The organism is Micromonospora sp. NPDC093243 (assembly GCF_044753725.1).
Classification (GTDB): Bacteria; Actinomycetota; Actinomycetes; order Mycobacteriales; family Micromonosporaceae; genus Micromonospora.
This window is the reverse complement of sequence record NZ_JBIVNT010000008.1, coordinates 1-55,873: the sequence shown is the minus strand read 5'-3', so window position 1 is coordinate 55,873 and position 55,873 is coordinate 1. Positions and strand designations below refer to the sequence as shown.

General features: G+C 73.9%; 48 protein-coding genes and 2 riboswitches (1 of these 50 cut by a window edge). Of the genes, 22 read left to right on the top strand and 26 right to left on the bottom strand.

What is annotated here, in order from left to right:
• Both ACIP9D_RS25665 and ACIP9D_RS25660 read left to right on the top strand, forming a co-directional pair.
• A protein-coding gene (locus ACIP9D_RS25665) for a gas vesicle protein (RefSeq protein WP_350873437.1) crosses the window boundary here: on the top strand, positions 1 to 73 show its final stretch. 185 nt of this gene lie to the left of the window's left edge; 73 of the gene's 258 nt are visible here — the last part of the coding sequence; the start codon falls outside the window, past its left edge; its stop codon occupies positions 71 to 73.
• On the top strand, positions 70 to 495 hold the full coding sequence (locus ACIP9D_RS25660) for a gas vesicle protein K (protein WP_350873436.1): 426 nt from the start codon (positions 70 to 72) through the stop codon (positions 493 to 495). The genes ACIP9D_RS25665 and ACIP9D_RS25660 overlap by 4 nt, the downstream gene beginning before the upstream one ends.
• Positions 496 to 610: 115 nt before the next feature.
• Here the strand turns inward: ACIP9D_RS25660 and ACIP9D_RS25655 are convergent, their stop codons facing one another.
• From ACIP9D_RS25655 to ACIP9D_RS25625, 7 genes are read right to left on the bottom strand one after another with little or no spacing between them, the layout of a single operon-like run.
• Positions 611 to 2,887, bottom strand: coding sequence for an AAA family ATPase (locus ACIP9D_RS25655; RefSeq protein WP_350873435.1), 2,277 nt, complete (start codon positions 2,885 to 2,887; stop codon positions 611 to 613).
• Positions 2,888 to 2,924: 37 nt separating this feature from the next.
• On the bottom strand, positions 2,925 to 3,368 hold the full coding sequence (locus tag ACIP9D_RS25650) for a hypothetical protein (protein WP_350873434.1): 444 nt from the start codon (positions 3,366 to 3,368) through the stop codon (positions 2,925 to 2,927).
• A gap of 43 nt (positions 3,369 to 3,411) precedes the next feature.
• Entirely contained in the window at positions 3,412 to 4,200 is a 789-nt protein-coding gene (locus tag ACIP9D_RS25645) for an ATP/GTP-binding protein (protein ID WP_350873433.1), read from the bottom strand.
• Positions 4,178 to 4,648 carry a DUF742 domain-containing protein gene (locus ACIP9D_RS25640; RefSeq protein ID WP_350873432.1) on the bottom strand — a complete coding sequence of 157 codons (471 nt, stop codon included), beginning with the start codon at positions 4,646 to 4,648 and terminating at the stop codon, positions 4,178 to 4,180. Before ACIP9D_RS25640 ends, ACIP9D_RS25645 begins: the two co-directional genes overlap by 23 nt.
• Positions 4,645 to 5,121 (bottom strand): roadblock/LC7 domain-containing protein, encoded by a 477-nt coding sequence (locus ACIP9D_RS25635; protein WP_350873431.1) that lies wholly within the window; start codon positions 5,119 to 5,121, stop codon positions 4,645 to 4,647. Before ACIP9D_RS25635 ends, ACIP9D_RS25640 begins: the two co-directional genes overlap by 4 nt.
• The gene (locus ACIP9D_RS25630) at positions 5,118 to 7,790 is read right to left on the bottom strand and encodes a nitrate- and nitrite sensing domain-containing protein (protein WP_350873430.1); all 2,673 of its coding nucleotides are present in this window, start codon (positions 7,788 to 7,790) and stop codon (positions 5,118 to 5,120) included. Before ACIP9D_RS25630 ends, ACIP9D_RS25635 begins: the two co-directional genes overlap by 4 nt.
• Complete coding sequence (locus tag ACIP9D_RS25625) at positions 7,777 to 8,964, bottom strand: hypothetical protein (RefSeq protein ID WP_350873429.1); 1,188 nt, start codon at positions 8,962 to 8,964, stop codon at positions 7,777 to 7,779. Before ACIP9D_RS25625 ends, ACIP9D_RS25630 begins: the two co-directional genes overlap by 14 nt.
• 388 nt (positions 8,965 to 9,352) lie before the next feature.
• On the opposite strand from ACIP9D_RS25625, the gene ACIP9D_RS25620 reads away from it, so the two are divergent.
• Both ACIP9D_RS25620 and ACIP9D_RS25615 read left to right on the top strand, forming a co-directional pair.
• Complete coding sequence (locus tag ACIP9D_RS25620) at positions 9,353 to 12,220, top strand: alpha/beta fold hydrolase (RefSeq protein ID WP_350873428.1); 2,868 nt, start codon at positions 9,353 to 9,355, stop codon at positions 12,218 to 12,220.
• Entirely contained in the window at positions 12,220 to 13,083 is an 864-nt protein-coding gene (locus ACIP9D_RS25615; RefSeq protein ID WP_350873427.1) for an ABC transporter permease subunit, read from the top strand. The genes ACIP9D_RS25620 and ACIP9D_RS25615 overlap by 1 nt, the downstream gene beginning before the upstream one ends.
• Here the strand turns inward: ACIP9D_RS25615 and ACIP9D_RS25610 are convergent.
• Both ACIP9D_RS25610 and ACIP9D_RS25605 read right to left on the bottom strand, forming a co-directional pair.
• Positions 13,078 to 13,746 (bottom strand): DUF4232 domain-containing protein, encoded by a 669-nt coding sequence (locus ACIP9D_RS25610; RefSeq protein WP_350873426.1) that lies wholly within the window; start codon positions 13,744 to 13,746, stop codon positions 13,078 to 13,080. The genes ACIP9D_RS25615 and ACIP9D_RS25610 overlap by 6 nt on opposite strands.
• A 286-nt stretch (positions 13,747 to 14,032) precedes the next feature.
• Positions 14,033 to 14,350, bottom strand: a complete 318-nt coding sequence (locus tag ACIP9D_RS25605) for a metalloregulator ArsR/SmtB family transcription factor (RefSeq protein WP_350873425.1) — start codon at positions 14,348 to 14,350, stop codon at positions 14,033 to 14,035.
• A 91-nt stretch (positions 14,351 to 14,441) separates the two neighbouring features.
• Here ACIP9D_RS25605 and ACIP9D_RS25600 point away from each other — a divergent pair, with 91 nt between their 5' ends.
• The 3 genes from ACIP9D_RS25600 (at position 14,442) to ACIP9D_RS25590 (ending at position 18,270) form a co-directional block, all read left to right on the top strand.
• Entirely contained in the window at positions 14,442 to 15,413 is a 972-nt protein-coding gene (locus tag ACIP9D_RS25600) for a DMT family transporter (RefSeq protein WP_350873424.1), read from the top strand.
• Positions 15,414 to 15,548: 135 nt separating this feature from the next.
• Positions 15,549 to 15,684: riboswitch (SAM riboswitch) on the top strand.
• 11 nt (positions 15,685 to 15,695) lie between these two features.
• Positions 15,696 to 16,982: a threonine synthase gene (gene thrC / locus ACIP9D_RS25595; RefSeq protein ID WP_350873423.1), complete on the top strand. Its 1,287-nt coding sequence runs from the start codon at positions 15,696 to 15,698 to the stop codon at positions 16,980 to 16,982.
• Positions 16,983 to 17,250: 268 nt separating this feature from the next.
• Positions 17,251 to 18,270 (top strand): GNAT family N-acetyltransferase, encoded by a 1,020-nt coding sequence (locus tag ACIP9D_RS25590; protein ID WP_350873422.1) that lies wholly within the window; start codon positions 17,251 to 17,253, stop codon positions 18,268 to 18,270.
• Here the strand turns inward: ACIP9D_RS25590 and ACIP9D_RS25585 are convergent.
• On the bottom strand, positions 18,260 to 20,479 hold the full coding sequence (locus ACIP9D_RS25585; protein ID WP_350873421.1) for a hypothetical protein: 2,220 nt from the start codon (positions 20,477 to 20,479) through the stop codon (positions 18,260 to 18,262). The two genes, ACIP9D_RS25590 and ACIP9D_RS25585, sit on opposite strands and share 11 nt — an antisense overlap.
• Positions 20,480 to 20,619: 140 nt before the next feature.
• Between ACIP9D_RS25585 and paaN the strand changes: the two genes are divergently transcribed.
• Positions 20,620 to 22,293 (top strand): phenylacetic acid degradation protein PaaN, encoded by a 1,674-nt coding sequence (paaN, locus tag ACIP9D_RS25580; RefSeq protein ID WP_350873420.1) that lies wholly within the window; start codon positions 20,620 to 20,622, stop codon positions 22,291 to 22,293.
• Positions 22,294 to 22,407: 114 nt separating this feature from the next.
• On the opposite strand, the gene ACIP9D_RS25575 is transcribed toward paaN, so the two are convergent.
• Positions 22,408 to 22,938: a GNAT family N-acetyltransferase gene (locus tag ACIP9D_RS25575; protein ID WP_350873419.1), complete on the bottom strand. Its 531-nt coding sequence runs from the start codon at positions 22,936 to 22,938 to the stop codon at positions 22,408 to 22,410.
• A 225-nt stretch (positions 22,939 to 23,163) separates the two neighbouring features.
• Here ACIP9D_RS25575 and ACIP9D_RS25570 point away from each other — a divergent pair, with 225 nt between their 5' ends.
• From ACIP9D_RS25570 to groL, 3 genes are all read left to right on the top strand, one after another.
• Positions 23,164 to 23,367: a cold-shock protein gene (locus ACIP9D_RS25570; RefSeq protein ID WP_013288855.1), complete on the top strand. Its 204-nt coding sequence runs from the start codon at positions 23,164 to 23,166 to the stop codon at positions 23,365 to 23,367.
• A gap of 106 nt (positions 23,368 to 23,473) precedes the next feature.
• A complete protein-coding gene (locus tag ACIP9D_RS25565; RefSeq protein WP_350873418.1) occupies positions 23,474 to 24,868 on the top strand; it encodes a hypothetical protein in 1,395 nt (464 codons plus the stop codon).
• Positions 24,869 to 25,143: 275 nt separating this feature from the next.
• A complete protein-coding gene (gene groL, locus ACIP9D_RS25560) occupies positions 25,144 to 26,766 on the top strand; it encodes a chaperonin GroEL (protein WP_350873417.1) in 1,623 nt (540 codons plus the stop codon).
• Between the two features lie 100 nt (positions 26,767 to 26,866).
• Here groL and ACIP9D_RS25555 read toward each other — a convergent pair whose 3' ends face one another.
• The 3 genes from ACIP9D_RS25555 to ACIP9D_RS25545 all read right to left on the bottom strand — a co-directional run bounded on the left by ACIP9D_RS25555 (position 26,867) and on the right by ACIP9D_RS25545 (position 30,732).
• The gene (locus ACIP9D_RS25555) at positions 26,867 to 27,112 is read right to left on the bottom strand and encodes a hypothetical protein (RefSeq protein WP_350873416.1); all 246 of its coding nucleotides are present in this window, start codon (positions 27,110 to 27,112) and stop codon (positions 26,867 to 26,869) included.
• An 89-nt stretch (positions 27,113 to 27,201) separates the two neighbouring features.
• Positions 27,202 to 28,134 carry a GNAT family N-acetyltransferase gene (locus ACIP9D_RS25550; RefSeq protein ID WP_350873415.1) on the bottom strand — a complete coding sequence of 311 codons (933 nt, stop codon included), beginning with the start codon at positions 28,132 to 28,134 and terminating at the stop codon, positions 27,202 to 27,204.
• A 51-nt stretch (positions 28,135 to 28,185) separates the two neighbouring features.
• Positions 28,186 to 30,732, bottom strand: coding sequence for a S8 family serine peptidase (locus ACIP9D_RS25545; protein ID WP_350873414.1), 2,547 nt, complete (start codon positions 30,730 to 30,732; stop codon positions 28,186 to 28,188).
• 281 nt (positions 30,733 to 31,013) lie between these two features.
• On the opposite strand from ACIP9D_RS25545, the gene ACIP9D_RS25540 reads away from it, so the two are divergent.
• Both ACIP9D_RS25540 and ACIP9D_RS25535 read left to right on the top strand, forming a co-directional pair.
• Positions 31,014 to 32,825, top strand: coding sequence for a glycerol-3-phosphate dehydrogenase/oxidase (locus ACIP9D_RS25540; RefSeq protein ID WP_350873665.1), 1,812 nt, complete (start codon positions 31,014 to 31,016; stop codon positions 32,823 to 32,825).
• A 120-nt stretch (positions 32,826 to 32,945) separates the two neighbouring features.
• Positions 32,946 to 33,479: a hypothetical protein gene (locus ACIP9D_RS25535; protein ID WP_350873413.1), complete on the top strand. Its 534-nt coding sequence runs from the start codon at positions 32,946 to 32,948 to the stop codon at positions 33,477 to 33,479.
• Positions 33,480 to 33,533: 54 nt separating this feature from the next.
• On the opposite strand, the gene ACIP9D_RS25530 is transcribed toward ACIP9D_RS25535, so the two are convergent.
• Positions 33,534 to 34,934, bottom strand: a complete 1,401-nt coding sequence (locus ACIP9D_RS25530) for an FAD-linked oxidase C-terminal domain-containing protein (protein ID WP_350873412.1) — start codon at positions 34,932 to 34,934, stop codon at positions 33,534 to 33,536.
• 71 nt (positions 34,935 to 35,005) lie between these two features.
• Between ACIP9D_RS25530 and ACIP9D_RS25525 the strand changes: the two genes are divergently transcribed.
• Complete coding sequence (locus tag ACIP9D_RS25525; RefSeq protein ID WP_350873411.1) at positions 35,006 to 35,401, top strand: DUF4031 domain-containing protein; 396 nt, start codon at positions 35,006 to 35,008, stop codon at positions 35,399 to 35,401.
• Here ACIP9D_RS25525 and ACIP9D_RS25520 read toward each other — a convergent pair.
• A complete protein-coding gene (locus ACIP9D_RS25520; RefSeq protein ID WP_350873410.1) occupies positions 35,283 to 35,927 on the bottom strand; it encodes a metal-dependent phosphohydrolase in 645 nt (214 codons plus the stop codon). The two genes, ACIP9D_RS25525 and ACIP9D_RS25520, sit on opposite strands and share 119 nt — an antisense overlap.
• An 80-nt stretch (positions 35,928 to 36,007) precedes the next feature.
• Here ACIP9D_RS25520 and ACIP9D_RS25515 point away from each other — a divergent pair, with 80 nt between their 5' ends.
• Entirely contained in the window at positions 36,008 to 37,276 is a 1,269-nt protein-coding gene (locus ACIP9D_RS25515; RefSeq protein WP_400451143.1) for an aromatic acid exporter family protein, read from the top strand.
• A gap of 24 nt (positions 37,277 to 37,300) precedes the next feature.
• Here ACIP9D_RS25515 and ACIP9D_RS25510 read toward each other — a convergent pair whose 3' ends face one another.
• Positions 37,301 to 38,566 (bottom strand): aminotransferase class V-fold PLP-dependent enzyme, encoded by a 1,266-nt coding sequence (locus tag ACIP9D_RS25510; RefSeq protein WP_350873408.1) that lies wholly within the window; start codon positions 38,564 to 38,566, stop codon positions 37,301 to 37,303.
• Positions 38,567 to 38,611: 45 nt separating this feature from the next.
• Positions 38,612 to 38,733, bottom strand: a riboswitch (SAM riboswitch).
• 23 nt (positions 38,734 to 38,756) lie between these two features.
• Here ACIP9D_RS25510 and ACIP9D_RS25505 point away from each other — a divergent pair.
• Positions 38,757 to 40,232, top strand: a complete 1,476-nt coding sequence (locus ACIP9D_RS25505; RefSeq protein WP_350873407.1) for a PrsW family intramembrane metalloprotease — start codon at positions 38,757 to 38,759, stop codon at positions 40,230 to 40,232.
• Between the two features lie 147 nt (positions 40,233 to 40,379).
• On the opposite strand, the gene ACIP9D_RS25500 is transcribed toward ACIP9D_RS25505, so the two are convergent.
• Both ACIP9D_RS25500 and ACIP9D_RS25495 read right to left on the bottom strand, forming a co-directional pair.
• Entirely contained in the window at positions 40,380 to 40,547 is a 168-nt protein-coding gene (locus ACIP9D_RS25500) for a hypothetical protein (protein ID WP_350873406.1), read from the bottom strand.
• 120 nt (positions 40,548 to 40,667) lie between these two features.
• Positions 40,668 to 40,964, bottom strand: coding sequence for a GroES family chaperonin (locus ACIP9D_RS25495; RefSeq protein ID WP_396693418.1), 297 nt, complete (start codon positions 40,962 to 40,964; stop codon positions 40,668 to 40,670).
• Between the two features lie 148 nt (positions 40,965 to 41,112).
• Between ACIP9D_RS25495 and ACIP9D_RS25490 the strand changes: the two genes are divergently transcribed.
• A complete protein-coding gene (locus ACIP9D_RS25490; protein ID WP_350873404.1) occupies positions 41,113 to 42,471 on the top strand; it encodes an AI-2E family transporter in 1,359 nt (452 codons plus the stop codon).
• 48 nt (positions 42,472 to 42,519) lie between these two features.
• On the opposite strand, the gene ACIP9D_RS25485 is transcribed toward ACIP9D_RS25490, so the two are convergent.
• Entirely contained in the window at positions 42,520 to 44,772 is a 2,253-nt protein-coding gene (locus tag ACIP9D_RS25485; protein ID WP_400451141.1) for an ATP-dependent DNA helicase, read from the bottom strand.
• Between the two features lie 66 nt (positions 44,773 to 44,838).
• Between ACIP9D_RS25485 and ACIP9D_RS25480 the strand changes: the two genes are divergently transcribed.
• The gene (locus ACIP9D_RS25480; protein WP_350873402.1) at positions 44,839 to 45,345 is read left to right on the top strand and encodes a DUF402 domain-containing protein; all 507 of its coding nucleotides are present in this window, start codon (positions 44,839 to 44,841) and stop codon (positions 45,343 to 45,345) included.
• A 17-nt stretch (positions 45,346 to 45,362) separates the two neighbouring features.
• Here the strand turns inward: ACIP9D_RS25480 and sigJ are convergent, their stop codons facing one another.
• Positions 45,363 to 46,334, bottom strand: a complete 972-nt coding sequence (gene sigJ, locus ACIP9D_RS25475; RefSeq protein ID WP_350873401.1) for an RNA polymerase sigma factor SigJ — start codon at positions 46,332 to 46,334, stop codon at positions 45,363 to 45,365.
• Between the two features lie 173 nt (positions 46,335 to 46,507).
• On the opposite strand from sigJ, the gene ACIP9D_RS25470 reads away from it, so the two are divergent.
• From ACIP9D_RS25470 to ACIP9D_RS25460, 3 genes are all read left to right on the top strand, one after another.
• Complete coding sequence (locus ACIP9D_RS25470; protein ID WP_350873400.1) at positions 46,508 to 47,467, top strand: PPK2 family polyphosphate kinase; 960 nt, start codon at positions 46,508 to 46,510, stop codon at positions 47,465 to 47,467.
• Between the two features lie 129 nt (positions 47,468 to 47,596).
• Positions 47,597 to 48,223 (top strand): DUF47 family protein, encoded by a 627-nt coding sequence (locus ACIP9D_RS25465; protein WP_350873399.1) that lies wholly within the window; start codon positions 47,597 to 47,599, stop codon positions 48,221 to 48,223.
• A 4-nt stretch (positions 48,224 to 48,227) separates the two neighbouring features.
• A complete protein-coding gene (locus ACIP9D_RS25460) occupies positions 48,228 to 49,235 on the top strand; it encodes an inorganic phosphate transporter (RefSeq protein WP_350873398.1) in 1,008 nt (335 codons plus the stop codon).
• Between the two features lie 94 nt (positions 49,236 to 49,329).
• On the opposite strand, the gene ACIP9D_RS25455 is transcribed toward ACIP9D_RS25460, so the two are convergent.
• A complete protein-coding gene (locus ACIP9D_RS25455) occupies positions 49,330 to 50,298 on the bottom strand; it encodes a Gfo/Idh/MocA family oxidoreductase (protein WP_350873397.1) in 969 nt (322 codons plus the stop codon).
• Positions 50,299 to 50,367: 69 nt separating this feature from the next.
• Here ACIP9D_RS25455 and ACIP9D_RS25450 point away from each other — a divergent pair, with 69 nt between their 5' ends.
• Positions 50,368 to 51,201, top strand: a complete 834-nt coding sequence (locus tag ACIP9D_RS25450; protein ID WP_350873396.1) for an NUDIX hydrolase — start codon at positions 50,368 to 50,370, stop codon at positions 51,199 to 51,201.
• Between the two features lie 129 nt (positions 51,202 to 51,330).
• Here the strand turns inward: ACIP9D_RS25450 and pstB are convergent, their stop codons facing one another.
• From pstB to pstS, 4 genes are read right to left on the bottom strand one after another with little or no spacing between them, the layout of a single operon-like run.
• Positions 51,331 to 52,107, bottom strand: a complete 777-nt coding sequence (gene pstB, locus ACIP9D_RS25445) for a phosphate ABC transporter ATP-binding protein PstB (RefSeq protein WP_350873395.1) — start codon at positions 52,105 to 52,107, stop codon at positions 51,331 to 51,333.
• A gap of 20 nt (positions 52,108 to 52,127) precedes the next feature.
• Positions 52,128 to 53,216: a phosphate ABC transporter permease PstA gene (gene pstA / locus ACIP9D_RS25440; RefSeq protein ID WP_350873394.1), complete on the bottom strand. Its 1,089-nt coding sequence runs from the start codon at positions 53,214 to 53,216 to the stop codon at positions 52,128 to 52,130.
• A complete protein-coding gene (gene pstC / locus ACIP9D_RS25435) occupies positions 53,213 to 54,304 on the bottom strand; it encodes a phosphate ABC transporter permease subunit PstC (RefSeq protein ID WP_350873393.1) in 1,092 nt (363 codons plus the stop codon). Before pstC ends, pstA begins: the two co-directional genes overlap by 4 nt.
• 38 nt (positions 54,305 to 54,342) lie before the next feature.
• A complete protein-coding gene (gene pstS, locus ACIP9D_RS25430; protein WP_350873392.1) occupies positions 54,343 to 55,449 on the bottom strand; it encodes a phosphate ABC transporter substrate-binding protein PstS in 1,107 nt (368 codons plus the stop codon).
• Between the last annotated feature and the right edge of the window lie 424 nt (positions 55,450 to 55,873).

The window sequence follows — 55,873 nt, the reverse complement described above, 5'->3', positions numbered from 1 at the left end:
GCTCGCCCCACCCGAGCCGGGCGACCTGCCGTCGGCGGGCGCGCCGATCGAGCCGATCGTGGACCTCGCATGACCGCCCCGGACGAGGTAGCTGGGTCCGGCCGGGACGGGGCGGGTGGAGCCGGCCGGGACGAGGCGGCTGGAGCCGGCCGGGACGAGGCCGCCGCGCTGGCCGCCGCGCTGGACGCGCCGCAGTGGCGTCCACCCCGGGTGACCCCGCTGGACCGGCGGCTCACGGTGGACCGCGACTCCGTCGAGCGGGGACTGGCCAGCCTGGTGCTCACCGTGGTCGAGCTGCTCCGCCAGCTGATGGAGCGCCAGGCGCTGCGCCGGGTGGAGCTGGGCGACCTCACCGAGGAGCAGATCGAACGGATCGGCGTGACGCTGATGGCGTTGGAGGAGCAGATGGTCGGGTTGCGCGAGCACTTCGGCCTGACCCCGGAGGACCTGAACCTAGACCTCGGCCCCCTGGGCCCCCTCCTACCCACCGACTGACCCCGCCCTCCCCGGGCTGGTCCCGTTGATCATGAAGTTATTGCCCGGGACACGCCCTACGGCGGGCAACAACTTCATGATCAACCGGGGGTCGTGGCGGGGACCGTGGGTGGGGTCAGGGTTGGCGGGCCTGGGCGTAGGCGGCGAGCCAGGCGACCTGGGCCGGGTCGAGGGAGGGGCGGACCCGCTGCCGGGCCGCCGCGACGTGGGCGGCGGTGACCGTGGAGGCGGTCAGCGACTCGCGCATCGCGGCCAGCGCCGCCTCCCGGACCAGCGCCGCGCAGTCCGCCGCCGAGAAGCCGTCCAGCTCGCCGCCGAGCCCGGGCAGGTCCACGTCCGGTGCCAGCGGCACGTTGCGGGCGGCGGCCCGCAGGATCTCGGCCCGGGCCGCCGCGTCCGGCGGCGGCACATAGACCAACCGCTCGAGTCGTCCCGGCCGCAGCAGGGCCGGGTCGACCAGGTCCGGCCGGTTGGTCGCGCCGACCACCACCACGTTGCGCAGGGCCTCCACCCCGTCCAGCTCGGTGAGCAGCGCGGCGACCACCCGGTCGGTCGTACCGCCGTCGGAGGCCTGGCCGCGGACCGGCGCGAGGGCGTCCACCTCGTCGAGGAAGATCAGGGTGGGAGCGGCCTCGCGGGCCCGGCGGAACAGCTCGCGGACCGCGCGCTCGCTCTCGCCGACCCACTTGGAGAGCAGCTCGGCGCCCTTCACCGAGAGCACGTTCGCCCGCCCCGAGCCGGCCAACGCGGTGACCAGGTAGGTCTTTCCGCAACCGGGCGGGCCGTAGAGCAGGACCCCGCGCGGCGGCTGCACGCCGAGCCGGGCGAAGGTGTCCGGGTAGGTCAGCGGCCAGAGCACCGATTCGGTCAGCGTCTGCTTCACCTCGGTCAGGTCGCCAACGTCGTCGAGGGTCACCGTGGCCAGCTCCAGCGTGGACGCGGCCATCGTGGTCGGCCGGACCACCTCCAGCGCGGCCGTGAAGTCGGCCATCGCCACGGTCGGGTTCTCCGCCGACTTCTGCCGCAGCGCCGCCCGTACCCCGGCTTCGCGGACCAGCGCGGCCAGGTCGGCGGCGACGAACCCCGGGGTCCGGCCGGCGATCTCGTCGAGCCGGACGTCCTCGGCGAGCGGAACCTGGCGGGTGAGCACGGTCAGCTGGTCCCGGCGCAGCGCCGGGTCGGGCAGCGGGATGCTGATCCGCAGGGAGAGCAGGTCCGGGGCGCGCAGCGCCGGATCGACGGCCTCCGGCCGGCCGGTGGTGCAGATCACCGCCGCTCCGGCCCGCACCGTCTCGGCCAGCAGCTGGCGGAAGACGGTGGCCACCGGGCCCGGTCCGTCCGCCGGGGCGAGCGCCTCGACGTCGGTGACCAGCAGCACCGCCGGGCCGTTGTCCCGGACCGCGGCGCCGGCCGCGCGCAGCCGTTCCGCGGCGGCCTGGTTGGTCAGCGCCGCCACCTCCGGCGCCCAGAGGGCGCAGACCCGGGCACCGACCTGTGCGGAGACCGCGCGGACCAGGGCCGACTTTCCGGAGCCGGCCGGCCCGGCGATCAGGACGCCGAGCGAGACCCTCGTGCCGAGCCGGCCCAGCACCTCCCGGTGGTGGAAGCCCAGGTCGAGCAGTTCGGTCAGCTCCTCGGCCTGGGCCCGCAGCCCGGGCAGCTCGTCGACGGCCGGCGCGTCCGCCGGCACCGCTGCCTCGACCGCGCCGGCGGTCGTCGCCCCGAGGCCACCGTTGCGGCGTGCGGCCCGGGCGGGGGTGCCGCTGGAACCGGTGCCCGCGCCCGTCGTGCCGACCCCGGCCGCGGCGCCGTGGGTGACCGGCCCATGCTCCCAGCCGACCAGGGTGTCCATGGTGACCAGCGCGCCGCCGGTCGGCTCCGCAGCGACCACCGTGAGCAGGGTGCTGGTCCAGGCGTAGCCGACAGTGTTCGCCAGGCTGCGCCGGGCCGCCTCGACCAGGCTGCGGACCGAGGCGTCCGGCAGCACGTCCTGGGGCAGCAGGGAGACGTCGTCGCCGGCGGTGACCACCTTGCCGAGCAGTGCCAGCCGGAGCATCTCCGGACTCACCGCCGCGACGATCTCCACCGGCCCGGCCAGGGTGACCCGGCTGGCCGCGACCACCGGGAGCGGGCTCACCGTCACCTGACCACCGTCGCGGACGCCGAGGTTGCCCAGCACCAGGTCGTCGGCGTAGAGCAGAGCGGTGCTCGCGCCCGACTCGGCCGCCGCCACGATGCCGGCGGTCACCCGCCGGCCGGCCAGCCGGACCGGGTCGCCGGGGCGCAGCCCCAGCGCGGTGAGCACCTCCGGATGCAGCCGGACGACGCCACGGCGGGCGTCCAGCGCCGCCGGCCGCAGGCTCGCGGTCAGGGTCAACTCGGGGTGCGCCACCGCCCGACCCTAGCCTCCGACCGCCCGCGCCGTCCGGTCAGCGCTGCTGGTCCCGGTCGCTGAGCAGCGACGGGTCGCGGCGGATCAGCTCCGCCAGCCGGGCCGCCGGGTCCGGGGCCGGGCCGCGCTGGCCGGGCGCCCACCCCGGCACCGTCTTGACCGACATCGGCCAGGCCGGCGGGGGTGCGGCCGGCTCCGCGCCGACGGTCACCTCGCCGCCGGTCCAGGCGACCCGCAGCGGGTACGTCCGCCCGCCCAGCTCCACCTGGACGCTCATCGCCAGCCCGGGACGCCCGGCCACCACCCGGCGCAGCGCCTCGGCGACCTCCTGGACCGGGTCGTCGTCCATGGCTGCGTCGCTCTCCAGCCGGTGCGCGCCCGCCTCCCGGCCGGGGGACCCGGTCGGCTCGGCGGCTCGTCGGCGCAGCGCGTCCTCGCGCCGGGCCATCCGGGCCAGTGTCTCGTCCAACCCATCTCTCATCACGACCACCCCTTCGAGGAAACGGGTCTGACCGCCGAGGAGTTCAGGCCTCCCTGTTCCGGGTGGCCCGTGCCAGCGCCCGGTCCAGGACGACCAGCAGGGCGTCCCGCACCGAGAGCCGGTCCCGGGCGTCGAACTGCACCAAGGGCACGTGGTCGCCGATCGCCAGCGCCCACCGGATCGAGTCGAGATCCAGCGCCAGCCGTCCGTCGAAGGCGTTGACCCCGACCACGAAGGGCAACCCCGCCTGCTCGAAGTAGTCGATCGCCGGATAACAGTCGTCCAGCCGGGAGCTGTCCACCACCACCAGCGCGCCGAGCGCACCCCGGGCCAGGTCGTCCCACATGAAGCCGAACCGCGACTGCCCCGGCGTGCCGAAGAGGTAGAGCTTCAGGCTGCGGTCGATGGTGACGCAGCCGAAGTCCATCGCCACCGTGGTGGTGGTCTTCGCCGAGCGCGCCCCGGGGTCGTCGATGCCGATCCCGGCGCTTGTCATCTCCGCCTCGGTGGTGAGCGGTGCGATCTCGGAGATCGCGCCGACCGTGGTGGTCTTGCCGACCCCGAACCCACCGGCGATGAGGATCTTGACCGGCACCGGCGGGGCGTCGACCCGCCCGGTCCGGCGCACCCCCGGCGCGGCCGCGGGGCGTGCCTCCGCCGACGTGTCCGACGCGTCGGTCGGGCGGTAGGGCGGTGGTGGGGTCGGCGGGTGCACGGGGCGCGTGGCCGCCGGCCCGACGCCGCCCGGCATGCCGTACCGGGTGGCGGCGCTGTTCGCGGCGAGCCCGCCGAGCGGGGCGACCGGCCATTCAGGAGATCGCACGGAGTCCATCAATCACTCGCAGGATCAGATCGGGATCGGAGGCGCCGTCGCGGTCTTCGAGGTGCACCTCGAGGTGGCCGGTGGCGCGCAGGTCGCCGACCAGGACCCGGGTGACGCCGAAGTGCAGCCGGGTCCGGGCCGAGATCTCCGCCACGGAGATCGGTTCGTCGCAGAGGGCGATGATTGCCTGGAGTTCCGGCGCCAGCAGGGCGACGGGTGCGCCGGCCCAGACCTCCGCGGCGGCGGTCACCTGGGTCTCCAGGCTGATCGCCGGGTCCGTGCCGTCCACCCGTCCGGCGGTCAGCACGAACGGGCGCGGGCCGGCCGGTCCGTCTTCCCCCGGGTGCGGGTCGGCCGCCGGCGTGCGCAAACCCGGTGCGGGCGGTCCGTGCAGGTAGGGGCGGATGCGGACCCCTGGTTCCGGGTCCGGCCCCGCACCGGCGACCTCGGCGGTCATTGCTGGGCGGCGTTCTTCAGCTCGGCGATGAGTCGCGGGGTGAGCGCGGCGCCGGCACGCCCGGCGAAGAGGGTCATCTCGTACGCGACCGTGCCCAGGTTGGCCGACCGGTCGGCGACCACTCCGAGTACCGAACCGCTGCTGATCGCGCTGATCAGCAGGTACCCGTCGGCCATGTCGACGATCACCCGATTCACCCCGCCCAGCGCGTACCAGCTGGCAGCGCCGCCGGCCAGGCTGGTCATGCCGGAGACCACCGCGGCGAGCCGCTCGGCGTTCGACCGGTCCCGGATCGCGGACATGGCCATCAGCAGCCCGTCCGAGGAGACCGCGATCGCCTCCAGCACGCCCGCGGTGCTCGAGGTGAAGGAGTCCAGCAGCCAGTTGAAGGTGCGGGCCTCGGGGCTGAGGTCCCCGGTGGGAGCGGGGCTGGACGGCTGGTCGACGTTGTCGTGCAGGAAGGAACTGGTCACCGTGTTGGCCCCTCTTCGTTGCGACGGTCTGGACTGACTTCGCGCAGCGCCCGGGCGACGCCCGCCTCGAACTCGGTGATGAGGTCGCGGACCTCGGCCGGGTCCCCCGGGTGCGGGCTGACCGGCTGCCGGGACGGCGAGTTGGCGAGGTTCGCCCCGGGCACCCGCCGGTTCAGCCGTGGCCGCTCCGGCAGGACGTCCGGGTCGAGCCGCGGGGCGGGCCCCGGCTGGCTCAGCTCGGCCCGGCGTACCCCGGACTCGACCGCCTCGACCAGGGCGCGGACCTCGGCCGGATCGGCCTCGGCGCCGGGCGCCGGCGCGGCCGGCGGGCCGCTCGGCGCCAGGTTCGTCCCCGGCACCCGCTGCCGGATGCCCGCCCCGGCGACCGTCGGCCGGCCACCGGCGGCGGGTCCGACCGGCCGACGCGGCAGGCCAGCCGGGGTGGTGCCGGCCGGCGGCGTCGCCACCGGACCCGTCGCCACCGAGCCTGTCGCCGCCGGACCCGTCGCCACCGGACCCGCCGGCACCGGACCCTTTGGCGGGGGAGCCGGCACGCCGTCGGTCGGCGCGGTGATCTCCAGGTACGCGATGGCGCCGGCGGGCGCCGACGTCGGCTCCGCGCCGGCCCCGAAGGCGTCCCACGACTCGCCGGACGCCATGCTCCGGGCGGCCCGGGTCAGCACGCCCGGGTCGACTCCGGACGGCGGCGGCTGCTCGGCCGGTCCGGCCGCCGGTGGCCCGCCCACCGGGCTCGTGGCGCGGCGTTCCCGGGCCGGGACGGTGGCCCGGGCCACCGCCGCGCCGGACCGCTCGGTGCGCCGGAGCACGAGCGACGTCTGCGGGACCTCCAGCCGGGCGGTCACCCCGCCGCCGCTGGTCGGGGCGAGGTTCACCGCCCACCCGTGCCGCCGGGCCAGTCGGCCCACCACGAAGAGCCCGAGCACCTCGGTCGGCGCGAGGTCCAGCCGCTCCCGCCGGGTCAGCCGGGCGTTCTCCTCGGCCAGTCGCTCCTGCGTCATGCCGATGCCCTGGTCGGTCACCGTGATCCGGGCGCCCGCGCCGGTCCGTTCGGCGCTCACCACCACGCGGGTGTGCGGCGGTGAGAAGACGGTGGCGTTCTCCATCAGCTCGGCCAACGCCAGGACCAGGTCGCCGACCGTCGCCGGCGCCGCCGCGAGCTCGGCCGGCACCCGCACGTCCACCCGGGTGTAGTCCTCGATCTCGCCGAGCGCCAGGCGGACCACGTCGGCCAGCGGCACCGGCGCCACGTACGCGTCCGCGCCGGGCGAGCCGGAGAGCACCACCAGGCTGCCGGCGTTGCGCCGCAACCGGCTGGAGACGTGGTCGAGCCGGTACAGGTCCTCCAGCCGGCCCGGGTCGGTCTCCCGCTGCTCCAGCCGGTCGATCAGAGCGATCTGCCGGCCGACCAGGTTCTGGGTCCGCCGACCCACATGGCCGAACATCTGCGCGACGTTGCGCCGCCCGGCCACCTGCCGTTCGACCAGCCGGGCCGCGGTGGTCTGCACCCGCTCGAACGCCCGGGCCAGGTCGCCGATCTCGTCCCGGGCCCGCACATCGACCGGATCGAGCCGGACCGGCGGCGCGCTCTCCGACTCGTCGTCGGCGACCCGGACCAGCTCGGCCTCGGCGACCCGGGCGACCCGGTCGGCCGAGCGGGTGAGCCGGGTCAGCGGGCGGGCGACCGTCCGGGCCACCGCGGCGCTGAGCAGCAGCACCACCGCCAGGATCAGCGCGGGCACGCCGGCGACCAGGTACGCGGCGGTGAGCGCCCGCCGCTGCTCGCCGGTCACCTCGGCGAGCACGTCCGCCACGATCTTCTTCTCGATGAACTGACCGAGGGTGATCATCGAGCGGGCCGACGGGAAGAGGGCCGCCAACGGCACGTTGCGGATCGCGCCGGTCGGGTTGACCGCGCCGGTGCTGAGGAAGTCCGCGCTGGTCCGGGCGGCCACCGCGGCGTCGTTCAGCTCGGTGAGCTCGCGCTGCTCAGCCGTGATGAGGCTGCGGAACCGCACACTGTCCACCCGGAGGGCGGCCATGCAGGCGACGAAGCCGGCGTCGACCGTTCGGTCGTCGGTCGCCTTCACCAGCACGATCAGGGTGGCGCAGCTGCCCAGCCCCTCGTCGGCGCGCAGCAGCGCGTCCAGGGCCAGCACCTGACGACCGGCCGCGGTGTCGGTGTCCACGCTGAACGCCAACCGCAGCGAGTCGATCAACGCCAGGTCGACCGGCCCGTACGCGTCCATCACCTGGCCCGGGCTGGCCGTGCCGGCGAGCACCGCGGTGCGCACGTCGGTCAGTGCGCGTACGCCGGTCAGCGCGTCGGCGACCCGTGTCGGCAGCGGCTCGTCCCCACCGGCCCGCAGGTCGGCCACCCGGTCGTCCACCGTGGCCGTCTTGCGCACCAGTTCGGCCCGGCTCACCTGGCCGAGCAGCAGTCCGACCGAGAGGATCCGCTCCTGCTGGAGGTCCTGCACCAGCGTGCCGATCCGGCTGGCGAGCCGGACCCGGTCGGCGATCTCGCCGGCCCGTTGCGCGACGGCCACCCGGTCCAGGACCACCGGGACGGCGAGGCCGACCATGCTGATCAGCGGGATGACCACGAGCAGCGCGAGCTTGCCGCGGATCCGGAGCCTAGCGAGCAGCATCGACCGGTCCCCGCCGCGTGGCCTCCGAGTCGACGCCCTGACCGGTCACCTGCGCCGGCCACGGCTCCTCGATCGGCGGTTCGCCCGGCCCGGGCCGGGGCGGCCACGGCGTGCCCTCGGGCGTGGCGTCCGCCCGCCGCGCCCGGCGTGCCTCGACGGCCCGCCGCCGCGCCCGACGGGCGGCGGCGAGCAGCACCCCGGCGAGCACGGCCAGCAGGAGGACGGCCAGCCCGGCCGCCCCGATCAGCAGCCACCGGTCCCGGTCCAGCCCGTCGACCCGGTCGGCGAGCAGCGCGTCGAGTTCCGCCAGGATGACCGGCTGGAGCTGCTCGGCGGCGGCGTGCGCGTTGAGCCGGGCGCCGGCGACCGGTGCCGGATCGATCACGCCGGTGCTGGTGGGGCCGGAGGCGGCGGCGAGCGCCTCGACGGCCCGCTGGTAGGTGTCCAGCGGGGTCAGCACGGTGCCGCCCAGGTCGGTGCTCTCCGAGCTGTCCACCGCCGCGCGCAGGTCGTCGACCAGTTCGCCGGCGGGCGCGAGCGCGCCCACCCGCAGCGCGGCCAGCTCGGCCAGCGTCTGGCTCCGCTCGTCGGCGTCCCGGCGGGTGGCGAGCGTGGCGAGGTCGGCGAGCCGGCCGGCCGCGACCATCGCGGCCGGCAGTTCCCGACCGGCGGCGTCCTGGAGGAAGAACGAGTCGGACTCCGGGTCGCGGACCAGCCCGGAGCTTTCCCTGACCTTGCGGTGCAGGTCCAGCAGCAGGTCGGTGACCTCCCCGTACGCCGCGAAGGCGGCCTCGGGGTCGGTGGGGCTCCGGTCGCGCAGCGCCTCCAGCTTGGCCCGCAGCCCGGCCCAACGCTCCTGGCTGCGCAGCTCGGCACCGATCCGGGCGTCCACCGTGGCGGCCCGCTCGACCGCGCCGGTCAGTGCCGCGCCGGACGCGGGTCGGCCGGCGACCGCGGCGGACTGGGCGTCGACCAGGGCGGCGGTGACCGGGCCGAGCGCCTGCAGGTACTCGATCCCGAGTCGTTCCCGGACGGCCAGGCTCCGGTCGTCGTCGGTGAGCCGCCAGGTCTGCTGGAACAGCACGCTCATCGGCGCCAACAGCGCCACGACGAGCAGCAGCGGCAACACGCGGCCGGCGGACCGGCGACGGGCCCGTGGCGCGGGGACGGTCATGGTCTGTCTCCTGCGGCGAGGAACGGGGAGGGATGGTGGTGGCGGTGTCGGGCCCGGGGTGGCCGGAGCAGTCCCATGTACCGGACCGGAAAAGTAACCGAATGGCCTGCTCGCGATCCCGCCGACGATCGGTCAGCTATGCGTCACTTCGAGCGATGTCACTGTTCGTCCGTCTCGTCGGCACGGTGGGTGCCGCCCGACGGAGTGACATGCATGGATCGAAGCCGATTTACTGTGGATGTTCGGAATTCACGGGATCCGAATTCGTCCCGCTGAGATCCGTTGGATCATGGGCGGTCGCACCGCTCCGGACGCCGGTCGGAGTAACCGGACGGACGTACGGCGGATCTCAGCCAACGCTCAGGATCCGGCCCGTAGCGTGTGCCGCATGAGATCGCCGTTGTCGGTCGCCCGGATGCGGCGTGCCCTGCCCACCGGCCGTCGCGCCGTCGCGCTGGCGGCCGTCGCCGTGCTGCTGGTCGCCGCCGTGGTCTGGGCGGTACGGCCGCGCGGGCCCGAGGTTCGTACCGAGGCCGCCGTGCTGACCGTGCGATCCGGACCGGACGGCCAGCAGCCGGTGGACCTGGACACCACGCTCTATCTGCCGGCGGACGCCTCGGCCGGGCGCAAGGTCCCCGCGGTGCTGCTGGCGCACGGCTTCGGCGGTACGAAGGAGTCGGTGCGCGCCGACGCCGAGGAGTTCGCCGGCCGCGGGTACGCCGTGCTCACCTGGACCGCGCGTGGCTTCGGCCGCAGCGGCGGCGAGATCCACCTGGACCACCCCGACTACGAGGTGCGCGACGCTTCTCGGCTGCTGGACTGGCTCGCCGCCCGCCCGGAGATCCGCGCCGACGCCGCCGGGGATCCGCAGGTCGGCGTGGTCGGCGGCTCGTACGGCGGCGGACTGGCCCTGCTGCTCGCCGCGCAGGACAAGCGGGTCGACGCGATCGTCCCGATGATCACCTGGAACGACCTGGCCCGGAGCTTCCTGCCGGAGAGCACCGGCGGCCCGGCCACCGAGGGCGTGTTCAAGAAGGGCTGGGCCGGCCTGTTCTTCGGCGGCGGGGGCAACGTCGGCTCGGGGCCGGCCGGGCTCTCCGGGATGACCGCGGCCCAGCCACAGGGCGCTCCGGCGTCCGCCGGGCCGCCCAGCCCCGGCCCCGGTGAGGGCCCGGGCACCGGCCCGGGACGCGCGCCGGCCGGCGCCGCGGATCCGTCCTGCGGCCGGTTCGCCGCCGACGTCTGCGCCGCGTACCTACGGATCGCCACCACCGGGCGGGCCGACCAGGCCGCCGTCGACCTGCTGAGCCGGTCCAGCCCGGCCGGGGTGCTCGACCGGATCACCGCGCCCACCCTGCTGGTGCAGGGGGAGGCGGACACCCTCTTCCCGCTCACCGAGGCGGACGCCAACGCGCGGGGCATCGCGGCCACCGGCACCCCGGTCCGCGTCGCCTGGTTCACCGGCGGTCACGACGGCGGCGAGGGGCCGAAGACCGACTCCGACCGGGTGCGGTTCCTGACCGTGCAGTGGCTGGACCACTACGTCAAGGGCGAGGGGGCGGCCCCCGGCGACGACTTCACCTGGTCGCGGATCGCCGGCTTCGACGCGCTGGACCGTGGCCTGGTGGCCACCGGCTACCGGACCACCGACTACCCGGGCACCGGCGGCGACGACCGCAGGACGGTCGCGGTGACCGGCCCCGAGCAGCAGATCGCGAACCCGCCGAACGGCAACCCGGCGGCCATCTCCTCGGTGCCCTTCGCCGGTGCGCTCTCCTCGCTGCTGGACGGGGTGGCCGGGGACGTGCCCGGCCAGCACGCCCGGTTCGAGTCGGCGCCGCTGGCGGAGGCGGTGGACGTGGTCGGAGCGCCGACCGTGTCGGTCCGTGCCGCGTCGCCGACCGGCGAGGCGGTGCTCTTCGTGAAGCTCTACGACGTGGACCCGAACGGCGCCGCCACCCTGCCGAACGGTCTGGTCGCCCCGGTGCGGCTCACCGGCCTGCCGGCGCGGATCGCCGACGCCCAGACGGTGACGGTGACCCTGCCGGCGATCGTCCGCCGGGTCGAGGCCGGGCATCGGCTGCGGGTGGTGGTGGCCACGTCGGACCAGTCGTACACCTCACCGGCCGAGCCGACCGTCTACACCGTCGCCGCCGGCGACGCGCCTGTCGCCCTGCCCACCGTGGCCGGCGACCCGATCCCCACCGCGGCGGCCGTCTGGCGCTGGGTGCTGGTCGGGCTGCTCGCCGCGATCGTGCTCGGGCTCGTCGTGGTCGTCGCCGTGGTCCGCCGCCGGCACCGCCGCCAGGACAGCTCCGTGCATCCGGCGTACGCGGACGTCCCGCTCGCCGTGCGCCAGCTTCGCAAGGAGTACGCGGACGGCTTCGTCGCGGTCTCCAACGTGGACTTCGAGGTGCACCCCGGCCAGGTGGTCGGCCTGCTCGGCCCGAACGGCGCCGGCAAGACCACCACGCTGCGGGTGCTGATGGGGCTCACCCAGCCCACCGCGGGTGAGATCTACGTCTTCGGCCATCGCCTGGTGCCCGGCTCGCCGGTGCTCTCCCGGATCGGCGCGCTGGTCGAGGGGCCCGGCTTCCTGCCGCACCTGAGCGGGCTGGAGAACCTGCGGGCGTACTGGTCGGCCACCGGGCGGCCGCTGGCCGACGCGCACTTCGACGAGGCGCTGGAGATCGCCGGTCTGGGCGACTCGGTGCACCGGAAGATCAAGACGTACAGCCACGGCATGAAGCAGCGGCTCGCCATCGCCCAGGCCATGCTCGGCCTGCCCGAGCTGCTGGTGCTCGACGAGCCGACCGACGGTCTCGACCCGCCGCAGATCGCCGAGATGCGCCGGGTGCTCCAGCGGTACGCCACCGACGGCCGGGCGGTGCTGGTCTCCAGCCACCTGCTGGCCGAGGTGGAGCAGGCCTGCACCCACGCCGTGGTGGTGAACAAGGGGCGGATCGTGGCGTCGGGGCCGGTCGAGGAGATCGTCGGCGAGTCGCCGAGCGTGCTCTTCGACGTCACCGATCCGGCCGCCGCGCGGGACGTGCTGAGCCGGCTGGCCGGGGTCCGGGTGCTGCCGGAGGGCGATGGCCAACTGGTGGTGGACACCAACGGCACCGCGCGCAGCGAGGTGGTGGCCGAGCTGGTCCGGGCCGGGATCGGAGTGGACCGGGTGGTGCCGCGGCGCCGCCTGGAGGACGCGTTCCTCGCCCTGGTGGGCGAGACCTCTCGGGGAAGCGGGGACCGGTGATGGGGACTTCCATGGTGGGCGCGGCGTCGGGCTACCGGCCGTCGGCGACGCTGCCGTTCGCCGCGGAGTTCCGTCGGCAGGCGGCCCGGCGGCGTACCCAGCTGGCGCTCGGGTTCATGGTGCTGCTGCCGTTGATCATCCTGATCGCGTTCCAGTTCAACTCGAACGACGACGACAACGGCGGTGGCGAGTTCGGCAGTCTGATCGAGCTCGCCACCTCGGGCGGGTTGAACTTCACCCTCTTCACCATCTTCGTGTCGGCGTCGTTCCTGCTGGTCGTGGTGGTGGCGCTCTTCTTCGGCGACACGGTGGCCAGCGAGGCGAGCTGGGGAAGTCTGCGCTACCTGCTCGCGGTGCCGGTGCCCCGGGCTCGGCTGCTCACGGTGAAGCTGCTGGTCGCGCTCGCGTACTCGGGGCTGGCGCTGCTGCTGCTCGCCGGCACCGCGCTGCTCGCAGGGACGTTGCGCTACGGCTGGTCGCCGCTGCGCAGCACGGTCGCCGCCGAGCTGCCGGCGGGGGAGGGGCTGCTGCGGCTGCTGGCCGTGCTCGGCTACCTGGCGATCGTCCTGCTGGTCGTGGCCGGCCTGGCGTTCCTGCTCTCGGTGACCACGGACGCCGCGCTCGGCGCGGTCGGCGGCGCGGTGCTGCTCTGGATTCTCTCCAGCATCCTGGACCAGATCACCGCGCTCGGCGCCGTGCGCGCCTTCCTGCCCACCCACTTCAGCACCGCCTGGCTGGGCCTGCTCTCCACGCCGGTGCAGACCGACGACGTGGTCCGCGGCACCATCTCGGCGGTGAGCTACGCGACCCTGTTCTGGGCGCTGGCCTACTGGCGCTTCACCCGCAAGGACGTGACCTCATAGCCGGCTGTCCGGCGTCGCGGCCGTCGAGGGCGCTCCGCTCGGCGCGGTCGGGGCCGGCGGCTGCGCCGGTGTGGCCGGCTCGGCGGCCTTCCAGGCGCTGACCCCGATCCGGCCGGTGTTGCCCAGGTCGATCGGGCCGTCCGGGTCGACGGACTGGGCGGGCTGGCCGGCGGCGGGCGCGACCTCCAGGTACTCGCCGTCGCTGGCTTCGACAGTCGAGTCGGTGACGGTGTTGCGCCAGAGCACGGTGGCGTGGGCCCGCTCACCCGGGTCGGGGGTCAGCTGCCCGGGTGGCGCGTCGAAGCCGGTGGTGATCTCCCGGGCGCCGGCGACCGTCCGGAGCGGGATCGCCGCCCGCTGCTCGTCCAGCACGCGCAGCACCGGATAGCCCTTGAGCAGGTAGGGCGTGCTGCCGCAGTTCGTCAGATCCAGGCCGAGCGCCCGCAGGCCCATCGCGGCGTCCGACCCGGTGGACCTGATCAGGACGCCCGACTCCGGGCACCGCCCGGCCGCGTCGGGCGTCGGCGCGGGCGGGGTCGCCGCGGCCCGGCTGGTCGGTCCGCCCCCCGACGTGCAGGCCCCGAGCAGCGCGGCTCCGACGAGCGGAAGGCCGGCGAGTAGGAGACGGAAGCGTGCCGGTCGGAGTCGCACTGAAGGTCTCACCGCCGCATCCTCCCAAGATCCGCCCGGCCGGTGTCCGTCCGGGTGCGGCCGGTGGTCCGGTCACCCACTGTCGAACTGCCCCAAATATGGACCACCGGAAGCCGGGCGGCGCGGTATCGCGTGCGCGGTCCAGATATGGGGCAGGTCGACAGGACCCGCGAATCAACCGCCAGTCGGGCTGCGGTCCACGGCGCAGCCGGTCCAGCAGGTCGGCCGGGGCGCGCTCGGGCCCGGGACCGGCGGTTGCGGGACCGGGGGTTGCGGGACCGGCGGTTGCGGGACTGGTTCAGACCCGCTCGCCGGGTGCGGCGCTGCGGGTGAGGACGGCGTCGAGCAGGCCGGGGTAGAGGCGGTCCAGTTCGTCGCGGCGCAGCCGGACGTAGCGGCTGGTGCCGGCGGCCCGGGTGCGGGTCAGGCCGGCCTCGCGCAGCACCTTCAGGTGGTGGCTGCGGGTGGCCTTGGAGACGCCGAACTCGAAGCTGCCGCAGGCGTACTCGCCGCCCTCGGCGAGCGCCCGCACGATCTGTAGGCGTACGTCGTCGGCGAGCGCTCCCAGCACCGCGGTGACCGGCACCTCGCGCAACTCGGGTTCGTGCAGCTCCATGTGAGCAGTGTAACCCTTGTTCGACAAAAATCGAACAAGCTCCTAGGGTCGGGATCGTTGGTTCGAAGATACTCGAACATAGGAGCTGAGCATGCGCTCTCGCGCCGCCGCCTTTCCGCTGCTCGCCGCGCTGAGCTGGGGAGTGATGTTCCCCGTCCTGGCCAGCGCGCTGACCTGGGTCGACCCGCTCAACCTGACCACCGCCCGCTATCTCTTCGCCACCGTGATCCTGCTCGCCCTGCTGCTGCTCCGCGAGGGCGTGGCCGCGCTGCGCTCCGGCGGTCGGGGTGTCGAGGTGGCGGTGCTCGGCGTGGTCGGCTTCGCGGGCTTCAACCTGCTCACCAACCTGGCGCTGGAGCACGCCGCGCCGCAGCAGATCTCCCTCTTCGTGGCCACCACGCCGCTGGTCACCCAGTTGGTCCGGTGGGCTCGGGACGGCGTACGCCCGCGGCCCGCCCTGCTCGCCCTCTCCCTGGTCGCGCTCCTCGGTGTCGGCCTGGTGATCACCCGCGGCAGCCTCGCCGGGCTCGGTCAGTTCGGTCTCGGCGGCCTCATGATGATCGGCGCGGTCGTCGGTTGGGGGATCTACACGCACGGGGCCGGCCGGTTCGGCGAGTGGTCGCCGCTGCGCTACACCACGCTGACCGCGCTCGCCGGCACGCTCTTCATGCTCGCCGCGAGCGCCGTCGCCGACCTCGCCGGGTGGCAGCACGCGCCGGCCGGCGCCGACCTCGTCGCGGTCGCGCCGCAGCTGGCGTACGCCGTGATCGTGGGGGCGGTGATCGCGGTGCTGGCCTGGAACACCGGGGTGCAGCGGCTCGGCTCGGCGAACGCCGCGCTGTTCATGAACCTCGTCCCGGTGACCACCTTCGTGGTGCAGATCGCCCGCGGCTACCGACCCGGCCCGGTCGAACTGGCCGGCGCGGCGCTGACCATCGCGTCCCTGGTCGCGGCCAACCTGGTGACCCGGGCCCGGGTGCGGGCCACCCCGCCCGGCGACCGGCCGGCGGCGGTCTCGGACCCCGTCGCGGTGGTCGACCCGGTGGCGGTGGTCGCGCGCTAGCCCGCCCTCTCGGCCGCCCCCCCCGGGACCCGGGGGCGGCCGTTCGGGGTGGGTGAAGATGACGGCGGCTCACACCGTGGGACGGCGGACTGGACGGTCGGCGGCCCGGCCGTAGACTCGTTCGCACAACTGCATACCTCATCCAGAGGGGCTGAGGGATACGGCCCGAAGACGCCCCGGCAACCACCCCGCGCGCTCATCGCTGAGCGACCCGCGGGGCAGGTGCCAATTCCGTCCCCGCCGCACCGTGCGATGCGGGGAAAGATGAGAGGAATCTTCGACATGACGTCGACGCTCGCCGCCCCCGGTATCGACACCACCGCCAGCCCCGCCCGCGCCCTGGTCTGTCGGGCCTGTGAGGCCCGCTACCCGCTCGCCGCCCAGCACGCCTGTTACGAGTGTTTCGGGCCGCTGGAGGTCGACTACGACGCGGCCGCGCTGGCCACCGTCACCCGCGAGCAGATCGAGGCCGGCCCGGACAACATCTGGCGCTACGCGGCGCTGCTGCCCGCCGGTCAGGATCCGGCCACCCGGGTCACCCTGAACCCCGGCCTCACCCCGCTGGTCGCCGCCCCGCACCTCGCCGCCGAGCTGGGTATCACCGCCCCGCTCTGGGTGAAGGACGACAGCGCCAACCCCACCCACTCGTTCAAGGACCGGGTCGTCTCGGTGGCGCTCACCGCCGCCCGGGCGCTCGGCTTCACCCGGTACGCCTGTGCCTCCACGGGCAACCTGGCCAACTCGGTGGCCGCGCACGCGGCCCGCGCCGGGGTGCCCTCGGTGGTCTTCATCCCCGGCGACCTCGAGCAGGGCAAGGTGGTCACGACCGCCGTCTACGGCGGCGAGCTGGTCGCCATCGACGGCTCCTACGACGACGTGAACCGGCTCTGCGGCGAGCTGGTCGAGACCGACGAGTTCGAGGACACCGCGTTCGTCAACGTCAACGTGCGCCCCTACTACGCCGAGGGTTCCAAGACCCTGGGCTACGAGGTGGCCGAGCAACTCGGCTGGCGCATCCCCGCCCAGGTGGTCATCCCGATGGCCAGCGGCGAGCTGCTCACCAAGATTGACAAGGCGTTCTCCGAGCTGGTCGAGGTCGGCCTGGTCGAGGCGCCGGCCGGCGGCTGGAAGGTCTTCGGCGCCCAGTCGGCCGGCTGCAACCCGATCGCCACCGCGCTGCACGCCGACACCGACACGATCGTCCCGGTCAAGCCGACCGGCATCGCCAAGTCGCTGAACATCGGCGACCCGGCGGCCGGCCTCTACGCGCTGGAGGCGGTGCGCCGTACCGGGGGCTGGATGGAGTACGTCGACGACGACGAGATCCGCGCCGGCATCCGCCTGCTGGCTCGCACCACCGGCGTCTTCGCGGAGACCGCCGGCGGGGTCACCGTGGCGGTGCTCCGCAAGCTGGTCGAGTCGGGCAAGCTCGACCCGGCCGCGGAGACCGTGGTCTTCAACACCGGCGAGGGGCTGAAGACCATCGACGCGGTCGCCGGTGAGGTCGGCCCCACCCATCGGATCCGCCCGTCCCTGCGCGCCGCCCGCGACGCGGGCCTGCTCGGCTGACCCGCGGATCGCCCGGACGGGGGATCAGGCCGATCCGCCGGGTAACCGGCTTTTCGCTCTGGGTGCGGAAAACCCGCCGCTAAGGACTTGACGGCAGGAACCGGACGGCGCAAGATGCTCCGTGCGGGAGGGCATTTCGCCGAAGACTTTTGAAGTTCTTACGACCCAACGCCGGAGGCGTTGTGCGAGTGTCCCTCCCGACCAACGTCCGATCGGGCCAGCGAAAATTCGCTGGCCCGATCGCGTTCCCAGGGCGCACCCTTCCGGCATGAGCATCACGATCGCGCCGTTCGACGCCGCCGACCCGGCCGCGATCGACGAGGCCTACCGGGTCGGGGCGGCGGCGAACGACGCCGACCTGCCCGACTTCCCGCCGTTCTGTCGCCAGCGCTTCGAGGCAATGCTGACCCACCCGATGCCGGGCACGGTCACGCTCTGGGCGCTGGCCCGGCTGGATGGCGTGCCCGCCGGCTACCTGGCGCTGGACCTGCCGCAGCTGGACAACACCGAGAACGCCACCGTCGAGCTGGTGGTCCATCCGGCGCACCGGCGGCGGGGAGTCGGCCGGGCGCTGCACGAGCATTGCCTGCGGCTGCTGCGTGAGCAGGGCCGCAAGCGGGTCATCGGGATGGCGGTCATGGAGCTGCCCGGTGGGCCGGCCCGTTCGGCAGCCGGCGCCGCGTTCGCCGCCGCGCTGGGGGCGCAGCCAGCGCTCGCCGAGATCCGCCGCCGGCTCGACCCCACCCGGGTCGACCAGGGCGCGCTGGACGTGCTGCACGCCGACGCCCGGGCGCACGCCGCCGGCTACCGCACGGTCCGCTGGCACGGCCTCGTCCCCGAGGAGTACGTCGCCGACATCGCCTACCTCGACGGCCGGCTGTCGACCGACGCGCCCCTCGGCGACCTGGAGTGGGAGGCCGAGCAGGTCGACGCCGAGCGGATCCGGGGCACCGAGCGGGCGCTGGCGGCACGCGGACGGCGGCAGTACCACGTCGCGGTGCAGCACGAGGAGTCCGGCAAGCTGGTCGCCTGGACCCTGCTCGACCTCGGCGCCTCCGCCGACTGGCACGCGTTCCAGCAGATCACCATCGTCGACCCGGCGCACCGTGGTCACCGGCTCGGTCTGCTCACCAAGATCGAGAACCTGCGCCATCTGCTCGCACACGAGCCGGCGGTCCGGGCCATCGACACCTTCAACGCGGCGGAGAACAGCCACATGATCGTCATCAACGAGCAGCTCGGCTTCCGCCCGGTGGACGGCTGGACAGACTGGCAGCTCACCCTCTGACGGCGGGCCCACGGTCGCCGCGGCCGGGTGGGCGCAGTCGCCGCACCAGTTCCCCCACCGCCCGGTGGAAGTCGTCGTCCGGGACGAACCGGTGCCCGCTGATCTTCGGTGGGACCGTGTCCCCGGGCGGGATCAGCAACCCCGGCGGGTCGCTGACCCGGCGGTCCACCCCTGCGGCGGCGTCGGGGACACCAGCGTCCGTACCGAAGACCGGCCCGCCGATCGGGTCGGTCAGCCGCCACAGGTTGAGCCACCGCCAGTGCAGCCGTTCACCGACCTCCCGCAGCATGTCGGGCCCGACGTAGGTCGGAAAGACCCGGCTGTAGAGACGCCCGAGCGGAGTGCCGTAGGTCAACAACGCCACGCGGGCGCGGGCGGGCGCCGGCAGCTGAAGGACGGTCGCCGCAACCAGCACGCTGCCGTGGCTCTGCCCCGAGAGCACGACGCTGTCCCCGCCGGCGGTGAGGTGGGCGATCCGGCGGGTGAGGTCCGGGACCACGCGCTCGGCGTAGCAAGGGGCGGCCAGCGGGTGTGCCGCGCGCGGCCAGAACGTGGCCAGTTCCCAAAGCACACCGACCCCCCGCATGGCGGACGACCGGTAGGCGAACAGCCCCGCCCCGAACAGGGCCAGCGCGAACAACCCGATGACCACGCCGCCCAGGTCGGTCACGAAGATCACCGGGCGGGCCAGCGGTGGCCCACCGAGCAGGTGGGCCATGTCCTCCGGGCCCTGATGCCGCATCGACAAGCCGGCGGCGCCCAGGCTCAGCACGGCGAGCAACGCGTACGCCGCCAGGAGCAATGGGCCGACACGGTCCGCGGTGCGGGCCTGGACGATCTTGTCGCGCACCGCTCGCGACCGCTCCGGAGCGGCTCGGGCCGCCTCCGGGAACTCCCGACGGACGATCTCCTCCGCCGCCCGCCGATGCCGCGACCGCTGGTGCAGACGTGCCACCGCGGCCACCGTGCCGGCGAACAGCAGCGCGGCCGAGACGCCCAGGGCCGCCCAGCGAAACGCGACCGGCGGAGAGAGCGGCGGGGCGCCCCCCGGCAGGGGGCGAGCCGGGGTGGGGCTGGAACCCCGGTCCAGGTACTCGGCGATGCCGTAGTTCAGCCCGGACGAGTACGACACGGCGAGCCCGATCGCGACCGAGACCACGAGCGGAGCGGCGAGACCGAGCAGTGCCGCGCGACCCCGCATCGGCGCCCGGAGCAGGACGAGGGCCGTCAGCCCCAGGAGCAGGAGCATCTGGACGGCGAACAGCAGGGCCACCAGTTCCTCGTACCCCGGCAGGCCACCGGCGGCGGACCAGGACGCCCTCGGCGCCGCCGCGTACACCAGGGTCAGCACCGTCAACACGACCGCGCCGGGGCCGAGCAGCCGGACGGTGCGGGGTGACCACAGGGCGCCACCGCGCCGTTCGACCTGAGGCAGGCAGAGCAGCGCCAGCGCGGCGGCGAGCAGGCCGGCGGTCGCGGCGAGCAGCGTGTAGCCGGGGATCCCGCGGTCGTGCGGGGCGAGGGCTCGGAGCAGCGTCAGGTCGAGCGTGGTCAGCGCGACCGCCACGTGCAGTGCTCGGAGCCGGAGCAACAACGCCCGGTTGTCCCAGAAGGCCGGGTCGTCGAGCCGGTCCGCGCCGAGGCCCGCCGGCCCCGGGCCGGTGTTCTCGGGGAGCTGCCAGGTGCGGCCGCCGAGCCACCTGACCAGCGCGATCGCGAGGAGCGGCAGCAGGGCGAGCAGCGCCAGGCGTTGCCCGGGCGGCACGCCACCCAGCCAGGAGATCTCCCGGCGGCCCTCCAGGCAGCGCGGGTACTGCGCGCACTGCCAGGCGACCAGGTCGACGGCCACGCCGACGATCGACAGCACGTACATCGCGGTGAGGGTCGCGGCGAGCAGCCGGCAGACCGCCTTGCCGGCCAGTTCCGTGCGGCGGCCGGGCGGCAGCATCCAGATGGCGGTGTTGGCGAGCATGAAGGGCAGGAGCAGGACCAGCGAGAGGGTCCGGGTCGCCGTACCCCCGGCCAGCCCGCTCCAGCGGTACGCCTCCAGCGTGGTGCCGGCGGCACCGTGCGGATCACCGAGCCCGGGGTGTACCCGGTAGAAGCCGGCATTCCAGTCGCCGGCCACGCGGCTCACGATCGGCCGGTCCAGCGTCGCCTCGGGGCCGCGGTCGGCGACGCCGTGCACCCGGATCTCGATGGCTCCCACCCGTGGCCGCTCCCTCCTTCCGCAGGCCGCGCGGTTACCCGGACCCGGACCGGTCATACCGGCGCAGGAGCGGTGGAAGACGATCCGAGTTGTGACACGCCCCTACTGATTTTGGTGCGTCCTGTTGCATGATGGCGGGCATGACGGAGACCCCGCACCCCCTGTACGACAGGCACGCCGACACCCTCACCCGTGCGCTGACCGCGATCACGGAGCGTGGGTACTGGTCCGCCTACCCGGAGTCGCCCAGCCCCCGGGTGTACGGCGAGACCGCCGCCGCCGACGGCAAGGCCGCCTTCGAGGCGTACCTGCGCGGCGATTTCCCGCTCGACCAGCCGGGCGCCGGCGACCGGGTCGCCACCGAGGCGAGCCCGTTCGGGGTGGAGCTGGCCGTGCGTTACCCGCACGCCGAAGCCGACGAGCTGGTGGCCGCCGCGAGCGCCGCCCTGCCCGCCTGGCGCGACGCCGGCCCGCAGGCCCGGGTCGGGGTCTGCCTGGAGATCCTCGACCGGTTGCACAAGCACATCTTCGAGCTGGCCAACGCGGTGCAGTTCACCAGCGGCCAGGCCTTCGTGATGGCCTTCCAGGCCGGCGGTGCGCACGCGCTGGACCGGGCGCTGGAGGCGCTCGCCTACGCGTACGCCGAGATGACCCGGCACCCGGGCACGGCCGGTTGGGAGAAGGCGGCCGGCAAGGGTGACCCGCTGCGGATGACCAAGACGTTCCACGTGGTGCCGCGCGGGGTGGCCCTGGTCATCGGCTGCAACACCTTCCCCACCTGGAACTCCTACCCGGGGCTCTTCGCCTCGCTGGTCACCGGCAACCCCGTGATCGTCAAGCCGCACCCGCGCGCCGTGCTGCCGCTGGCCCTCACCGTCAGGTACGCCCGTGAGGTGCTCGCCGAGGCGGGCTTCGACCCCAACCTGATCCTGCTGGCCGCCGAGGCGCCGGGCGAGAAGCTGGCCTCGACGCTGGCCCTGCACCCGAGCGTCAAGATCGTCGACTTCACCGGCTCCACCGAGTACGGCGACTGGCTGGAGGCGAACGCCCGGCAGGCGGCCGTCTACACCGAGAAGGCCGGCCTGAACACGGTGGTGATCGACTCCACCGACGACTTCGCCGGCCTGTGCCGCAACCTCGGCTTCACGCTGACGCTCTACAGCGGCCAGATGTGCACCACCTCGCAGAACATCCTGATCCCCGCCGGCGGCATCGAGACCGACCAGGGGCAGAAGAGCTTCGACGAGGTGGCCGGCGGGATCGCCGCCGCGGTCGGCAAGCTCACCGCCGACCCCGCCCGGGGCGTCGAGCTGACCGGGGCCGTCGTCAACGACGGGGTGCTGGAGCGTCTCGACGAGGTCACCAAGGTCGGTGAGGCGCTGCTGGAGTCGCGTACGGTCGAGCACCCGGCCTTCGCCGACGCGGTGGTGCGGACGCCGACCATCGTGAAGCTGGCCGCGGACGACACCGCGACCTACGGCCGGGAGTGGTTCGGGCCGATCTCGTTCGCCATCGCCACCGACTCCACCGCGCACAGCCTGGAGATCATGCGCAGGACCGTGGGTGAGAAGGGCGCGCTCACCGCGGGTGTCTACTCCACCGATGAGGCGGTGCTGGACGCGGCCGAGAAGGTGGCGGTCGAGGTCGGCGTGCACCTCTCCTGCAACCTGACCGGCGGCGTCTTCGTGAACCAGTCGGCGGCCTTCTCCGACTTCCACGGCAGCGGCGCCAACCCGGCCGCCAACGCCGCGCTCACCGACGGCGCCTACGTGGCGAACCGGTTCCGCATCGTGCAGAGCCGCCGGCACGCCTAGGTCCCCGGGCTCGATCACGCCCCAACCCGGATGTGGTGGCCTCCCGTTGGCTGGGAGGCCACCACATCCGGGATCGAGCACGATCCTGGCGCTCGGAAGGTGGGTGTGGCGCCCTCAGGCGGGGCGGCGCATCTGGAGTTCGGTCAGCGCCGGGATGGTCGGGTGCGGCACCCGGACGCCGGTGTCGACGAACCCGAGCCGCTGGTACGCCCGGTAGGCGCGGTCGTTGCCGACCACCACCTCGAGCATCAGCTCCGGTCGGCCGCACTCCCGTGACCAGGCAGCCACCGCGTCGACCAGCTCGGCGAGCAGCCCGTTGCCCCGCCAGGTCGGGGTCACGTAGACCGCGTAGATGACGGTCAGCCCGGGTTCGGTCGGGGTGACCGTGCCACCGGCGTGCCCGACCAGGCGGCCGCCCGGGTCCGCGATGAACTGCGCGGTCTCCGAGCCGGCCGAGGTGTACGCGATCCGGGCGGCGTACTCGGCGTGCGGGCGGGCCGCCGCGTCGGCCACGGTCTCCAGGAAGGCCAGCGGCGAGTCGGCGAGCATCTCCAGCCGCAGGGCCCGCATCCGGGCGGCGTCCGCCGGTCGGACCCGGCGGATCTCCGCCTGCCGTGGGCTGGGCCGGGCCGGAGCGGTCATCATGACCGCATACCTACCACAATGATGACGACCGATGGCCGCATGGCTCGACATCGGGTGCAATATGCCCCGATTTGTGGTCGTGCGCCGCCGTCACTCCTCGTGTAGCGTGCGATTTCGGTCACCTCTTCAGCGGCCGTCGCCGATCGCGGAAAAGGTGGTTGCCGCGCGCCCGGCCGTGCCCGGCCGCGCGGGTAGGAAACGCCGCGCAGAGTGAGGAAGTGCACCGTGGCACAGGGCACCGTGAAGTGGTTCAACGCCGAAAAGGGCTACGGCTTCATCGCCGTCGACGGCGGGCAGGACGTCTTCGTTCATTTCTCCGCGATCGAGATGGACGGCTACAAGGCGCTCGACGACGGCCAGCGGGTGGAGTTCGAGATCGCCCAGGGGCAGAAGGGCCCCCAGGCTGAGCGGGTGCGCGTCATCGCCTGAGCGGGCGCCGCCTGCCCGGACCATCGGCCGGTGCCGGCCGGGGCTGCGCCACGGGGCCCGACCCTGGAAGATCGTGAACCGTTCCAGCCGTCGCTGAGGAGGGTTCATGTCCGACCAGCCGCCCCCGGCCGTCCCGCCCCCGGGCCAGCCCGACCCGTCCGGTCCGCACTCGGGCGGCGACAACCCGTCCGGATCCCGTCCGGGCGAACCCGACCCGGCCACGCCCGCGCCGGGCGCCGACCCGGCCACGCCCGCGCCGGGCGCCGACCCGGCCACGCCCGCGCCGGGCGCCGACCCGGCCACGCCCGCGCCCGGTGGCGCCGGAGTCCCGTCCACGGACGCTCCGGGCGTTCAGCCCGGCTCCGACCCGACCGCGGCGTCCGCCTGGGGCCCGCCGCCGGGCTGGGATCCGGCCGCGCCCACCACCAGTGGCCCCCCGACGGCCGGCTGGGACCCGAGCGCGCCGCCGCCCGGCGGCCCTCCGCCGACCGCTCCGGCCGGCTGGGACCCGCGCGTGCCGCCTCCCTGGGAGCCGCCGCCGGGCGCGCCGCAGGGCTGGGTCTTCCCGCCCACCGGCGGCTACCCGGCCGGCGCCGGGCCGTACGGCGGGCAGCCCTGGTATCCGGGTCCACCGGCCGGGTGGTACCCACCCGGCTTCGATCCGGCCGACCCGCTGGTCACCCCGCCCGGCGTCGGGCTGAGCGGCTGGTTCGACCGGTGCGTGGGGGCGGTGCGGCGCGGCTGGCGACTGCTGCTGCCCATCCTGCTGCTCACCCAGGTGCTGCCCGCCGCGGTGCTGTCGGTGCTCTCCATCGGGCTGGACCCGACGGCGAACTGGGAGACGTCCACCGTCGAGGACCCGGCCGCGCTGCCCGACACCTTCTTCACCGACCTGGCCACCATCGTCCTGGTGCTGGTCGGCGGCAGCCTGGTGATCGGGTTGGTGCAGGCCCTGGGCTGGGCCGCCGGGACGTGGGTGATCACCCGCCAGGCGGCCGGCGAGCCGGTCGACCTGGCCGCCGCGCTGCGCTACGGCCTGCGCCGGGCACTCGGGCTCTGGGGCTGGACGCTGCTGATCAGCGTGATCGTCGGCCTGGGCGTCTGCTTCTGCGTCCTGCCCGGCATCTACCTCGCCTTCGCGCTGAGCATGGCCGGGCCGGTCTACCTCTTCGAGCGGCACAACCCGATCGGCCGGTCGTTCCGGATGTTCCACGACCGGCTGGGGCTGCTGCTGGGGCGGGTGGCCCTGGTCGTCGCCGTGGTGATCGTCTGCACCGTGGTCGCCAGTGTGATCGAGGGGGTCGGCACCGCCCCGTTCGGCACCGATCCGCTCGCCGCGCCGGGGTCCGCGATCGGCGTGGTGGCGGTGATCGCCGTCACCGCGGTGCTGGCCCTCCCCGCCCACCTCGTGCAGCTGGTGGGGCTGTTGGTGACGTACGCCGAGCAGCGGGTCCATGAGCGGCCGGTGAACAGCGCCGGACTGGCCGCGGAGCTCGGCTGATCGCGGCGTTCGTGCTTGCACTCGGCATGGGAGAGTGCTAAACAAGTCATTGGCACTCGCGTACTGTGAGTGCCAAAGGTCGGGGCGGTGGGGCCATGGCCACGCCGGCGGGACAAGCCGCCGGTGGGGCAGGTGGCCGGTCGTCGCGGGCTATCCGGCCCGGCCGAGGTGAGCCGTCGTCACCACGACGACGGCGCCCCAAGGTGCGTACACCAGGCGGCCCATCCGGGACACACACTCGGGTGGCCCGTGAGTGTCCAGGAGGACAACGCCGTATGGCCAAGATGATCGCGTTCGACGAAGAGGCGCGCCGCGGCCTCGAGCGGGGCATGAACCAGCTCGCCGACGCCGTAAAGGTGACCCTCGGCCCCCGGGGCCGCAACGTCGTGCTCGAGAAGAAGTGGGGTGCCCCCACCATCACCAACGATGGTGTGAGCATCGCCAAGGAGATCGAGCTCGAGGACCCGTACGAGAAGATCGGCGCTGAGCTGGTCAAGGAGGTCGCCAAGAAGACCGACGACGTGGCCGGTGACGGCACGACGACGGCGACCGTCCTGGCCCAGGCCCTGGTTCGTGAGGGCCTGCGCAACGTGGCCGCCGGCGCCAACCCGATGGCCCTGAAGCGGGGCATCGAGGCCGCCGTGGCCAGCGTCTCGGAGGAGCTGCTCAAGCTCGCCAAGGACGTGGAGACCAAGGAGCAGATCGCCTCCACCGCCTCCATCTCGGCCGGTGACACCAGCGTCGGCGAGATCATCGCCGAGGCGATGGACAAGGTCGGCAAGGAAGGCGTCATCACCGTCGAGGAGAGCAACACCTTCGGCCTGGAGCTTGAGCTCACCGAGGGTATGCGCTTCGACAAGGGCTACATCTCCGCGTACTTCATGACCGACCCGGAGCGTATGGAGGCCGTCTTCGACGACCCGTACATCCTGATCGTCAACAGCAAGATCTCGTCGGTGAAGGACCTGCTCCCGATCCTGGAGAAGGTCATGCAGGGCGGCAAGCCGCTGCTGATCATCGCCGAGGACCTGGAGGGCGAGGCCCTGGCCACCCTGGTGGTCAACAAGGTCCGTGGCACCTTCAAGTCGGTCGCCGTCAAGGCGCCCGGCTTCGGTGACCGCCGCAAGGCCATGCTCACCGACATCGCCATCCTCACCGGTGGTCAGGTCATCAGCGAGGAGGTCGGCCTCAAGCTCGACGCGGCCGACGTCGACATGCTGGGCCGCGCCCGCAAGGTCGTGGTGACCAAGGACGAGACCACCATCGTCGACGGTGCCGGTGACGCCGAGCAGATCCAGGGCCGGGTGAACCAGATCCGGGCCGAGATCGACAAGAGCGACTCCGACTACGACCGGGAGAAGCTGCAGGAGCGTCTGGCCAAGCTGGCCGGCGGTGTTGCGGTGATCAAGGTCGGCGCGGCCACCGAGGTCGAGCTGAAGGAGCGCAAGCACCGCATCGAGGACGCCGTTCGCAACGCGAAGGCGGCCGTCGAGGAGGGCATCGTCCCGGGTGGTGGCGTCGCGCTGGTGCAGGCCGGCAAGACCGCCTTCGACAAGCTGGACCTGACCGGCGACGAGGCGACCGGCGCGCAGATCGTCAAGATCGCGCTGGACGCCCCGCTGCGGCAGATCGCCGTCAACGCCGGCCTCGAGGGCGGCGTGGTCGTCGAGCGCGTGCGCAACCTGGAGGCGGGCCACGGCCTCAACGCCGCCAACGGCGAGTACGTGGACCTGCTGGCCGCGGGCATCATCGACCCGGCCAAGGTGACCCGCTCGGCGCTGCAGAACGCGTCGTCGATCGCGGCGCTCTTCCTCACCACCGAGGCCGTCGTGGCGGACAAGCCGGAGAAGACCCCGGCCGCCCCGGCTGGTCCGGGTGGCGGGGACATGGACTTCTGAGTCCAGTTCCGACCGGAAACGGGGCGGGCCGCGTCAGCGGTCCGCCCCGTTTCGTCGTCAGGTCGTCAGCCGCCAGGTCGGCGGGCGCCGGCAGGCGCGGTCAGGTCGGCAGCGGGCGCTGGTTGCGCCGCTTGTGCGTCCGGTCGTACGGCGCGCGGAGCTGGATCGGCGCGTCCACCATCTCGACCGGATCCTCGGCCGCGGGGTCATCGGCGACGCTCATCTCGGCCAGTTGTTCGGCGTCCCCGTAGTCGAGTCGGTCGATCGGCAGATGGCCGGGCAGATCGCCGACCGGGGTCCAGGTGACGGGTGCGACGTCCTCGGTGTGTTCGTCGTCCGTGGTCATTGCTGCCTCCTCTACCGAAACGGTAGGGGGCGTCGATCACGGATGAGGGCGAATGGCACTATACGGGTCTATATCCCATTCGCCCCGGATCAGTTCCCGATCGTCCGCCGGTACAGGAAGAAGACCCGCTCGATCCGCGCACCCGAGCTGCCCGAGTAGAACGGCACCGGCCCCACCCAGCCGATCTGGGCCGATTCCAGCCCCATGTCGTGCTGGTCCCGCAGGCAGCGCCGCAGCAGCACCCCGCCGATCCCCGAGCCCTCAGCCGCCGGGGCGGTGCCCATCGGCCCGAACCAGCTCGGCCGGGACGACCCGTACGCCGCGAAGCCGATCACCTCGCCGTCGCGTTCCGCCAGGTGGCAGCCCGCCCCCGGCCGGCCCACCGAACCCGCCAACTCGCCGTCCCAGGCCCCGCCGAAGGTGGACCGGGCGAACGCGGCCAGCGCCGGCAGGTCCGCCGGCTCCGCGCGGCGCACCGTCACCCCCTGTCCGGCCAACCGTCGCTCCGCGGCCTGCGTCGAGCGCAGCGCCGGCGACTCGTCGTACGACAGGTCGGCGGTCATGTTCCAGGCCGTCCGGTCCTCCTGGTAGCCCAGCGCCAGCGCGGCGCAGACCGCGGGGGTGTACCGGACATCGATCCCCGGCCAGGCGTAGTACGGCGGGTTGCCGGCGAGCAGCACCTCGGCCGCACCCCGGTCGGCGAGCTGCCGCTCCGCACCGGCCAGCAGCGCCCGCCCGGCGCCCCGGCGGCGGTGCTCCGGCGCGACCGCGACCAGGTCGACGTGCCCGAGCCGGGGGTCGGCCGCCGACATCGAGCCGATCAGCACTCCGACCAACTCCGCCCCCCGGTACGCGCCGAGCGCGAACACCGGCCGGTCGGCGGCGGCCCGGGTCCAGAGCGCGTCCACCAGGACGCCCGCCTCGGTCGCGTCCTCGGGCAGGTCGAGCGCTCCGGCGCAGAGCCGCACCACGGCGGGCGCCAGATCGGGGGTGAGTTCGCTGACGGTGATCTCCGCGTCCATGGTCGCCGACCCTAGATCACGGGTACCCGTCCGCCCAAGGCCCGGCCACCGTCAGCCCGCGGCCCGGGCCGCCCGCACGGCCGCGTACGCGTCGACCAGGCCGGCGCCGGTGATGTTCGCGGGCCCACCGCAGGCGTCCGCCGGATTGCGGGAGCGATAGGTCGGCTCGGCGGGCGTCGCGGTCTCCCGCAGCAGCTGGCGGGTCCGGGGCAGGTCGCCGATCAGCGCCGGGTCGGCCGACCACATCAGCGCCACCACCCCGGCCACCTGCGGGGTGGCCATCGAGGTGCCGTCGAGCGTGGCGTACCCGCCACCGGGCATCGCGGAGCGGACCCCGACGCCGGGGGCCAGCACGTCCGGCTTGGCTGGCCCGCCCGGCACGGGGCCTCGGGAGGAGAACTGCGCCACCCGGCCCCGGTCGTCCACCGCCCCCACGGTCAGCACGTCCGGGTAGGGCGCGGGCGGGTCGTCGATCGACGCGCACCAGGGGCCGGTGTTCCCGGCCGCGGCGACCACGAAGATGCCGGCGGCGTCCAGCGCGGCGGTGGCCGGCCGGAGCACCCCGGCGTCGCAGCCCTCGATCCCGGGGCAGCCCCAGGAGTTGGTCAGGATGTCCGGCGCGCGCTCCGGACGCCCGTCGGTGAACGCGTCGCCGCCGGACGGGAACGGCGCCAGCATGAACTGGAGGCAGTCCAGGTAGTGCGCCGGGCTGCCGAGGTTGCGGTCCAGGTTGACGCAGCCCACCCACTGCGCTCCCGGTGCCACCCCGATGCCGTCGCGTCCGACCGCGCTGCCCGTCGTGTGGGTGCCGTGCCCGCCCGCGTCGGTGGGGGCGCGGGTGCCGTCCCACGGGTCGTACCAGGAGTCGTCGCCGCCGCGGAAGCCGCCGGCCAACGCGGGGTGGCGGCCGTCCACCCCGGAGTCGGAGCTGCCCACCACCACGCCCGCGCCGGTCACCCCGAGTTGGCTCCAGACCCGGTCGGCGCCGATCCGGCGGATGTTCCACTCCGGCCCGGTCGGGGCGGGATCTGTGCCCCGCGTGGTGCCGGCCGGCGCGGGCAGTGGGCGCAGCCGCTGGCTGACCAGCACCCGAGCGACCTTCGGGCGGCGCGCCAGCCAGGCCCGCACCGCCGGGCCGCCATCCACCTCGATCCCGTTCACCAGGTAGTACGGCGTGGGGCGCAGGCGCAGCCGGCTCAGCTCCCGACGCAGATCGGCCTGGCTCCGCTCGGCGGTGGCGACCAGCCGGCGGTAGACCTCACCGGCCCGGGCGTCCCGGCCGGTCCGGCCCGGCGCGGCGGCCGGCAGGCCGGACAGGTCGGCCTGCTCGCGCAGCACCACGAAGAGTCGCTCGCCGTGCAACCCCGGCTGGCCCGGGCCCAGGTCGACCGCGCCGAGCGCGACCAGCAGCACGGCGGCGGTGACCGCCGCCGTCCGCCGACGCGGGACACGACCGCGCGGCCGGGCGAGCAGCAGCGCGTACCCGGCGGCGAGCAGCAGCCCGACCGCGAGCCCGGCCCCGGCGGCGGCCGCCACCCAGAACGGCACGTCCCGGGTGGTCGCCAGCAGCAGGGTGATCTCCTCCGGATCGGCGAACGCCAGCGGGCCGAACGCGGCGAGCCCGACCAGCCACCGGGCCGGGCCGGCCGGGACCGCGACGGCGGGATGCCGGCGGCGGGCGGCCGCGTACAGGGCGGCCAGCGCGAAGCCGGTCGGTGGGAGGGTGAGCAGGGCGGGCAGCTGGGCGCCGGACTGGCCGGCCCCGGCGGCGAGCAGCAGCAGGGCCACCCCGGCGACGAGGCCGCCGACCAGCACCAGCCGGGCCGGCCGGGGCGGGTCGCCGGCCGCGAAGCGGGACCAGAACCCCTCGTCGAGCAGCGCGCCGGCCAGCGCGCCGAGCGCGGCGGCGGCCAGCGCCGCGAGGAGCGTCTCCAACAGCCCGCCGAGCGCGCCCAGCCAGGCCCACGGCAGCAGCAGCGCCAGACCGCCGGCGACAGCCAGCAGGGTGACCGCACCCGGCCCGCGCCGACCCGATCGCTCGGCCTCCGGCGCGCGCCCCGGGGACCGCTGCCCGCCGGGAATCGGCGAACTCCCGGCGACCGGGGTGCCGGGCGGCGAGGCGCCGGGCCACAGGCCGGCCGGCGGATCGGTTGCGGGCTCGGTCGTCCGCCGGCGGGCGAGCCGGCTCAGCACCACCGCGACCAGGGCGGCCGTCGCGGCCAGCCCGGCGAGGTACGCCTCGTGGTGCACCGGCGGGACGGCCCGGAGCAGCCCGAACGCTCCGAGGGCCAACGCGCCGGCCAGCCAGGCCCGCCCGGTGGCCCGGACCGCCGCCGACCGGGGCAGCAGCGTCAGCAGCAGCGCGGGCGTGCCCACCAGCAGCACCGTCAACAGGCCCGCCGCCGGCCAGAGCCAGCCGACCCGCTCCCGGCCGAAGCCGAGCAGCACCTGATCGGTGAGCCAGCCACCGGCCTGGATCGCCACGGTGACCGCCACGGTCCAGCAGCCGGCCAGCACGGCCGCCACCACCGGCCACGGTCCGGGCGGGGGAGCGGCCGGCGGGCGGGCGCCGGCCCAGACGGGGGGTTCGGCCTGCATTGAGAAACAGTACGACGCGCGGTTGCCCGCGAGCCGCCCGGCAGACCCGGCCGCGCCGCTGCCGAAGATCTTGGACAGTTGCCGTTCCGCGCGAACGGTAACTGTCCAAGATCTGGATTTGCCGGCTCGTTCCAACGCCCGACGGCCGCCCTGTGGGTCGCGATCGCGGCTGCGGGCGGAGCGAGCTGGCCGGTCCGTGGGCGGCGCGGCGCGGCGGCGTGGAGCGCCGCGTGCCGCCGGATGGTCTTGGCGGTTACCGTGGACGGGTGCGCGACCCCAACGTGTCCCGATCCACCGCCGGCCGGCTGTCGCCCGAACGCCGCGCCGCCGACCTGCGCAGACTCCGGGCGGAGCGCTTCGACGTGCTGGTCATCGGGGGTGGGGTGACCGGGGCGGGCGCCGCGCTGGACGCCGCCTCCCGAGGGCTCAAGGTGGCCCTGGTCGAGGCGCGCGACTTCGCCGCCGGCACGTCCAGCCGGTCCAGCAAGCTGATCCACGGCGGCCTGCGTTACCTGGAGCAGTTGGAGTTCCACCTGGTCCACGAGGCGCTCACCGAGCGCGGGCTGCTGGCCACCCGGCTGGCGCCGCACCTGGTCCGGCCGGTGCCGTTCCTGGTGCCGCTCCCGGCCGGCCGGGGGGTGCGTGACCTGCCCGCCCGGATCTTCCGGCGCTCCTACTACGGCGCCGGTGTGGCGGCGTACGACGTCTTCGCCGGCCTCTTCGGCACCGGCCGGGGCATGCCGCTGCACCGGCACCTGAGCCGGGAGGGTGCCCGCCGGATCTTCCCCAGCCTCCGGGCGGACGCGCTGGCCGGGGCGATCCGCTACTACGACGGCCAGGTCGACGACGCCCGGCTGGTGGTCACCCTGGCCCGTACCGCGGCGAGCCTCGGCGCGACAGTGGTGAGCAGCACCCGGGCCGTCGGACTGATCCGGCAGGCCCGTGAGGTGACCGGTGTCCGGGTGCGTGACCTGGAGGCGCCGGCTGGCTCACCGGACGCCGAGTTCGAGGTGCAGGCCCGTACGGTCATCGCCGCCACCGGTGTGTGGAGCGACGACATGTCCCGGATGCTCAACGACGTGGGCCTGCGCCCCGGGATTCGGGTCCGGGCCTCCAAGGGCGTGCACCTGGTGGTGCCCCGGTCGGCGATCACCGGTGAGACCGGCCTGATCCTGCGTACCGCCACCTCGGTGCTCTTCGTCATCCCGTGGGGCGGGCACTGGATCATCGGCACCACCGACACCGACTGGCGGCTCGACCGTTCCCATCCGGCCGCCTCGGCGCGTGACATCGACTACCTGCTCAAGCAGGTGAACGAGGTGCTGGACCGGCCGCTCACCACGGCCGACATCGAGGGGGTCTACGCCGGGCTGCGCCCGCTGCTGGCCGGCGAGGCCGACTCCACCTCGAAGCTCTCCCGGGAGCACGCGGTCTTCGAGCCGATGCTCGGGTTGCTGCTGGTCGCCGGCGGCAAGTACACGACGTACCGGGTGATGGCCACCGACGTGGTGGACCGGGCGGCACGCCGGCTGGGCGGCGTACGCCCGTCGCGGACCGCCGACCTGCCGCTGCTCGGCGCGGACGGCTACTCCGCGATGTGGCGCGACCGGGCCGACCTGGCCCGGCGGCACGGCGTGCCGGTCGGTGTGGTGGAGCACCTGCTGGAGCGGTACGGCACCCTCACGCTGGACGTGCTCGCGCTGGTCGACGCCGACCCGCTGCTCGCCTCCCCGCTGGCCGGGGCACCGGAGTACCTGGCCGCCGAGGTCGCCTACGCGGCCCGCGCGGAGGGCGCGCTGCACCTGGAGGACGTGCTCACCCGGCGGACCCGGATCTCCTTCGAGACCAGCCATCGGGGTCTGGAGTCGGCCGAGCACACGGCCGAGCTGATGGGGGCGGTGCTCGGCTGGGACGCCGCCCGCCGGGGCCGCGAGGTGGAGCACTACCGGGCCCGGGTCGAGGCGGAGCGGCAGTCGCAGCTGATGCCGGACGACGTCGCGGCCGACGCGGCACGGCTGGGCGCGCCGGACGTCCGGGGCTACGCCTCCGACCGGGGCGGCGACGGCGACCCGGCCGAGCTGCCGTCCCGTTGACCGGCTCAGCAGATCTCCGGCGACGGCCTGCCGGGGCGGTTCCGGCCGCCGACTGCCCGCCGTAAGCTACCGAGGTGTAGGGCTACCGACCGCAACCTACGGTCCTGTAGGTTGCGGCGAGTGGTGCGCCCTCTCCGTACGCGACTACTCGTCCCTTTCCTCGGCGTGCTGCTGGCCGCCGCGCTGACCGGGTGTTCCCTGGTCGACGGAAAGCAGGCCGAGGATCCGAAACCCACGCCCGGCGGCGCGGCCGCCGGCCTGCCGGCCCCCGAGGTGCCGACCACCGTCGGCGACGGTCAGGTCAGCCTCGTGCAGAAGCTGGGTGCGGACGGTCCGCTGCGTACCCTGCGGGTCGAGCCGGACGGCACCTGGCAGTGCATCGACTGCGCCGGCGACGGGGTCAACTCCAGCGGGTCGCTCGACCCGGAGCAGGCGAGCCGGTTGCAGCAGATGCTCGCCGACCCGGGGCTTGCCAGCGAGACGGATGAGGCCCGCCGATACCGGGCCACCTGCATCGATTCGCTGACCTCCAGCCTGTTCACCGCGGCGGGCCTGGTCACCTCCCAGGACTGCCCGGGCGAGGAGCGGCCGTCCGTCGCCGGCGAGATCCTGTTGCTGCTCACCCAGGCCACCCCGGCCGAGCTGACCGGCTGAGCCAGGTCGACCTGCCCGGGCCGGTCACTCAGCGCTGACTGCGATTTCCGAAGGTCAGAGCACCTTGCCGGGGTTGAGCAGGCCCGTCGGGTCCAGCGCCGCCTTGATCGCCTGGTGCACCCGTACGCCGACCGGCCCGATCTCCTGGGCCAGCCACTCCCGCTTGAGCAACCCCACCCCGTGCTCACCGGTGCAGGTGCCGCCGAGCGCCAGGCCCAACCGCATGATCTCGTCGAACGCGCGCCGGCCCCGCTCGAGGCTGGCCGGGTCGGCCCGGTCGACCACGATGTTCGGGTGCATGTTGCCATCCCCGGCGTGCCCCACCACGCCGATCGGCACGTCGCACTCCGCGGCGATCCGGGACACCCCGTCGAGCAGCGCGGCCAGCGCCGCCCGGGGCACCGCCACGTCGTCGATGACCAGGCCGCCGTTGCCACCCGGGTACGCCTCCGCGGCGAACCGCTCCATCGCCGGATGGGCCAGCCGTCGTGCCTGCAGCAGCGCCGCTGCCTCGACGGCGTCGGTGGCCGCATAGACCTCGTCGGCGCCGGCGGACTCGCAGACCTCGGCCAGGGCGGCCAGGTCGTCGGCCGCCCGGGTGCCGGTGTCGGCGGCGGCCAGCAGCAGGGCCTGCGCGTCGGTCCGCAGCCCCATCGGCTGGTACGCCTCGATGGCCCGCAGGTGGGTCTGGTCGAGCAGCTCCAGCAGGCTCGGGCTGAGCCCGCGGGCGGCGATCTCGGCCACCGCCGCGCCGGCCGCCGCGGTGGACGGGAAGACCGCGACCAGGGTGAGCGACTCCGCCGGGGCGGGGCGCAGCGCCACGGTCACCTCGGTGATCACCCCGAGGGTGCCCTCCGAGCCGACGAAGAGCCGGGTGAGGTCGTAGCCGGCCACCCCCTTGGCGGTCCGCCGGCCGGTGCGCAGCACCTCCCCGGAGGCGAGCACGACCTCCAGGCCGAGCACGTACTCGGTGGTGACGCCGTACTTGACGCAGCACATGCCGCCGGCGTTGGTGGCCACGTTGCCGCCGATGGTGGAGGACTCCCAGGAGCCGGGGTCCGGCGGGTACCAGAGCCCCTGCTTCGCCACCGCCGCGGCCAGCGTCGCGTTCACCACGCCCGGCTGCACCACCGCGATCCGGCTCACCGGGTCGATCTCGCGGATCGCGTCCATCGCGACGGTGCTCAGCACCACGGCGCCGTCCACCGCGTTCGCCGCGCCGGCCAGGCCGGTCCGCGCGCCCTGCGGCACCACCGGTACGCCGTGTCGGGCGGCCGCCCGGACCACGGCCACCACCTCCTCGGTGCTGCGCGGGCGGGTGACCACCAGCGGGGTGCCCGCCGAGCAGAGGTCGGCCTCGTCGCGCTCGTGCATCCGGAGCAGGTCCGGGTCGGTCAGCACGGCGCTCTCGCCGAGGGCGGCGCGCAGGTCGTCGAGGAGTGGGTTTCCGGCCATGCTGGAGAGGCTAGGTCGCCGACCGTCGATCATCAACATGATCGACAAGCGCGGGGGCTAGGTTGGTGGGCATGCTCTACCTGGACCGGCCCGGCTGGCCGTCCCGCGGCCGGCTCTGGTCCCACCTGATCAGCGACGTCTCCTACGCCGAGTTGCACGCCTTCGCCGAGGCGCTCGGCGCTCCCCGGCGCGGCTTCGACCGGGACCACTACGACATTCCGGCCGACCGCTTCGCGATGGCGGTCTGGCTGGGGGCGCGGGTGGTGCCCAGCCGGGAGCTGGTCCGGCTGCTCCGCGCGGCCGGGCTGCGCCGCCCCAAGCACGTCGTCCGCGCCGAGGCCAGCTCGGCTACGCCGGACCGGTCAGCGCGGTCAGCTCCCGGTGCAGGTTCGCCCGAGCCGGCCGCTCCCACCGTCCGGCCAGCGGCGGCAGGCGGAACAGCGCCGGCAGGGCGAGCAGCCCGCTGAGCACCCGGGCGCGGCCGACCCGGAAGTCCGGATCGGGCACGTGGGCGTACTCCCGACGGATCGCGGCGGCATAGCGGTCGTACACCGGCGGGGAGGTGGCCAGCACGGCCAGGTCGGCGTCGCAGAGCAGCGCGCCGTCGGCGTCGTCGGTGGCCACCGCGTGGCCGGCGGTGAGCAGCACCAGCCGGCGGACCTCGGTCACCGCCGCGGCCGGCAGCCCGAGCCCGGCCAGCAACCGGTCGGCCAACTCGGCGCTGTCCCGCTCGTTGGCGTCGCCGGAAGCGCGCGGGTCGTAGATCGCGTCGTGGCACCAGGCCGCCAGCCGGACCAGGTCCGGACGTCCGGCCAGCCCGGCGTACGCGTCGACGACGTCGAGCACGGCCCTCAGGTGGTCGACGGTGTGGTAGTGCCGGTGCGGCTCACGCCACCGGCGCAGCAGCTGCTGCCCGGTGTCGGTCAGCCCGGCGGGGTCGGTTGCTCCGGCGTCCCGCGCCGCCGCCCGCCACCGGTCGAGAAGGTCAGCCACCCGTCGAGTGTGCCGCACCGCGCTCCCGCCGGAGCGCCGAGGATTCACCCGGCCCGGCGCGGGTAGTACCCGCCATGGCCGTGGCCCGGGGGAGCAGACGTCCGTCTTTTCTACGCCGTGCCGGCCTGCGGAACGGTCGGCTGGCCGACATCGACAGCGCCCGCATCGCCGAGGCGATGGACCAGGTGCGGCACCGGAGCAAGGCGACGCTGCACGATCGGCTGCACCGGGTCCGGATGGCCGCGGGGCTGGCGGTGCAGGCCGGGCTGGCGGCCGCGCTGGCCTATCTTGTCTCGCACCGGCTGCTGGGCAACCCACAGCCGGTCTTCGCGCCGATCTCCGCCGTCGGCACCCTGGCCGCCTCGGTCGGCCAGCGCTTCCGGCGGACCGTGGAGCTGATCGTCGGCGTGGCGATCGGGGTGGGCATCGGCGATCTCCTCATCCACCTGCTCGGCACCGGCGCGTGGCAGCTCGGGGCGGTGGTCACGGCGGCCATCCTGCTGACCATCTTCGCCGGGGCGAGCGTCGCGATCGTGATCCAGGCCGCCGCCACCGCCGTGCTGATCGTGACGTTGAGCCCCTCCACCCAGGATCTCGAGATCCCCCGGTTCATCGACGCCTTCGTGGGCGGCGGGATCGCGCTGCTGGTGACGGCGATCCTGCTGCCGCTCAACCCGCTCCGGGTGATCAATCGCGCCGCCCGGCCAGCGCTGGACCTGCTCGCCTCCCAGCTCGACGCGACCGCCGAGGGACTGCGCACCCTGGACCGGGGCAGCGTGCAGCGGGCCCTGGACCGGCTGCGCGACAACAAGGAGGAGCTGGCCAACCTCGCCGAGGCGATCGAGGGGGCGAAGGAGACGGCCACCCTCTCCCCGGCCCGCTGGCACCGACGCGACGAGTTGACCCACTACGCCGAGGCGGCCGACCCGATCGACCGGGCGATGCGCAACAGCGGCACGCTCATCCGGCGCTCGGTCACCCTGCTCGAGGACGAGGAACCGATCCCGGGACCCATGCCGGACGCCATCTCGCACCTGGCCGAGTCGGTCCGCCTGCTCAAGCACGAGTTCGCCGTCGGTGACGAGCCGGAGCAGTCCCGGGAACGGTCGCTGCGCGCGGTCAGCGAGGCCGGCCGGGCGTACGCCGAGGGGGTCGGCTTCTCCGGCAGCGTGGTGATCGCCCAGGTGCGTACCACGGCGAGTGATCTCCTGGTCGCCTCCGGCATCGAGCAGGACGAGGCGAACCGGCTGATCCGGAAGTCCTTCGGCGAGCAGGAGGCACCGCGGGGCGGTGGGCCCGAGCCGGACGAGAGCGGCCCGAAGCAGCCCACCGCGCCCCCGGTCGGCTGACCGGCCCGGGTGCGTCCGGTGCGGTCAACCGAGGGTTGCCAGCGCCGCCAGGAGCCGGTCGACGTCCGCCGTCGTGCTGCCCAGGCCGATACTGGCCCGCAGCGCGGTCGGCGGCAGATCCCGGCGGCCGGTACGGGCCGCCGCCTCGGTCAGCAGCCGCCGGGCCAGCGGGTGGGCGCAGAAGAGCCCGTCGCGCACCCCGATCGCGTGCCCCCGGGCCAGCTCGGCGGCGACCTCGGCGGAATCCCGCGCGGCGACCACGAACGAGACGATGCCGACCCGTGGCGCGTCCGGGCCGAAGGTGCGCAGCTCCACCACGTGCGGCAGCGCGGCGAGCCCGTCCCGCAGCCGGGTCAGCAGCCGCTGCTCCCGGCGGTGCAGCTCGGCCCGGTCGGCGTCGGCGAGGGCGGCGCAGACCGCGGCCAAGGCGACCGCGCCGAGTAGGTTGGGCGTACCCGCTTCGTGCCGCGCCGGCCCGAGCGCCCAGCTCACGTCGTGGGTGGCCGCCCCGACCCGGCTGGTGGCGCCGCCACCGGAGAGGTACGGCGGTGCCGCGTCCAACCAGTCGGCCCGCCCGATCAGCACACCGGCGCCGAACGGGGCGTAGAGCTTGTGGCCGGAGACGGCCAGGTAGTCGACGTCCAACTCGAGCAGGTCGACCGGGGCGTGCGGGGCGAGCTGGGCGGCGTCCAGCGCGATCCGGGCCCCGTGTCGCCGCGCCACCCGGGCCAGCTCGGCGACCGGCCAGCGCTCTCCGGTCACGTTGCTGGCCCCGGTCACCGCGACCAGCACCGGAAGCCCCGGGTTGGCGTCCCGCCGCAGCTCGGCGAGGGCCGCGTCCAGGGCCCGCACCGCCTCGCCGGGGTCGGCCGGCACGGGCAGCCGGACCGAGCCGCGCGGCCAGGGCAGCAGGTTCGCGTGGTGCTCGCCGGCGAAGGTGACCACGGTGGTGCCGGGCGGCAACGCGCGTCCGAGCAGGTTGAGCGCGTCGGTGGTGTTCCGAGTGAAGATCACGTGGTCGTCGCTGCGGGCGCCGAAGAAGTCGCCCACCGTCTGCCGGGACCGCTCGTAGGCGAGCGTGCAGCGACGGGAGAGCGCGCCGGCGCCGCGGTGCACGCTGGCGTACCAGGGAAGCAGCTCGGCCACCGCGTCGGCCGCGACCCGCGCGCACGGCGCGGTGGCCGCGTAGTCGAGGTTGATCTCGCCTGGCACGCCGAGCACGTCGAGCGGCCCGGCTGCGGCGGGAACGGTGGCCGGAGCGGGTAGTGCGGGTACGAGGGTGACGGACATGGCAGAGCCTCCCGGGTCCGGGACCCCGGGTGCACGTCGGGACGGGGTCCGCGCTTGCCCGGCTCACGAATCGGGGCCGGGCCCGGTCATCACCCGGGGCACCCCACCGCGAACTCGACGAGGGTTGCCGGCCAGCAAGCCGGGGCTTGACGCTGGCGCTCGTGACCTGTCGGCAGCATAGCGGCCGCCGATGCGACCGAACCAGCCGGCCGGGGATGGCTACGCTGACCGCATGGCCGACACCCCGCCCGGCGGAGCCCTGCCGTCGCCGACCGCGCCTCCCGCCCCGCCCGCGCCCGGTGCCGCGCCCCGGATGCCGCTGCGCCGGCTGGGCTGGCGACGGTTCCTGGTGCTCGCCGCGGTGGTGCTCTTTATCGCCGCCTGCGCGACCTTCATGGCCTTCACCCTGGGTGAGAGCCTCGGCGCCCAAGCGCTGCTGATCGGCCTGGTGGCCGCCATCCTGCCGGTGCCGGTGCTGGTCGGGTGCTTCCTCTGGCTCGACCGGTACGAACCGGAACCGCTGAAGTACCTGGTCTTCTGCTTCACCTGGGGCGCGTTCGTCTCCACCGCCGCCGCGCTCACCGTGAACGAGTTCGCCGCCCGCCGGTTCGACGACTGGGGGCTGCCGTCCGCCCTCACCAGCGTGCTGGTCGCGCCGTTCGTCGAGGAGTTGACCAAGGCGCTCGGGCCGATCCTGCTGCTGATCTTCCGGCGCCGGGAGTGGTCGGGCATCACCGACGGCCTGGTCTACTGCGGGCTGTCCGCGGTCGGCTTCGCCATGGTGGAGAACATCCTCTACCTCGGCGGCTACGGCTTCCGCACCGGCGTGGAGCAGTTCGGGCCGGCGACCGGCGCCCAGCAGGTCATCGCCATCTTCATCGTCCGGATCCTGCTCTTCGGCTTCGCCCATCCGCTCTTCACCTCGATGACCGGGGTGGGGCTGGGCATCGCCGCGCGTACCGCCGACCGCCGGGTCCGGGTGCTGGCCCCGATCGCCGGCCTGCTGCTGGCCATGATGCTGCACGGCACCTGGAACCTGCTGCCGACGCTGACCCAGGCCACCGGCCAGGCGTTCATCATGCTGTACGGCTTCATCGGGGTGATGGTGCCGATCTTCTTCGGTATGGTCGGGCTGGCGGTTTGGCTGCGCGCCTGGGAGGGGCGGCTCACCGAGCGGACCCTGCCGGACTACGTCCGTGCCGGCTGGCTGAGCCCGCCCGAGGTGGCGGCGCTGAGCAGCCTGGGCCGCCGGCACGCGGCGCGGGCCTGGGCGCGCCGGGTGGCCGGCGACGGCGGGGTGAAGGCGATGCGTGGTTACCAGTTCGCCGCCACCCGGCTGGCGCTGCTGCGCGACGGCTCGCTGCGGGGCCTGGACCGCCGGCCGGTGGACCGGGAGCGGACCGCGCGGGAGGAACGGGAGTTGCTGGACGCGATCACCGCGTACCGGTCGTACTTCGCCGGTCGCGATCCGCAGGCCCCCGCCGGGGTGTGGGACGGGAACCGCTACCACCTGCGGTTCCCGGACGGCTCGCAGCGGGCGGTGGACCCGCCGGAGGAGCCGGTGGTGCCGATCCCGGTGGTGCTCGCCGCGCCGCCGCCGCACCCGGCCGGTTATCCGCCGCCGGGCTGGTACGGCCCGCACCCGGGCTGGCCGGGGCGTTCCTGACCTGGAGGGGCGCTGGTTCCCGGGCGGCGCCGGGGTGCGGAGCCGGCGCCGACCGGGCGGCGTGCCGGTGCTCCGCGCGCGCGGCCGGTTCGGCGCGGCGGCCGGGCGCGGCCGCTCGGCGTCGCGGGATCGGCGCGGGCCGGCCGGTCAGGCCATCAGTCCGGTGAGGAAGTCACCGAGCCCCTGGAACATCGCCATGAGGCCCGCGCCGATCGCCTTGAACGTCGCCGCCGCGCCGTCCGGCCGGAACGCCATGAAGTAGATCAGGAATCCGATGAAGCCCCAGAAAAGCAGCTTCCTAATCCACTCGGGCATCGTCCCTCCCCAGGGCGGTGGTGCGGCTGGCTTCCCGGCCGGGGGCGGTGCAAACGACGCCCGCGACGGCAACGGCGGAATCTTCGCCGCCGGCGAGGCGGGTACGCCTGGGGTGCGGATCTAGAGGTAGAGGCCGGTGGAGTCGTTCTCGACCCGTTCGGCGGCGACGGCGTGCACGTCCCGCTCGCGGAGCAGGACGTAGCCCCGGCCGTGCAGCTCGACCTCCGAGCGGTCGTCCGGGTCGAAGAGCACCCGGTCGCCGGAGACGATGGAGCGGACGTTCGGACCCACCCCGACGGCGGTCGCCCACGCCAACCGCTTACCCACGGCCGCGGTCGCCGGGATCACGATGCCGGCGGTCGAGCGCCGCTCGCCCTCGCTGCCATCCATCCGGACCAGCACCCGGTCGTGCAGCATGCGGATCGGCAGGCCGGAGTCGAGATTGTCGTGGGCGGTCACGCCGCAGACGCTACCGTGTCGCCCGGTCGACGCCCGCCGGTGGTTACCGAGGTGGTGACCGGGGCAATGGATGGCGGAACTGCCCTACTGTGGTGCGGTCCGGCGTATGCTGTCCGACCTGTCGCCGTGGGCGGACCGGTCGTCTTGCCAGGAGGTGCGCTTGAGCCGCTTCGAGCGGATACGCGAGCGGCTCGGCCGCGCGTACCAGTCGGGACGGGACTCCGTACGGTCCGGCCGGGACCGGACCGAAGACCCGCCGGAGGTGGCCGGAGTGGCCTCCCCGACCTCGCCGGGGCCGGTGGCGCCGCCGACGGCGACGGTGGTCGGCGCCCCCGCCCCCGCCCCCGCGGCGATGCACACCTCCACCGCCAGCCGGGACGACGCCGACGTGCCGCACGCGCTGCGGATCGGCGCCGCCTGGTCCTGGCGGTTGATCGTGGTCGGCGCGGTGGCCTGGGCGCTGCTGATGATCGTCAGCACCATCAAGATCGTGATCATCCCGCTGGCCATCGCGCTGCTGCTCTCGGCGCTGCTGGCGCCGGCGGTCGGCTGGCTGCTGCGGGCCCGCTTCCCCCGTTCGTTGGCGACCGCGGTGGTGCTGGTCGGCGGCCTGGCCGCGGTGATCGGCACGCTGACCCTGGTGGTGAACGAGTTCATCCAGGGGGTGCCGGAGCTGAGCGAGAAGTCCTCGGAGGGCGTCCGGCAGATCCAGAACTGGCTGAAGACGGGCCCACTGCACCTCTCCGACACCCAGCTCGACCGCTACATCGACGAGGCGCAGCACTGGATCAACGGCAACACCCAGCGGTTCACCAGCGGGGCGCTCAGCACGGCCGCCACGCTGGCCGAGGTGCTGACCGGCACCATCCTGGTGCTCTTCGCGACGTTCTTCTTCCTCCGCGACGGCAACCGGATCTGGCGCTTCCTGGTCCGGCTGCTGCCGGTGGCCGCCCGGTGGAAGGTCGACGACGCCGGCCGCGCCTCCTGGGCGACGCTCGGGGCGTACGTCCGGGCGACCGTGCTGGTGGCCTTCATCGACGCGGTCGGCATCGGCATCTTCCTGGTCATCTTCGACGTCCCGTTCGCGTTCCCGCTGGCCGCCCTGGTCTTCCTCGGCGCGTTCATCCCGATCGTCGGCGCGGCGCTCTCCGGGGGCGTGGCGGTGCTGGTCGCGCTGGTCGACAGCGGCCCGGTGACCGCGCTGATCATCCTCGGCGCGGTGGTCGGGGTTCAGCAGCTGGAGGGGCACGTGCTCCAGCCGCTGATCATGGGTCGGGCGGTGGCCATCCACCCGCTCGCGGTGATCATCGGTATCGCCGCCGGCGTGGTGCTCGCGGGCATCACCGGCGCGCTGGTCTCCGTACCGCTGATCGCGGTGCTCAACACCGCGGTCCGCCGGCTCGCCGCCCGCACGGTGCCGGACACCCCGCCGGACGCCGTGGTGGTCGCCTCCCAGGCGCCCTGACGCGACCCCGGACCCGGCGCCGGGCCTCGTGCCCGGCGTCGGGCAGCCTCAGGCCTTGGCGAGGCGCTCCAGGGCGCCCCGGGCGACGTCGGGGCGGGTGGTGTACCAGAACGGGGGCAGCGAGCGGCGCAGGAACGGCCCGTAGCCGCGGGCCGTCTCCAGCCGCGAGTCGAGCACCGCGACCACGCCCCGGTCGCCGGTCGCCCGGATCAGCCGCCCCACTCCCTGAGCGAGCCTGATCGCCGCGATCGGCACGCTGACCGCGGCGAAGCCCGACCCGCCGCCGGCGTCCACCGCGGCGGCCCGGGCGGCCGCCAGCGGCTCGTCGGGGCGGGGGAAGGGCAGCCGGTCGATCACCACGAGCTGGCAGGAGTCGCCCGGGACGTCGACGCCCTGCCAGAGCGACATCACCCCGAACAGGCAGCTGGACCGCTCCTCGCGGAACCGGCGGACCAGCAGCGGCAGGGCCTCCTCGCCCTGGAGCAGCACGGGCAGGTCGGTCCGCGCGCGCACCAGCTCCGCCGCCTGCTGCGCGGCCCGCCGCGAGGAGAAGAGCCCGAGAGTACGCCCACCGAGCGCCTCGACCAGCGAGAGCAGCTCCTCGCCGGCCGCGTCGGGCAGGCCGGAGACACTCGGGCGGGGCAGGTGCGCGGCGACGTAGAGGATGCCCTGCCGCGCGTAGTCGAACGGCGAGCCGACGTCGAGCGAGCGCCAGCCCGGCCCGCTGCTGGCGGGGATCAGCGCACCCGGTCGTCCGCCCGGCTCGGCACGGCTCGCGGCCGCCGGCGCGCCGTTCACGCCCGTGCCCGGCCTGCCCGCACCGGGTCGGCCGGTGGAGGCGGCCAGCGCGGCGGCGGCCGGCGAGGGCGGGGCCGGGGTCGGCGCGTCCAGCCCGAGCGCCCGGGCCACCGTGTCGAACCGGCCGCCCAGGGTCAGGGTGGCGGAGGTGGCCACCACGGTGCGCTCGTCGTAGAGGTGGGTGGCGAGGGTCCCGGCGACCGAGAGCGGCGCCACCACCAGCGCCCGACGCGAGCCGTTGTCGGGCTTCTCCACCCAGGCCACGTCGTGCTCGCTCTCCTCGAGCAACCGCTGCGCCGTGGTGGACAGCTCGTCGAGCACCGCCTTGGCCTGCTGCTTGCGTACCGGATCGGGGTCGTCGGCCTTGATGTCGCCGATCCCGTCGAGCGCGGCGCGGGTGGCCGCGTCGAGCAGGGTGCACGCCTCGCGCAGCGGCGCGGGCAGCCCGGCGGTGATCCGCCCGGCCGGCGCCTCGGCCAGGCCCACGGCGAGGGCGTCGCCGGCGGCGGTGAGCGCGTCGGCGGTCTCCGGTCGCAGCAGCGGCCGGGCCCGGCGGGTGGACCGGTCGATCAGCTCCGGCACCAGCTCGGCCTGCGCCGCGGAGGAGACCCGGTCGGCGAGTTCGTGCGCCTCGTCTACGACGAGCAGCTTGTGCGGCGGCACGATCTGCCGCCCGGCCAGCATGTCGACCGCGAGCAGGCTGTGGTTGGTCACCACGATGTCGGCCTCGCGGGCCCGGGCCCGGGACGCCTCGGCGAAGCACTCGGCGCCGAACGGGCACCGCCCCGCGCCGACGCACTCCCGGGCCGGCATCGAGACCAGCCGCCAGGCCTGGTCGTCGACGCCCGGATCCAGCTCGTCCCGGTCGCCGGTCTCGGTCTCCGCCGCCCAGTCGCGCAACCGCTCGACCTGCTTGCCGAGCCGGCCCGCCTCACCGAGCCACTTGCCGGCGGCCGGGCGGGCCGCGGGCGCGTCGAAGAGCGTGTCCTCCGGCTCCTCCGCGGTCGAGTTGTCCAGCCGGGCCAGGCACAGGTAGTGGTGCCGACCCTTGAGCACGGCGAAGGTGGGCCGGCGGCCCAGCAGCGGCTCGACCGCGTCGGCGAGCCGGGGCAGATCGTGCTCGACCAGCTGGGACTGCAGAGCCAGGGTGGCGGTGGAGACCACCACCGGCCCGTCGACGGTCAGCGCCGGGGCGAGGTAGGCCAGCGACTTGCCGGTGCCCGTGCCGGCCTGGACCAGCAGGTGCTCGCGGGACGACACGCACTCCTCGATCGCCGTGGCCATCTCCTGCTGGCCGGGGCGGGCGGCGCCGCCGGGCACCGCGCCCACGGCGGCCGCGAGGAGTTCCGCGCCGCTCGACCGGGCGCCCCGGCGCCGGCCGGAGCGGGCCGACGGGGTGCTGGATCCGGTGGCGGCGCGGGGCGGAGTCACCGTGCGACGGTACCCGTCGCCGCCGACACCGGCCGCGCCGCTCCGCCGCGTGGCGTGCTCCCGGTGCGGAATTCCAGCCTGCCCGTCCGGTTACGGCGGCGCTACGACGAGTGGGTGGGATCGGTTAGGGTGCGACTCATGCCGAGCGACGTGGTCCGCGTGATCTACCGCAAGTACGACGGCAGCGCCCACCGCGACTACCCGGCCCGTCGGCTCGCCGAGGACGACCTCGGCGTCTGGCTCGGCGTACCGGCCGGCACCAAGTCGGTCTACCACGGTCGACCGTCGGTGGAGCAGATCCCGTTCGTCCTCCTGGTCCCGCATTCCGCCTGGTGGACCGGCATGTTCAACCCGCCGCCGCGGACCAGCGAGGTCTACTGCGACATCGCCAGCCCGGCCCGGTGGGAATCCGACGACACCGTCCACCTCTTCGACCTCGACCTGGACGTGGTCCGCCGCCGGGCCACCGGCGCGGTCGAGCTGCGTGACGAGGACGAGTTCGCCGAGCACCGGGTCCGGTTCGGCTATCCGGAGGAGCTGGTGGTCGAGGCGGAGGCGGCGGCCCGGTGGCTCTTCGAGGCGCTCGGCGATGGCACCGAGCCGTTCGCCACCTCCTACCGGAAGTGGCTGGCCCTGGTGGTCTGAGCGGGCGGGCCACCGGCTCACCAGCGGGGCGGCCACACCTGCGCCTCGGCCGGGTCGAGCGGCGGCAGGTCGGTGAGCTTCTCCGGGTTGAGCTGGTTGAAGATCGCGGTTATCCGGCCGTCGTGCACCGCGAACGCGGTGACCAGCCGGATCGGCCGGCCGTCGGTGTGCACCGTCTCGAGCTGGAGTCCGAACACGCCGTCGATCAGCACCGGCCGCGCGAGCAGCTGCTGGTGGTAGCGGCCGGCCCGGCCGAAGAGTCCGACGGTGAAGCGGCCGACCGCGTCCGCGCCGACGATCGGGCGGCGGGCCGTGGGGAAGTGCCCGCCGCTGTCGCCGATGAGGACCACGTCCGGGGCGAGCAGGTGCAGCAGCCGGTCCAGCTCGCCGGACTCGGCGGCGGCGACGAACGCGGCGACCACCCGCCGCTGCTCGGCCGGGTCGGCGGTGTGCCGGGGGAGGTCCGGCGCGCTGACCGCGCGGCGGGCCCGGGAGGCGAGCTGCCGGGCGGCGACCTCGCTGGTGCCGAGCGCCTCGGCGATCCGGGCGAACGGCACCGCGAACACGTCGTGCAGGACGAAGGCGACCCGCTGCTCCGGCGCGAGCCGTTCCAGCACCACCAGCAGGGCGGTGCCGAGCTGATCGGTACGGACCGCCCGTTCGGCCGGATCGGGGGCGAAACCGTCACCCCGGCCTGCGGACTCCGCCGGGGTCACCACCGGCTCCGGCAGCCACTGGCCGACGTACGCCTCCCGGCGTACCCGGGCGGAGCGCAGCACGTCCAGGCAGATCCGGGCGCAGGTGGTGGTCAGCCAGGCGGACAGCTCGCGGATCTCGGCGCGGGCGGCCGGGTCGGCGAGCGCGTTCGCGTAGCGCAGCCAGGTCTCCTGCACGGCGTCCTCGGCCTCGCTGCGGCTGCCCAGCATCCGATGGGCCACCGCCAGCAGCCGCCCCCGCTCGGCCTCGAACTCCGTCGCCAGATCCCGCACCAGGTGCCCCTTCCGCCGCCGAGTTCCGGCGCACATCCTCCCGCCCTTGGGACGCCGCCGCCGCCCCGAATGTGACAACCAGGCCACGCAAGCTCCGCTCGGCGGGCGGAGCGGCCGGGCCGGGAGTGGCCGCTCGACGGGCGGATCCGGGGCGGGTGGGTGATGATCCGGGGATGAGCGCACCCCGGGAGAGAGTCGTCGTACCGCCGGTCGGCGGGCCGGTGCGGGAGCTGCTGCGGGTGACCGCTCCGGTCGACCTCGGCTCGATCGACCCGCGGTCCACGCCGGGGCTGCCCGACGTGACGGTGACCGGCGAGCACCGCAAGGGCTGGGCCCGGGAGCAGGTCGAGCTGCTCGGTGCCGGGCTCGGCCGCCAGCAGGAGATGCTCTACGCCACCGCCAAGGCCGCCGAGTCCGCGCCCGATCCGGCCGGCTCCGCGCCGCCCCGGGTGCTGCTCGTGCTCCAGGCGATGGACAGTGGCGGCAAGGACGGCACGATCAAGCGGGTCGCCGGCGCGATGAACCCGCTCGGCCTGCACATCCGCTCCTTCGGGCCGCCCACGCCCGAGGAGCTACGGCACGACTTCCTCTGGCGGATCCGGCGGGCGTTGCCGCCGCCCGGGTACGTGGGCGTCTTCAACCGCTCGCACTACGAGGACGTGCTGGCGGCCCGGGTCGGGTCGCTGGTGCCGGCGGCCGTCTGGCGGGCCAGGTACGACGAGATAAACACCTTCGAGCGGGAGCTGACCGATGCCGGGGTGACCCTGGTCAAGGTGATGCTGCACATCTCCTACGCCGAGCAGGGCGCGCGCCTGCTGGCACGGCTCGACGACCCGCGCAAGCACTGGAAGTACAACCCCTCGGACGTCGACGCCCGGGCCCGGTGGGACGACTACCAGGCCGCGTACGCCGACGCGCTGAGCCGCTGCGGCCCGGACTCCGCGCCCTGGTTCGTGGTGCCGGCCGACCGGAAGTGGTACCGGGACTGGGCGGTGGCGCACCTGCTCCGGGAGACGTTCGACACTCTCGACCTGGGGTATCCGCCAGCCGGTTTCGACCTGGCGCGGGAGCGCGAGCGGCTGCGGTCTGGGGGAGTGGAGACGGAAGGGACGACCGAGGTGAACGGCAGGTGAACGAGCGGTGAATGCGGCCCTACCAGGGGTGGGCCGCCGAATGCCCGCCATCAGCGTTCCCTAGCATTCCCAGGGCGGGCGCTCGCGCGGGCTCCGCCACCCTTCCACCGACACGACGAGGTCCGTGCAGTGAAGTTTTCCTTCCGCCCCACCGAGGGCGCCTTCTACGAGCTCTTCACCAGGGCCGCACAGAACCTGGTCCGGGGCACCGAGCTGCTCAACGAGCTGTCCCTGCCGGGCGTCGAGGTGCAGTCGGTGAGCGAGCGGCTCACCGAGGTGGAGCACGACAGCGACCAGATCACCCACGAGCTGTACAAAAAGATCAACTCCACCTTCATCACGCCGTTCGACCGGGAGGACATCTACCGGCTCGGCTCGCTGCTCGACGACGTGATGGACCACCTGGAGGCGGTCGGCAACCTGCTCTACCTCTACGGCCTGACCAAGCTGCCGTCGCTGCCCCGGGAGATGCACGAGCTGGTCAACGTGCTCGACCAGCAGGCGAAGCTGACCGCCGAGGCGATGCCCCGGCTCAAGTCGATGAAGGATCTCGAGGACTACTGGATCGAGTGCAACCGGCTGGAGAACGAAGGCGACCAGGCGTACCGGATGCTGCTGGTCCGACTCTTCTCCGGCGAGTACGACGCGTTGACCGTGCTCAAGATGAAGGAGGTCGCCGACGAGCTTGAGGCCGCCTGCGACGCCTTCGAGCACGTGGCCAACACCGTCGAGACCATCGCGGTCAAGGAGTCCTGATCCTGTGACACCCGAACTCATCGCCGTGCTGGCGGTGATCGCGGTGGCCCTGGCGTTCGACTACACCAACGGCTTCCACGACGCCGCCAACGCGATCGCGACAAGTGTCTCGACCCGCGCGTTGACCCCCAGGATCGCCCTGCTGCTGGCCGCGGTCGGCAACTTCGTCGGCGCCCACTTCGGCGCCGGGGTGGCCAAGACGGTCGGCGACGGCCTGGTGTCCCTGCCCACCGGGGTGTCCAGCCTGGGGGTGGTCTTCGCCGGCGTGCTCGGGGCGATCGCCTGGAACCTGATCACCTGGTACTTCGGCCTGCCGTCGTCCTCCTCGCACGCGCTCTTCGGCGGCCTGGTCGGCGCGACCCTGCTCTCCGCCGGCGGCATCGTGCAGTGGGTCAACATCGGGGAGAAGGTCCTCCTGCCGATGGTGCTCTCGCCGATCGTCGGCCTCACCCTCGGCTACCTGGTGATGCTGGCCATCCTCTGGCTGTTCCGGAAGGGGCAGCCGGGCAAGCTCAACCGGGGCTTCCGCTGGGCGCAGACCGCCTCGGCGGCGGCCATGTCGGTCGGCCACGGCATGCAGGACGCGGCGAAGACCATGGGCATCGTGGTCCTCGCCCTCTACACCGGTGGCTTCCAGGACGACAAGACGCACATCCCGGGCTGGGTCTTCTGGACCTCGGCGACCATGCTGGCGCTCGGCACGTACGCCGGCGGCTGGCGGATCATCCGGACCCTGGGTCGGAAGATCATCGACCTCGGCCCGCCGGAGGGCTTCGCCGCCGAGACGGTGGCCAGCGCGGTGCTCTACTTCAACGCCCTGGTGCTGAAGGCGCCGATCTCCACCACCCACACGATCACCTCGGCGATCATGGGTGTGGGCGCGACCAAGCGGCTCTCCGCCGTGCGCTGGAACGTCGCCGGCAACATCGTCCTCGCCTGGATCATCACGTTCCCGGCGGCCGCGCTGATCGCCTGCCTCACCTACCTGCTGGTCCGCCCGCTCTTCGGCTGACCGCCAACGACACCGGGCCCCCGGTCGCCGCTCGAACGGCGACCGGGGGCCCGTGGCATGTCCGACCGCCGCCGGATCGGCGACGGGACCGCTGTCACGCGTAGTCCACGCCGATCTGGCCGCGGATGGTGTCGAGCAGGGCCATCACCTCGAGGGTGGTCGCGTGCGGCACCAGCGGGCTCTCGGTGAGCCCCGCCGCCAGACAGCGCTGTACCTCGATCGCCTCGTACTGGTAGCCACCCCCGGTCAGGTCGGCGGCGATCGTCTCCGGCTCGGCGTCGGCGCGGTGCAGGGTCAGCGCGGCCGGCCGGAAGAACGGCGACGGCAGCTCGATCCGGCCGGCGGTGCCGATGATCGAGGCGACCAGCGGGCTGGCGCCCACGATGCCGCAGCTCAGGGTGGCGACCGCACCCGAGTCGTAGCCGAGGACGACGCCGGTGTTCTCGTCCACCCCCTCCGGGCTCAGCTTGGCCCAGGACCGGACGTGCTGGGGCACCCCGAGCAGCAGGTGCGCCAGGCTCAGCGGGTAGACGCCGAGGTCGAGCAGGGCGCCACCGCCCAGCACCCGGGCCCGCATGCGGTGCTCGGGTGGGAACGGCCCGGCCACCCCGAAGTCGGCCTGCACGGCGGTCACCGTGCCGATCGCCCCGTCTGCGATCAGCTCGACCACCCGCAGGATCATCGGATTACATCGCATCCACATGGCCTCCATCAGGAAGACCCCGGCGGCGCGGGCGGTCTCGACCAGCTCGGTGCTGGTCGCCAGGTCGAGGGTGAACGGCTTCTCCAGCAGCACCGCTCGTCCGGCGGCCAGCAGCGTCATGGCGGCCTCGTGGTGGGCGGCGTGCGGCGTCGCCACGTACACCGCGTCCAGCTCCGGGTCCGCGGCCAGCTCCGCCCAGGAGCCGTACGCCCGTGGGGCGCCGTGCCGGTCGGCGAAGAGCTTCGCGCTTTCCGCGGTCCGGGAACCGACCGCGACCAGCTCGGCTCCCGGTACGTGCCGGAGGTCTTCGGCGAACCGACCGGCGATGTGGCCGGTGGCCAGGATTCCCCAACGAGTCATGCCGCAACGCTAGCGAAGAGCGACGGGCGGCCGATCGGATGATCCACCATCGGGAACTAGGCTCGCGGCATGACGATCGACCGCGACGGCTTCGCCGCGCCGCCGGCCCTGGTGGAGCACGCCCGGCGGTTCCGGGCCGAGGGCGGCGTACCGGCCGTGCCCCGGGTGGCGGCGACGGTGCTGCTGCTCCGTCCGGCCGGCGACGACTTCGAGGTGTACCTGATCCGCCGGGTCGCCGCGATGGCCTTCGGCGGGATGTACGCCTTTCCCGGCGGCGGGGTGGATCGGTCGGATTCCCAGGCGCACCTCGGCTGGGCCGGCCCGACCCCGGCGGACTGGGGCGGCCGGCTCGGGCTCGCGCCGGACGCCGCGCAGGCGGTGGTCTGCGCCGCCGGGCGAGAGGTCTTCGAGGAGGCCGGGGTGCTCCTCGCCGGCGCCGACGCGGCGAGCGTGGTCGGCGACGTCAGCGGGGACGACTGGGAGGCCGCCCGGGTCGCGCTGGAGCAGCACCGGGGCGGCTTCGCCGACCTGCTCGCCGCTCGCGGGCTCACCCTCCGCTCCGACCTGCTGCTGCCGTGGAGCCGGTGGATCACCCCGGAGTTCGAGCCGCGCCGGTTCGACACGTACTTCTTCGTGGCTCTGCTGCCCGAGGGGCAGCGGACCCGCAACGTCTCGGGCGAGGCCGACCACGCGCTCTGGATCCGCCCGGCGCAGGCCCGGGACCGGGCCGAGGCGGGCGAGCTGACGATGCTGCCACCGACCCTGGTCACCCTGGCCCAGGTAGCGGCCGCCGGTGACCTGGCCGGCGTGGTGCGGGCGGCGGCGACCCGGGACGCGGCCACCCCGGTCACCCCGCGCCTGGAGTTGTCCCCGGACGGCGAACCGCGCTTCCTGCTGCCCTGACACCCGTCGCCGGCCGGCCGGACCCGCCGGCCGGCACCGGCCCGGCGGTCGCCGTGACCCCGGATACGGAGAGAGTGGCCATCCCCCTTTGAATGGCCACTCTGCCGTGGAACGCGTGCCGGGGACGGCTCAGCCGAAGCGGCCGGTGATGTAGTCCTCGGTCTTCTTCACGCTCGGGTTGCTGAAGATCCGCTGGGTGTTGTCGTACTCGATCAGCCGGCCCGGGTCGCCGGTCTTCTCGATCGAGAAGAACGCCGTGCGGTCCGAGACGCGGGCTGCCTGCTGCATGTTGTGCGTGACGATGATGATCGTGAACTTGTCCTTGAGCTGGAACATCAGGTCCTCGATGGCCAGCGTGGAGATCGGGTCGAGCGCCGAGCAGGGCTCGTCCATGAGTACGACCTGCGGCTCGACCGCGATCGTCCGGGCGATGCAGAGCCGCTGCTGCTGACCGCCGGAGAGCCCGGCGCCGGGCTTGCCGAGCCGGTCCTTGACCTCGTCCCAGAGGTTCGCCGAGCGGAGCGCCTTCTCCGCGGCCTCGTCCAGGATCGACTTCTTCCGTACGCCGTTGAGCCGGAGCCCGGCGACCACGTTCTCGTAGATGCTCATGGTGGGGAACGGGTTCGGCCGCTGGAAGACCATGCCGATCATGCGCCGGACCGCGGTCACGTCCACGTCCCGGTCGTAGATGTCCTGGTCGTCGATGGTGAGGCTGCCCTCGACCCGGGCACCGGGGAGCACCTCGTGCATCCGGTTGATCGAGCGGAGGAAGGTGGACTTGCCGCAGCCGGACGGGCCGATCAGGGCGGTCACCGTCTTGGGCTCGACGGTCAGGCTGATGTTCTCGATCGCCTTGAAGCCGCCGTAGTAGGCGGTGACGTTCGAGGCTTCGATGCGCTTGGCCATGGTGGTGGTACCTCCGGGGTTCATCGGCCGAGCCGGTTGCGACGGGCCAGCAGCTTCGCCGCGATCGTCAGGATCAGCACGAGGGCGACCAGGGTGAGGGCGGCGGTCCACGCCCGCGCGGGCGCGTACCGGGAGGCGTCGCCGGCCTGCTGGTAGACGAAGAGCGCCAGCGACGACTGGTTGTTCTCGAACGCGTTGAAGTTGATCCCTGCGCCGCCGCCGGCGACGAGCAGCACCGGCGCCGTCTCGCCCGCGGCGCGGGCGATGGAGAGCATGACGCCGGTCACGATGCCCGGCAGCGCGGTCGGCAGCACGATCCGCACGATCGTCTTCCACTTCGGCACGCCGAGGGCGTACGCGCCCTCGCGCAGCGGCGCCGGGACGAGGCGCAGCATCTCCTCGGTGGAGCGGACCACGGTGGGCAGCATCAGCACGCTGAGCGCGAGCGCCGCGGCGAAGCCGGAGAAGCTCGGCCGGCCGTCGTTGAACCACGGCGACACGATCAGCACCCAGAACGCCAGGACGAAGAGACCCGAGACGATCGACGGGATGCCGGTCATCACGTCGACGAAGAACCGGATCGCGAAGGCGAACTTGCCCCGGCCGTACTCGACCACGTAGATGGCGCAGAGGATGCCCAGCGGGACGGTGATCAGGGCGGCGATGCCGACCTGCTCCAGCGTGCCCACGATCGCGTGGTAGGCGCCGCCGTTCGGGTCGCGGGCCCCGATGTTGTTCATCGAGGTGAGGAAGAAGTTGCCGTCGAGCCGCTCGACGCCGTTGCTGACCAGCGTCCACACCACCGAGGCGAGCGGCAGCACGGCCAGCACGAACGCCGAGTGGATCAGCGCGCTCCAGGTGCGGTTACGGGCCGAGCGGCGCCCCTCGACCGCGTTCGCCGCGGCGAAGAGCCCGGCCAGGTAGAACAGCGCGCCGAGCACCACGACGAGCGCCGGGCCGCCGATGCCGGCGCCGTACACCACGGCGGCGGCGACCAGCACGGCCGCCAGTGCGATGAGCGGTGCGGCGTACCGGGGCAGCCGCTTCGCCCGCAGCGTGGCGGGCTGGGCCGCCGGGCGGGGACGGTGGGTGGTGACGCTGGTGCTCATGCGGCCGACTCCGTGAACTCCCGGCGGCGGTAGATGATCACGCGCGCGGTGATGTTGACGATCAGCGTGATCGCGAAGAGCACCAGGCCGGAGGCGATCAGCGCGCCTCGTCCGGTCTCGTTCGCCTCGCCGAACGTGTTGGCGATGTTCGCGGCGATGCTGTTGCCGCCGTTCTCGATCAGGTTGAACGAGATGCCGAAGGTGATGCCGAGGGTCATCGCCAGCGCGATGGTCTCGCCGAGCGCCCGTCCCAGGCCGAGCATGACCGCGGCGATGATGCCGGGCCGGCCGTAGGGCAGCACCGCGGTGCGGATCGTCTCCCACCGGGTGGCGCCGAGGGCCAGGGCGGCCTCCTCGTTGGCGGTCGGGGTCTGCAGGAACACCTCGCGGGAGAGCGAGGTGATGATCGGCAGCACCATGATCGCCAGAACCAGCGAGCCGAGCAGGATCGACTTCCCGAACGGCCCGTCGCCGCCGAAGATCGGGATCCAGCTGAAGTACTTGTTCAACCAGACGGAGAGGTCCTGTACCGGCTTCAGGAAGACCTCCCGGCCCCACAGACCGAAGACCACGCTGGGCACGGCGGCGAGCAGGTCGATCAGGAAGCCGAGGGTGGTGCCCACCCGGCGCGGCGCGTAGTGGGAGAGGTAGAGCGCGATGCCCAGGGCGACCGGCACCGCCACCACCAGCGCCAGGGCCGCGGTGAGCACGGTGCCGAAGGCGAGCGCGCCGATGCCGAACTTCGGCTCGGCGTCGTTGGGGAACCACCCCTCGAAGGTCCAGAAGTTCTCGGTGTTGGCGCGCAGGGCCGGTGTCGCCTTGGCGATCAGGAAGACCGCGATCGCCGCGATGATGACCAGGACGGCGGTGCCGGCGGCCAGGGTGAGACCGCGGAAGGCTCGCTCGGCGCCGAACTTGCGGGATCGGGGCAGCGCGCCGCCGCCGCCCAGCCCGGTGCCGCCCGGGGTACGGGTGCTGACTGGTGCCTCGGCCACACGCGCCGAGGCACCGGCGGGCCACTCGTGACTCTGGGTCACGCGGGTCCCGCCGGTGCCGGCGTCGGCCGAGCGGTGGGGGTTTTCACCCATCTGCTCGCTCGATTCGATTGCGGAGTGGTGTGTTCGGGTCAGGAGATGTTCTTGACCGCGGCCTCGACCTTGGTGCGGACGGTCTCCGGCAGCGGGGCGTAGCCCAGCTCGGTCAGGGCAGCCTGGCCCTCGGTGCTGGCGGCGTGGGTCAGGAAGCCCTTCACCAGCGGCAGCTTGTCGGCGGCGAGACCCTTGCCGCAGACGATCTCGTAGGTCACCAGGACGATCGGGTAGGCCCCGGCCTCCTTGGTGTTGTAGTCGATCGACATCTTCAGGTCGTCGCCCTGGCCCTCGACCTTGGCCCCGGCGATGGTCTTGCCGGCGGACTCGGCGGTCAGCGCGGCGAACTCACCCGCACCGTTGCCGACCTTGGCCATCTTCAGGCCACCGTTCTCGGCGTACGACCACTCGACGTAGCCGATGGTGCCGGCCTGACCCTTGATGGCGCTGGCCACACCGTCGGACTTGGCGGCACCGGTACCACCCGGGGCCTTCCACTCCTTGGCCTTGCCGAAGGTCCAGTCGGCCTCAGCGGTCTTGGTCAGGTAGTTGGTGAAGTTGTCCGTGGTGCCGGAGGAGTCCGAGCGGTGCACGGCGTTGATCGCGGTCGACGGCAGCTTGGCGTCGGGGTTGTCGGCCTTGATCGCCGCGTCGTCCCACTTGGTCACCTTGCCGGCGAAGATCTTCGCCAGGGTGGCCGGCTTGAGCTGGAGGTTGTCCACGCCGTCGAGGTTGTAGGCGATGGCCACCGGGCCGATCACCATCGGCAGGTGGATGGCCGCGCCGCTGGGGCACTTGGCGTCAGCCTGCGGCTGCTCCTCGGGCTTGAGCGCCGAGTCGGAGCCGGCGAAGTCGGCGGTGCCGGCGATGAACGCCTGGATGCCGGCGCCGGAGCCGGAGGGCTCGTAGTTAATCTTGGCGCCGGAGCACTTCTGCTGGTACGCCTTGATCCACTCGTCCATCGCGTTCTTCTGGGCGGACGAGCCCTGGGCGTTCAGCGTGCCGGTGGCGCAGTCGACTGCGGACGCCGAGCCGGAGGCGCTGGCACCGGTGGCGGGCTCGTTGTTGTCCGAGCCGCATGCGCTGAGAGCGAGCGTCGCGGTAAGAGCGAGCGAGGCAATCGCGCCGAGCCGCTGGAGCTTCACCTGAGGGGTTTCCCTTCACGTCTGACCTGGCGCCCCGATCGGGGCCCGGGGGCCGGCAGTGACCGGCTGATTCCACAAGTTAGGAGGGCCAGGTAGCCGGAGCGCCGGTCATAAATGAACGGAAGGTGAACACGTGCGGCCCTGGTGGTGACCGCTCGCTGAGGGTGAGTTGTCCGTTAAGTGAACTCGCGTGCCACTGTCGGAAGTATCCGTATATTTCCGGTACGGTGTTACCGCGCCGACGCGCCCCCGTTATCTGTCGGTGACCGGTCGCGTCCGGCGTCGTCACGCACCGGCGTCATCGCGCACCCCGAGCCGGCGCGCTGCTTCCGGACGCTCCTATGCCGCGTCAAGTGGTTGTGGTGGGGTTTCGAGGCGTCGGTAGAGCTCTCGGGCGATGTAGCGCTTGAGGCAGCGTTTGATC

Bases quoted from the DNA above. Each gene is read 5' to 3' on its own strand.
- pstA (WP_350873394.1), bottom strand. From the start codon at position 53,216: ATGAGCACCAGCGTCACCACCCACCGTCCCCGCCCGGCGGCCCAGCCC.
- ACIP9D_RS25510 (WP_350873408.1), bottom strand. From the start codon at position 38,566: ATGTCCGTCACCCTCGTACCCGCACTACCCGCTCCGGCCACCGTTCCC.
- ACIP9D_RS25600 (WP_350873424.1), top strand. From the start codon at position 14,442: ATGCGCTCTCGCGCCGCCGCCTTTCCGCTGCTCGCCGCGCTGAGCTGG.
- ACIP9D_RS25575 (WP_350873419.1), bottom strand. From the start codon at position 22,938: ATGATGACCGCTCCGGCCCGGCCCAGCCCACGGCAGGCGGAGATCCGC.
- ACIP9D_RS25495 (WP_396693418.1), bottom strand. From the start codon at position 40,964: ATGCTGCACGACCGGGTGCTGGTCCGGATGGATGGCAGCGAGGGCGAG.
- ACIP9D_RS25620 (WP_350873428.1), top strand. From the start codon at position 9,353: ATGAGATCGCCGTTGTCGGTCGCCCGGATGCGGCGTGCCCTGCCCACC.
- pstC (WP_350873393.1), bottom strand. From the start codon at position 54,304: ATGGGTGAAAACCCCCACCGCTCGGCCGACGCCGGCACCGGCGGGACC.
- ACIP9D_RS25565 (WP_350873418.1), top strand. From the start codon at position 23,474: ATGTCCGACCAGCCGCCCCCGGCCGTCCCGCCCCCGGGCCAGCCCGAC.
- paaN (WP_350873420.1), top strand. From the start codon at position 20,620: ATGACGGAGACCCCGCACCCCCTGTACGACAGGCACGCCGACACCCTC.
- ACIP9D_RS25550 (WP_350873415.1), bottom strand. From the start codon at position 28,134: ATGGACGCGGAGATCACCGTCAGCGAACTCACCCCCGATCTGGCGCCC.
- ACIP9D_RS25490 (WP_350873404.1), top strand. From the start codon at position 41,113: ATGCTGTCCGACCTGTCGCCGTGGGCGGACCGGTCGTCTTGCCAGGAG.
- ACIP9D_RS25555 (WP_350873416.1), bottom strand. From the start codon at position 27,112: ATGACCACGGACGACGAACACACCGAGGACGTCGCACCCGTCACCTGG.
- ACIP9D_RS25630 (WP_350873430.1), bottom strand. From the start codon at position 7,790: ATGCTGCTCGCTAGGCTCCGGATCCGCGGCAAGCTCGCGCTGCTCGTG.
- ACIP9D_RS25525 (WP_350873411.1), top strand. From the start codon at position 35,006: ATGCTCTACCTGGACCGGCCCGGCTGGCCGTCCCGCGGCCGGCTCTGG.
- ACIP9D_RS25645 (WP_350873433.1), bottom strand. From the start codon at position 4,200: ATGGACTCCGTGCGATCTCCTGAATGGCCGGTCGCCCCGCTCGGCGGG.
- ACIP9D_RS25605 (WP_350873425.1), bottom strand. From the start codon at position 14,350: ATGGAGCTGCACGAACCCGAGTTGCGCGAGGTGCCGGTCACCGCGGTG.
- ACIP9D_RS25590 (WP_350873422.1), top strand. From the start codon at position 17,251: ATGAGCATCACGATCGCGCCGTTCGACGCCGCCGACCCGGCCGCGATC.
- ACIP9D_RS25500 (WP_350873406.1), bottom strand. From the start codon at position 40,547: ATGCCCGAGTGGATTAGGAAGCTGCTTTTCTGGGGCTTCATCGGATTC.
- ACIP9D_RS25660 (WP_350873436.1), top strand. From the start codon at position 70: ATGACCGCCCCGGACGAGGTAGCTGGGTCCGGCCGGGACGGGGCGGGT.
- ACIP9D_RS25650 (WP_350873434.1), bottom strand. From the start codon at position 3,368: ATGAGAGATGGGTTGGACGAGACACTGGCCCGGATGGCCCGGCGCGAG.
- ACIP9D_RS25530 (WP_350873412.1), bottom strand. From the start codon at position 34,934: ATGGCCGGAAACCCACTCCTCGACGACCTGCGCGCCGCCCTCGGCGAG.
- ACIP9D_RS25455 (WP_350873397.1), bottom strand. From the start codon at position 50,298: ATGACTCGTTGGGGAATCCTGGCCACCGGCCACATCGCCGGTCGGTTC.
- pstB (WP_350873395.1), bottom strand. From the start codon at position 52,107: ATGGCCAAGCGCATCGAAGCCTCGAACGTCACCGCCTACTACGGCGGC.
- ACIP9D_RS25625 (WP_350873429.1), bottom strand. From the start codon at position 8,964: ATGACCGTCCCCGCGCCACGGGCCCGTCGCCGGTCCGCCGGCCGCGTG.
- ACIP9D_RS25450 (WP_350873396.1), top strand. From the start codon at position 50,368: ATGACGATCGACCGCGACGGCTTCGCCGCGCCGCCGGCCCTGGTGGAG.
- ACIP9D_RS25640 (WP_350873432.1), bottom strand. From the start codon at position 4,648: ATGACCGCCGAGGTCGCCGGTGCGGGGCCGGACCCGGAACCAGGGGTC.
- ACIP9D_RS25505 (WP_350873407.1), top strand. From the start codon at position 38,757: ATGCGACCGAACCAGCCGGCCGGGGATGGCTACGCTGACCGCATGGCC.
- ACIP9D_RS25615 (WP_350873427.1), top strand. From the start codon at position 12,220: ATGGGGACTTCCATGGTGGGCGCGGCGTCGGGCTACCGGCCGTCGGCG.
- groL (WP_350873417.1), top strand. From the start codon at position 25,144: ATGGCCAAGATGATCGCGTTCGACGAAGAGGCGCGCCGCGGCCTCGAG.
- ACIP9D_RS25470 (WP_350873400.1), top strand. From the start codon at position 46,508: ATGAGCGCACCCCGGGAGAGAGTCGTCGTACCGCCGGTCGGCGGGCCG.
- ACIP9D_RS25545 (WP_350873414.1), bottom strand. From the start codon at position 30,732: ATGCAGGCCGAACCCCCCGTCTGGGCCGGCGCCCGCCCGCCGGCCGCT.
- ACIP9D_RS25480 (WP_350873402.1), top strand. From the start codon at position 44,839: ATGCCGAGCGACGTGGTCCGCGTGATCTACCGCAAGTACGACGGCAGC.
- thrC (WP_350873423.1), top strand. From the start codon at position 15,696: ATGACGTCGACGCTCGCCGCCCCCGGTATCGACACCACCGCCAGCCCC.